This window comes from Methylobacterium sp. UNC300MFChir4.1, from assembly GCF_900110155.1.
Lineage (GTDB): Bacteria > Pseudomonadota > Alphaproteobacteria > Rhizobiales > Beijerinckiaceae > Methylobacterium.
The window spans coordinates 1-44179 of the sequence record NZ_FOCS01000033.1 but is presented as its reverse complement, the minus strand read 5'-3'; the positions used below and the strand labels follow the sequence as shown (position 1 = coordinate 44179).

Here is a 44179-nt window from a genome sequence, read left to right as displayed (position 1 = left end):
CCTCGGTCGACCCGCGGCTGCCGGCGCTGCTGCAGCGTAAGCCAGTGCGCGTGGTGACTGTGGCGGCGGCCAATCGCACGGCGCGGGTCGCCTGGGCGATCATGACCCGCGGCGGCACCTACCGCGCACCGGCGGCCACGGCCGCCTGACAGCACGTAGAGGAGACGTTTCCAGGTTGCGAGGACGATGAGAGTTGATGGCGAACCGGTCAGACCGGGAGCCGGGACACCCCGCCGGCTGTCCAGGGCGTCATAGCCCGCAAAGCAGAGTGGGACCCAGCTCACGGATACCATCAGGGCCAGCGGTCAACATGAACGACTGCATCAACAGGCCGGACACAAGACTGCACTCGACCAACGCGTCAGAAGCTCAATTCGCCACTTGCAATGCGGGAGCCATCCACACAGGACAGCGTATCCCGGCAGGCCCCATGTTCATCCGATCTCACTTGCGGCCCGGTGGCCGCCGGCTCGCCGGGGCGCGGCTCGCGACCGCACTGACGCTGGCCACCGTCACGCTGGCCGCAGTGGCCGTCCGTGCGGAAGAGGTCGTCCTGCGGGTCGGCGACCAGAAGGGTGGGAACCGGTCGCTCCTCGAGATCGCCGGCTACGCGAAGGATCTGCCCTACCGGATCGCGTGGTCGGAATTCCCCGCCGCCGCGCCGATCCTGGAGGCGCTCAACGCCGGCGCCCTCGATGTCGGCTACACCGGCGACCTCTCCTTCCTCACCGTCGCCGCAGCCGGGGCACCGATCAAGGCGATCGGCGGCACCAAGTCCGATCCCCGGACGCAGGCGATCCTCGTCCGCGCGGATTCGCCGATCCGCTCGGCCGCGGATCTGAAGGGCAAGCGGCTCGCCGGCACCCGCGGCGGCTGGGGCCAGTTCCTGATCAGCGCGACGCTGGAGAAGGCCGGGATCGCGCCGTCCGAGGCCACCTTCGCGCCGCTCAACCCGGTCGACGCCAAGGTCGCGCTGATGGCCGGCTCGGTGGATGCCTGGGCGGTGTGGGAGCCCTACGTCGCGTTCGCGACGCTCAAGGACAAGGCCCGGCCGATCGCGGACGGCGCGGGCCTCACGCCGACCATCACCTTCATCGTCGCCTCGGACAGCGCCATCGCCACCAAGCGGGCGGCGCTGCAGGACTTCCTGAGCCGCCTGAACCGGGCGCGGCTCTGGTCGCTGGACCACCTCGACGCCTACGCCCGGAACACGGCCGCGCTGACCAAGATGCCGGAGGACGTCCTGCGCGCGGCCTACACGGCGCAGCGGACGCGCCCGATCGCGCTCGACGAGGGCGTCGTGAAGGAGGTCCAGGACGCTTCGGACCGGGCGACGCGGTACGGTATCCTGTCGAAGACGCTCGACGTCGGCCGGGCCGTGGACCGGAGCTTCGCGGCCGCGGCCTCGAACTGAGGGGCGACAGCCGTCACGCCCTGCGATTTTTGCGGCACTGCGGGAGCTTCGCTGTTTCCGGCACGTTCACCAGGGGCTCCCCGCAGCGGCACGTGGCCGGGCGGGTCGCGTTCCGGAGTGTCCATGTCCGATTCCCGTCGTCCCGCATCGCAGGCCCGCGCGACCCGCTCGCGCATCCAGGAAGGCCAACCCTATCCCCTCGGTGCCACCTGGGACGGGCTCGGGGTCAATTTCGCGCTGTTCTCGGCCCACGCCACCAAGGTCGAGCTCTGCCTGTTCGACGACCAGGGCGAGCAGGAGATCGAGCGCATCGAGCTGCCCGAGTACACGGACGAGATCTGGCACGGCTACCTGCCCGACGCGCGCCCCGGCACGATCTACGGCTACCGCGTCCACGGCCCCTACGAGCCGAAGGCCGGACACCGGTTCAATCCCAACAAGCTGCTGATCGACCCCTACGCCAAGGGGCTCGTCGGCTCGATCACCTGGAACCCGGCCCTGTTCGGCTACCAGATGGAGACCGGCGACGACCTGACCTTCGACGAGCGCGATAGCGCCCCCTACACGCGCCGCTCCCGCGTCATCGACCCGGCCTTCACCTGGGGGCGGCACCGCAAGCCGCTGATCCCCTGGGAGAAGACCATCGTGTACGAGGCCCACGTCAAGGGCATGACCAAGCTCGACCCGCGGGTGCCGGAGAAGCTGCGCGGCACCTATGCCGGCCTCGGCACCCGGGACGTGCTCGACTACATCAAAAGCCTCGGCGTCACCTCGGTTGAGCTGCTGCCGGTCCACGCCTTCGTGCAGGACGACTACCTGCAGCAGAAGGACTTAGTGAATTACTGGGGCTACAACACAATCTCGTTCTTCACCCCCGCACGACGATACGCCGCGGTGCCGGATTTCGCCTTCTCCGAGTTCAAGGAGATGGTCTCGCGCTTCCACGGCGCCGGCCTCGAGGTGATCCTCGACGTGGTCTACAACCACACCGCCGAGGGCAACGAGAAGGGCCCGACCCTGTCGTTCAAGGGCGTCGACAACGCCTCCTACTACCGGCTGCTGCCGAACGAGCCGCGCTACTACATCAACGACACCGGCACCGGGAACACCTTCAATCTGTCGCACCCGCGGGTGCTGCAGCTCGTGACCGATTCGCTGCGCTACTGGGCGCAGGAGATGCAGGTCGACGGGTTCCGCTTCGACCTCGCCACGATCCTCGGCCGCGAGCCCTACGGCTTCGACGAGGGCGGCGGCTTCCTCGACACCTGCCGGCAGGACCCGGTGCTCAACAACGTCAAGCTGATCGCAGAGCCGTGGGATTGCGGCCCGGGCGGCTACCAGGTCGGCGGCTTCCCGCCGGGCTGGGCCGAGTGGAACGACCGGTTCCGCGACGACGTCCGCGCCTACTGGAAAGGCGACGGCGGGCTGCTGCCGGACGTGGCGGCGCGCGTCTCGGGCTCGGCCGACAAGTTCAACAAGCGCGGGCGCAAGCCCTGGGCCTCGGTGAACTTCCTTACCGCCCACGACGGCTTCACCCTGCACGACACGGTCTCGTACAACGACAAGCACAATGAGGCGAACGGCGAGGGCAACCGCGACGGCCACTCGCATAACCTCTCGTACAATTACGGCGTGGAGGGCCCCACGGACGATCCCGAGATCCGGGCGGTGCGCCTGCGCCAGATGCGCAACATGCTTGCGACCCTGTTCCTGTCCCGCGGCACGCCGATGCTGCTCGCCGGCGACGAGTTCGCCCGGACCCAGAAGGGCAACAACAACGCCTACTGCCAGGACAACGAGGTCTCGTGGCTCGACTGGGGGGCGATCGGCGACGAGGAGCGGGATCTCGCCGAGTTCACCCAGCGCCTGATCATCCTGCGCAACGCCCTGCCGATCCTGAGCCGTGGGCGGTTCCTCACCGGCCAGTACGACGAGGAGTTCGGCGTCAAGGATGTGACGTGGCTGCGGCCGGACGGCAGCGAGATGGCCGGCGAGAACTGGTCGGACGGCGAGGCCCGGGCCTTCGCGGTCCAGCTCGACGGGCGCGCCCAGGCCACCGGCCTGCACCGCCGCGGCGGCGACGCGACGCTGCTGATCATGTTCAACGCCTACCACGACCTCGTGACGTTCACGCTGCCGGAATCGGTCGGCGGCGTGGCCTGGACGCGGCTCCTCGACACCAACCTGCCCGACAGCCAGGACGTGGAGAGCTTCAAGTTCGGCTCCGGCTACGACGTGACCGGGCGCTCGCTCCTGATGTTCGTGCTGAAGCCCGAGGACAGCCCCGGCGTCGAGGACAACGCCATGGAGCGCTCTTACCAGCATGTGATGCAGGCCTTCGAGCGGGCGAACGTGGAGCATGTCCGCTTCCACCTCGACGATGCCGAGGGGTGAGAGACGCGGCCGGGCGGTTTTCGCACCGCCCGGCCGTCTGCGCCTTGCGCCGGACGGCGCACCCGGCTAACAGCACGGCACCGCGCGGCCCAGGCCGCGCCCGGCACGCCGCGTGCGCGCCCGGGTGCCCGGTTCGCGGACGGAGGGGTGGCCGAGTGGTTGAAGGCGCACGCCTGGAAAGTGTGTATACCGGAAACGGTATCGCGGGTTCGAATCCCGCTCCCTCCGCCAACCTCCTATAAATCACTGTCAGTAAACGGTTTTTAGCTCTCACTCCGAACCCGCGTGGTGACCCAGTGTCACCATGGCTGTTTATGAGCGAGGCCAACGGTGCGCCGGGCGGAGTACCTAAAATGTCGCCGCGGGCGCTGGTACGTGCGGCTTAGGGTTTAGCCTGACCTGACCGGTATTTTGGACCGAGCCGATTGAGAGACTACTGCATGGTGGCGGCCATGGGGAGCCGGGAGGCCAGATCTGGGAAGCTGACAGGCGCAGGTGGCCGATAGCCAAGCGACGAATGCGGTCGGACGCGGTTGTAGGTAGATTGCCATCGACCAATCACGATCTGCGCCTCCTTCAGCAAGTAGAAGATCTCTTGGCGTAGGCACTCGTCGCGCAGCCTACCGTTGAAGCTCTCACAGTACACGTTCTCCCACGGCGAGCCGGGTGCGATGTACTGAATCGGTGGCCCCGTCTTGGCGACCCACTGGCGCAGCGCCTTCGAGATCAGCTCGGGGCCGTTATCGCAGCGGATGTGCTCCGGGATGCCGTGCAGGCACATCGCATCGGCCAGCGTCTCGATCACACCTACGCTGTTGATGCGTCGGGCCACCTTCAGCGCCAGGCATGTCCGACTGTGCTCGTCGATCAGCGTCAGGATGCGCAAGCTGCGCCCGTCGTGTGTCTGCGCCTGCACGAAGTCGAAGCTCCACACATGGTTGCGGCGGAGCGGCCGCAGTCGCACGCATGAGCCGTCGGTCAGCCAGAGACGGCTGCGCGGCCGGTGCTCCTGAGGGACCTTCAGCCCCTCGCGAGGCCAGATGCCCTCGTCCTGAGGTTCTCGAAGGATGAACCCGATCCTTGCCCACCGGCCAGCCGTTTGCCTGCAGCAGCGCGGTGAAACGGCGGTATCTGTCGCGCCCGTACCCGGACGCCAGGGCCATGATGGCGCGGGTCAGCGCATCCGCGTCGGCCGGCAGTGTGGGCACGTAGCGTGGTCACGTAGCGTGGGCACGTAGGGCTGCGTGCCCCGGTGCAGGCCGACGATCCGGCAGGCGTGACGTTCGCAAGAGGCCGTACTTCTCCCGGATGCCATCGACCGCCTGCCGGAGCCGCTCGGGGGCTACAAGTTTCCCGAGGCGACGTCCGCCAGTACCTGCTTTTCCAAAGACAGGTCCGCCACGAGCCGCCGTAACCGAGCGTTCTCGCGCTCCAACTGCTTCATTTTCCTGGCTTGGTCGACTTGGAGGCCGCCGTACTCCTTGCGCCAGCGTGAGTCGCTCTGCTCAGAGATCTCCGCCTCCTCGCACGCCAGCGCCAAGCTTTTGCCTTGTGCCGTCTGCACCTCGATCTGGCGCAGCTTCAGCACAACCTGCTCCCCGCTCGTCTTCTGACCTCGCCGCATGCCCGACGCCTTCGGTCCTGGCTGATCTTCTCAATCAGCCCGGTCCAAAGCCAGCCGGTCAGGTCACTGCGCGGGCCGTCGTGCATCTGGTCAGCGCGAAACCTCCCAGCAGGCGGATGAGGCCTACATCGAGACATGCGCCCTCCCAGACGCTCGTCGGCGCGCCGGCATCACAACCGCGCGCGCCGTCCTGGCGGAGACACGGCGGTAACCATTCGGGCGCATGGCCCTCGCAGGAAGCCGCGGAGCCGTCATGACCAGCCACCGACCAACGATGCCCCGCCCGCCGACAGCGTCGCCCCGCATCTTGGAGACGACGATCCTCGCCGCGCGGATCGCCGCACTCGTGGCCTGGGATGCCGGCGCGGCGATGACCCGGGCCGCCGCGGCGCCGGAGTCCCATCCGCCGGTGATCCGGATGCCGCTCGCCGCCTAGAACCGAGCGCGCCCATCGTCCTCCTTGCAGGGCTCGCCGCGGTGGGCCCTTTCTCGTGCGCCCTCGGCTTCGACAGCGCGACAGATTTTCCGACGCGGGATGGATTATCGCGCCTCGGCGCACGTCAACATCCTGACATGCCAAACTTGGAAGAATTCTCAGGTTCGCCGGCTCCGACAACTCTGTGCCCCATCGCGGGCGTGACGAGCCGTGCACGGGCCTCGACTCGCCACCGGACGGCGACCGCCCGCCGAAGATCTGCCATCGCGGCCGGCACGGGCTCCGAGATGATGTGAGGCAGCGCACAATATAATCTACGCTCAGGCTCAGATTTTTTCGCTTGCATCGCGCGTTTTTTCTGCCAGAAACGCGAAGCTTATCTTCTGGATTGGGGTTAATACATGCGTATGCTCGCAATCGGCGCAGTTCTCGCCGTTGTCATGCCTCTCGCCGCGCAGGCCCAGGACGCCGGCGACGCCGCGGCCGGCGAGAAGGCGTTCGCCCCCTGCAAGGCGTGCCACAACTTCCAGAAGAACGGCGTGGGTCCTGACCTGAAGGGCGTCGTCGGCCGCAAGGCGGGCACCTACGAGGGCTACAACTACTCCGCCGCCCTGAAGAACTCCGGCATCACCTGGGATGAGGCCAACCTGCACGAGTGGCTGAAGAACCCGAAGACGAAGGTGCCCGGCAACAAGATGATCTTCCAGGGCATCGCGGACGACAAGAAGATCAACGACCTCATCGCCTATCTGAAGACCCAGTCCTAAGTCGGACAGGTCCCGGACCAAGGATCCGCGCGGTCTCTCGCCGCGCGTCCGCTGCGATCGACCCCGCCCGGCCCGGCCGAGCGGGAATTTTTATCGTTGCTTCAGGAGCAGTCTCCAAAAATAGTCTTGGTTTCCCTTCGCGAGAGCTTCCCATCGCGCAGGATGATGTTACTCTAGGCGCAGTCGCTCGGCGTAACGCACCGGGCGTCCTCAACCTTCAGCCCCGCCGGCACCCGCCGCGCGGGGCTCTTTCGTGGCTCAGCGGCCGCTGCCTGAGGACAGGCTCGACCCGACGCTGCCGGAGAGCTGGCTCGGGGTGCCGAGCACGGTGCCGTTCGGATTGGTGTCCAGGTTGGGATCCTGCGTCGCGAGGCCACCGGGCGAGGGGTTCGTCGACTGGGCCGGCTCGAAGGCCTGACGGCCGCCGGCCAGCGGAACGATCACCCGCTCCGGCCGGATGGTGGTCTCGCAGATCCCCTGGCAGATCGGGACCGTAAGGTCGGTCTCCTGGCAGATCGCCCTCATCTCGCCCCGGACGCACGTGCAGCGGCACAGCGCCGAGGCGGGAGCGGGCAGCGCCAGCAGGGCGGCGGCGAGCATGAACAGGCGCATGATGATCGACCTCATTGCCCGCGATTGGGCGATCGGGGCTCGGCGGACCTCATAGCACGACGCGCCCCGGAGCCCGAACGCGCAGGCGCTCCGGGAGGCCAACCCGCGGGCCGGAAAGGCCCGTCGCTCAGCCGGCCGTGACGCGGCGGTAGCTCGCCGCGAAGGCCTCGGCGGCCTCGCGCGTCAGATCGGTCACCACCAGTCCTGCGGTGTAGACGGTCCACCGCCCGTTCTGGTCTTCCGTGATGCAGATTTCGGCCATCGGGCGCCTCCACTCCACGCCACAACAAAGCCGAGCGAACCTGACGAGTTCCTGAACCGCGCCGGACGATCAGGCCTCCGGCGCGCCGTCCTCCCGGAGGATGCGGACGGGCCGGAAGGCGCGCGCCGACACCGCGGCCTCGACCCAGGCGCGGGTCGCCGCGGCCGCGGGGTGATCGGCGAAGGCGGCCGGGCGCGGCGGCCATTCCGACCCGGACTGGACGACGTAGCCGCGCGTGCCCGCGGCGCAGGGGCCGACGTAGCCGAAGACCTTGCCGGTCCCGTCGACGAGGTCGGTGCAGTGGACCGGCCCCTCGGTCCAGCGGAGATCGGGCATCCTCACCCCCCCATGGTCTCGCCCCGTAAGCGGTCCCGGACCGCGCTCCGCCCGGGCCGAGGCGAGTCGACGCCGGCGCGGACCGCCCCTATACGCGCCCGGCGGCCGGATCGTCATCGGCGCCCTCCGAGCCCGCAGAGGGATCCGGCGTGGCTGACGGGGCGGCAGACGGCTCAGGGGAAGACCCGGCAGACCGCTCGGCGGTGAGCGTGGCGATCGTCGGCCTGGGCTATGTCGGGCTCCCGCTCGCCCTGGCGTTCGGCCGGGGACGGGTCACGATCGGCTACGAGCGCGCTGCCGACAAGGTGGCGGCCTACCGGGCCGGGCACGACCCGGCCGGGGAGATCGACGCGGAGGCGTTCCGGGCCGCCGCGCACCTCGCAATTACCGACGACCCGACCGCGCTGGGCGCGGCGGACGTGATCGTCGTCACGGTCCCGACCCCGGTGGACGCGGCCCAGTGCCCCGATTTCGACCTGCTGATCCGGGCCTCAGACCTCGTCGGCCGGCACATGCGGCCGGGCGCGACCGTGGTGTTCGAGTCCACCGTCTATCCGGGGGCCACCGAAGAGGTCTGCATCCCGGTCCTGGAGCGGGCCTCGGGCCTGCGCTGGAAGACGGATTTCTTCGTCGGCTACTCGCCCGAGCGGATCAACCCGGGCGACCGGGAGCACAGCCTCGCCCGGGTGGTGAAGATCGTCGCCGGCGACACGCCCGAGACCCTGGAGCGGCTCAAGGCCCTCTACGGGTCGATCATTGAGGCGGGACTCCACGCCGCCTCGTCCATCCGGGTGGCCGAGGCCGCCAAGGTCATCGAGAACACCCAGCGCGACCTGAACATCGCGCTCATGAACGAGCTGTCGCTGATCTTCGACAAGCTCGACCTCGATACGCAGGAGGTCCTCGCGGCGGCGGGGACCAAGTGGAACTTCCTGCCGTTCCGCCCCGGGCTGGTCGGCGGCCACTGCATCGGCGTCGACCCCTATTACCTGACCCACAAGGCCGCGATGATCGGCTACCACCCGCAAGTGATCCTGGCCGGGCGGCGGATCAACGACAGCATGGCGGCCCATGTCGCCCGCAGCACGGTGAAGCGGATCGTCCGGCGCGGCGGGACCGGGCGGCCGCGGGTGATCGTCCTCGGCCTGACCTTCAAGGAAAACTGCGCGGACCTGCGCAACTCGAAGGTCGCCGACCTCGTGCGGGAACTCGAGGAATTCGGCTGCGCCGTGTCGGTCCACGATCCCCGCGCCGGCGCGGCGGAGGCCCGGGCCGAGTACGGCATCGACCTCGTCGACTGGGCCGACCTACCCGCCGCCGCGGACGCCGCGGTGATCGCGGTCCCGCACCGCGACTACGCCCGGCTCGGTCCGGAGGCGATCGCCGCCCGGGTGAAGCCCGGCGGCCTGATCGTGGACGTGAAGGCGCTCTTCGATAAAGCACCGTTCGCGCGGTTGGGCTACGAGGTCTGGCGACTGTGACGGCGACCGCGCCGACGCCGGGACAGCGGCGAGACGCCGGGCCATAAAGCGGCAGGAGACGCGGCGAGAGGCGCGGCGAGAACCGCCACACGACCCGCGATCATCGGGACGACGAGGGAACAGGCCATGGACGAGAAGGGGGCCGAGACGGGCCACGAGAACCGGCCACCCGCGCCCAGCGACGCGGCAGCGCTCGCGGAGCGGCACGCCCGCTACCCCGACGCGCAGATCCGCACGATCCTGAACGGCACGCGCACGATCGCGCTGGTGGGCGCTTCGGCGAACTCGGCGCGCCCGAGCTGGATCGTCCTGAAATACCTGCTCGACCGGGGCTACGCGGTGACGCCGGTCAATCCCGGCCTAGCCGGCCAGGATCTGCTCGGGTGCCGGGTGGCCGCCTCCTTGGCCGAGGTCCAGGCCGGGCTGGGCGACCAGCCGATCGACATGGTCGAGATCTTTCGCAACTCCGCAGCCGCCGGGCCGCTGGTCGACGAGGCGCTGGCGCTGACGCCGCCGCCGAAGATGATCTGGATGCAGCTCGGCGTGCGCGACGACGCGGCCGCCGCCCGGGCCGAGGCGCGCGGCCTGACGGTGATCATGAACCGCTGCCCCAAGATCGAGTACGGCCGGCTCTCCGGCGAGATCGGCTGGACCGGCGTGAATTCCCGGATCCTCAGCGCCCGGAAACCGGTGCTGGCGGCCAAGGGCGTCCAGAAGCTGACCATCGCGGAGCGTGGCCGGCGCTCCGACGGATAGCGGTATTCTGATACCTCAACCATCAAACCACTGATCGGAATAGATTTTTCGGGATCGCGCACTTCTCTATTGACCCGGCATCCGGGACGGTCTATGCACCCGGCACCGCCGCCGCGTGTGCTCCACGCGGCGGCTCGTTTTTCGGCACCCCGATGTCCGCGGATCCCGACGCGTCGGGGTCCGGTCCGTCGGAACCCCTGGGATTTGGCTATGAAGACCACCTCGCTGAAGCCCGCCGAGGTCGACAAGAAGTGGATCGTGATCGACGCGGAGGGCCTCGTCGTCGGCCGCCTCGCGTCGATCGTGGCGATGCGCCTGCGCGGCAAGCACAAGGCCGCCTACACGCCCCACGTCGATTGCGGCGACAACGTCATCGTCATCAACGCCGAGAAGGTGAAGTTCACCGGGCGTAAGTACAATCAGAAGAGCTATTTCTACCACACCGGCTATCCGGGCGGCATCAAGGAGCGGACTGCCAAGTTCATCCTCGAGGGCCGGTTCCCCGAGCGCGTGGTGGAGAAGGCCGTGGAGCGCATGCTGCCACGCGGCCCGCTCTTCCGCCAGATCCTCGGCAATCTCCGCGTCTACAAGGGCACCGAGCACCCGCATGAGGCCCAGCAGCCGCAGGCGCTCGACGTCGGCGCCCTCAACCGCAAGAACGTGAGCGCTTGATCATGGCGACCCTGCAGTCCCTCGCCGACCTCAACCGGTCGAACACCGGCGCGGTCGACCCCGCCAACGAGGCCCCCGTCCACGTCCAGAAGCTGGACGCGCAGGGCCGCGCCTATGCCACCGGCAAGCGCAAGGACGCGGTCGCCCGCGTCTGGATCAAGCCCGGCAGCGGCACGGTGACGATCAACAAGCGCCCGGTGGAGACCTACTTCGCCCGCCCGGTGCTGCGCATGATCCTGCGCCAGCCGCTCGAGATCGCCGGCCGCGTCGACCAGTACGACATCACCGTCACGGTGGCGGGCGGCGGCCTCTCCGGCCAGGCCGGCGCGGTGCGCCACGGCCTGTCGAAGGCCCTGACCTACTACGAGCCGGAGCTGCGCGCTCCGCTGAAGCGTGAGGGCTTCCTCACCCGCGACGCCCGCGTGGTCGAGCGCAAGAAGTACGGTCGCAAGAAGGCCCGCCGCAGCTTCCAGTTCTCGAAGCGCTGATACCCGGTCACACCGATGTCACGGAGAGGGCGGTTCCTGCGGGAGCCGCCCTTTCGCGTTTTCAGGCCGCTGCACGGTCGTTGACAGCCTGTCGCACCGCGCGCACCTGATTCCCGGCCGCGGTGCCCGACTCGGGCGGCGAGGCATTTTTCCTAGAGAGCGAGACGAGCGATGTCTGGCGCAGGCGCGACGAAGCCCACCGTGTTCATCGACGGAGAGGCCGGCACGACCGGTCTCGGCATCCGCGAGCGCCTGGAGCGCGACGGGCGGGTTGCCCTGCGCAGCATCGCCCCGGAGCACCGCAAGGATCCGGCGGCCAAGCGCGCGCTCCTCGCCGAGGTCGACCTCGTCGTGCTGTGCCTGCCGGACGAGGCCGCCAAGGAGACCGTGGCTCTGGCCGACAGCCTGCCCGGCGGCGGCCCGCGCGTCCTCGATGCCAGCACCGCCCACCGAGTCGCGGAGGGCTGGACCTACGGCTTCCCGGAGCTGACCCGGGAGCAGGGCGCAGCGGTGGCCCGCGCCCGGCGTGTCGCCAATCCGGGCTGCTACCCGACCGGCGGCGTCGCGCTCCTGCGCCCGCTGGTGGAGGGCGGCCTGATCCCGGCCGACCACCCGATCAGCGTGAACGCGGTCAGCGGCTACAGCGGCGGCGGCAAGAGCATGATCGAGGCCTACGAGCAGGGCACGGCGCCGCCGTTCCAGCTCTACGGCCTCGGCTTCGCCCACAAGCACCTGCCGGAATTGCAGCGCTACAGCGGGCTCACCCGGCGGCCGATCTTTGTGCCGTCGGTGGGCAACTTCCGGCAGGGCATGCTGGTGAGCGTGCCGCTCCACCTTGAGACGCTGCCGGGCCGGCCCACGGCCTCCGACCTCGAGGCGGCCCTGCGCGACTGGTATGCCGGGCAGAGGCTGGTGGAGGTGGTACCGGGCGCCGGAACCGGCGCGCACCGCGAGAAGATCGAGCCGGAGGATCTCAACGACACCGACCGGCTGGAGCTGCGCGTGTTCGGCTCGGCCGAGCACGGGCAAGCGGTGCTGGTGGCGCGCCTCGACAATCTCGGCAAGGGCGCTTCCGGGGCGGCCGTGCAGAATCTCGGGCTGATGCTTGGACTCGACGGCTAGCCGACGGGCACGCCCCATCGCCCTGCGACGGGGTCACGGGACACGCGTCCGCCTCGACAGAGTGGGCTCGGCCGGCGAAGAGAGGGGCGCGGGCCCCGGACCGCTACCTGCGCAGCGCGAGACGCGATGAACGGCGACCTGATCGATGCGGCGTTCGGCCGGCCCTGGCTCGGCGCGGCACCCGCGGCCGGCGAGACCGACCGCCCGGCGGGTCCCCCGAGCTTCCAGGTCGATCTCGGCTTCCGCTGCCCGGTCCGCCGGGTCGAGCTCGCGGCGGCCTGCGCGGCGCCGCCGCGCCTCGCCCTCTCCGACGACGGGCAGGTCTGGCGCGAGCCCGATCTCGACGCGGCCCGGAGCGGGCCCGCGGCCCTGGTGCTCGCCACTGGAGAGGGCGCCTGGGCGCGCCATATCCGCGTCGCCCCGGACGGCGCCGCCGAAGGCGAGCCGCCGGCGGTGCAGGTGCTGTGCGACCGGGCGGATTTCGACCTCATCGCCCTGCGGCGCGTGCTCGACGTGCCCTTCGACATGGCCGACGAGCGGCCCGGCGCGAACGTTTACGTCTCCTACCGCCTCGTCAGCGCCGAGCGGCCGCGCTCCCGCGCCCTGGTCGGGCTCGCGCTCCACGAGTGCGGTGCCTTCGGCAACTGCCTGATCCAGCTGCTGCTCGCCATCGGCATCGCCCGCAACCTGAACCTGAAATACATCAAACTCCCGGCCGCCGACCGGAGCGAGGTGATCGGCCTGACAGGCCCGCTGACCTGCGGCGGCCTCACCTTCATCCCCGGCTCGGAGCCGCTGCCGGAGGCGGGCGCCTTCCTGTCGGGGATGTACTTCGACCTCGGGATCCAGCAGCTCGCCGGCACCCTCGGCCCCGACGAGACCCGGGACATCGTGCGGACCTGCATCCGGCCGCTGTTCAACCGGCTGCCGGTCGAGATCCCCGCCAAGCCCGACGACGAGTTGCTGATCCACATCCGCTCGGGGGACATCTTCAGCACCTGGGTGGCGCCGACCTACCCGCAGCCGCCGCTCGCCTTCTACCAGATGGTGATCCGGCGGCTCCTGGCGGAGGGCCGCATCGCCCGGATCAAGATGGTGTTCGAGAACCGGCTGAACCCGGTGATCCCGGTGCTGGAAGCTTGGATCGCCGAGATCGGCGTGCCGCTGACGACCCAGAGCGGCTCCCTGATCGACGACGTCGCAGCGCTGATGAACGGGCGCTACCTCGTCTTCGGGCTCGGCACGTTCGGGCCGGGGGTCTGCCAGCTCTCCGAGCACGTCGAGCAGGTCTTCTACTTCGCCTCAGGCTGGCCGCAGCATTTCAAGAGCATCCCGACCATCGGGCGGGTCGTGGAGGTGCTGGACGTCGCCGGCGGCTACACGAAGGTCGGCGAGTGGGACAACTCGCCCGAGCGCCGCGCGCTGATGCTCGCGTATCCGGCCGAGAACCTCGCGTTCGATGACGCCTGAGCCCGGCCCCGCCGCGGCCGCCTTGCCGAAGCCGGCAAAACCGGTGACAAGCCCTCAAGCCACCGCCGGAGGACAGACTTGGCCAGCGCTGACCCATCCCCTGAGGCCCTGCAGGTCAACGCCTTCGACATGCACCGGGCCGAGGTGCTGATGCGGCTGCGGCGCCGGCTCCGGCCGCGCCACACCACCCTGGTCAGCTTCGCCGCCAAGTACCACTACGTCGAGAGCCAGCGGCGTCTGGTGGCCTCGGCCGCCGCCACGGGCGATTTCGACACGATCGAGAGCTGGTCCCCCGACCGGCTGCGCGCGACGCCGTTCTACCGGGAGCACCGGGAGATCCTCGACCGGTCCCGGGGCGCCGGCAACTGGGCCTGGAAGCCCTACGTCATCGCCGAGGCGCTGGAGAAGCGCCGCGACGGCGACTTCGTCGTCTTCAGCGACACCGGCATGCAGGCGGTCGGCGACGACCCGCTCCCGCCGGTGGCGCCGCTGCTCACCTGGCTCGACGGCTCGCAGCACCGGGTCGCGGTGGGCGTGCTGCACGGGAAGCCCCAGCGGGCCTGGACCAAGCGCGACTGCTTCGTGCTGATGGACTGCGACGCGGCGCGCTACTGGGACGCCGACCAGATCCAGGCCTCCTGGATCGCCTTCATGGTGAGCCCCGCCACCCGCCGGCTCGTGGCCGAGTGGCTGCGCTACGCAGGCGATCCGCGGGTCGTCACCGACATCCCGAACCAGATGGGGCTGCCGGATCTCGAGGGCTTTATCGACCACCGCTTCGACCAGAGCATTCTGTCAAACCTGATCTACAAGCTCGACTTGGAGATCCCGCCGCTGCGCCAGTCGTCCAAGCAGATCCGGACGCTGATCGACGAGCTGGAGATGGACACGCTCGTGGCGATGCGGCCCTCCGAGAACATCGCGCTGGGCAAGACCTGGACGGCGAGCTCTGCCTCGCCCTGGTCGGGCACGACCGGCACCTACGGCGAGCGCACCACCGGCGACCCGTCGTTCTTCTTCCACACCGGGCTCGACCGGAACCCCTGGTTCGTCCTCGACCTCGGCGCGGTCGAGCGGGTCTCGGAGATCCGGATCTACAACCGCTGGGGGCAGCTCAGCGAGCGGGCGCAGCTGATGCGGGTCTGGCTGGGCGAGACCGAGGGCGACTACCGCCTCGTCTTCGACGCCGTGGACGCCCATTGCCATCCCGGCCTGCCCCTCCACCTGCGGTTCGATAACGCGCGGTTCCGCTACCTCAAGATCGATCTCGACGAGGAGCAGCACCTGCACCTCGACGGGATCGAGATCTTCGCGGCGCGCTGACGCCGTCCCGAATCGCGACGGCATGAGCACGCCGATGCAGGACAAGCCGTTGTTCCCGTTCGGGCCCTTCCTATTCCTGGGCGATTCGGTGACAGCCGGATGGACGGCGCAGAACCCGCCCCTGTTCTCCGGACCGCAGGCCGTGGGCCGCGGCATCGCCGGCCAGTCGGTCCGGGACACGGCGCGCCGGCTCCGCTCGGAGATCGCCCTCTACGGCGCCAAGGGCCTGCACCTACTCTGCGGCCGCGACGACATCCTCGACGGCGCGCGCACGCCCACGCTGGACGGCATCGTGGCCGATATCGCCGCGATGCTGCGGGACACAAGCGACCTGTACGTGCGGACCTGGGTCGGCTCGATCGCGCCGGTCGATCCGACCGCGCCCGGAGCGGCCGGGCGGCCGATTGGGCTGATCGGCGCGGTGAACGCGTGGCTGCGCGACCACGTGCAGGAATACGGGGCCCACTTCATCGACTACGATCCCGTCCTGGCCACGGAGACGGGCGCGCTGCGGCCCGACTACAGCGACGACGGGATCGGCCTCAACGCCGCCGGCCGCGCGGCGCTCGAGGCGGCGACGCTGGCGGTTCTGACGGTTCCGGATCTGGAGCCGATCTGGCCGCCGCCGGAGAGCGAGGACGCCGCGCGCCGGCGCAAATTCCTGCACCATTTCGGCTATCTCGACTCGAACACCCGCTATCCGAGCCCATTCATCCAGTTCGCCGGCAAGCCGGGGGCGAGCCATTACGGCGTCCCGTTCGACGCGGATGGCTTCCTGAACGCCGTCCCGATCGTCGCGCGCAAGCAGGAGGGCGAGACCCGGATCCTGGTCGTCGGCGACTCGACCACGATCGACGGCGGCGACATCGCCAACACCCTGCCGGGCCGCATCGAGCGGATCCTGCGGGCGGACGGCCTCGACGGCGCGAAGGTCTACAATTTTGGGGTGATGTCGAGCTGCATCACGCAGATGATCCACCTGATCTGGTCGCGCCTTGTGACCTACAGCCCCGACGCGATCCTCGTGCTCAGCGGCAGCACCGACCTGTTCCAGCCCTGGACCTACGATCCCCGGCCGGGCCACCCCTACAACGCCTTCATCACCCAGCGGCTCTACGACCACTTCTTCGACACGCACGATCCCCGCGCCCGCGAGGACGGCCTGTCCTACGAGGCGCTGATCACGCTGATCTACGAGGAGCTGAAGCGGCTGCGGGCCGAGGTGGGCTGGCAGAGCCCCGGCTGGGAGGACGCGATCGTCCACAATTACGAACTGGCAGCGCACCGGCTGACCAAGCTGTCCCACGACCACGGGGTGCCAATCGTCAGCGTCCTGCAACCGACGATCCTGCGCAAGCGCCACCTCACCGAGGTGGAGAGCGCCGTCGCCTCGGGGGCGTTCCTGGCCTATCTCGACCGTCAGTACGCCAAGCTGGAGGCATTCACCGCGCAGCTCGCGGCGCGGCGCCCGTACCGGCGCACCTTCACGGCCCTCGACCTCAGCGGCATCTTCCGCGACCGGGAGGAGGGGACGTTCTACGACATCGTCCACTACGACGATCCCGCCCGCGAGATCGTCGCGACCCGCTTGGCCGCCGAGATCCGCGGCGCCCTGGACCGGGCCCGCGCCCGCACGCCGCTGGCCCGGGTGCGCCACCTCCTCGGCGGTCGGCGGCGATAGGGCCGGCCCGAAGGGCGCCGCCCCTCGTGTCGCGACGCCCCGCCCGCGATCAGCCCCGCTCGGCCGCCCGCTTCACCCGGTGGGTGAAGATCACCGAGAGCCAGGGCATGACCTCGTGCTCGACCTCGATGGAGAGCAGCACTTCGAGGTGGAGCGCGTAGGGCAGGGTGAAGCGGAAGCCGCAGCGGGCCTCCTCCATCGTGGTCGGCATGTCGCCCAGCACCGCCGCGATCACGTCCGGCCGGTGGACGTCTGCGGGGATGCGCTGGACCTCGCCGTCGGCCTCCACGATCAGCGTCGCCTTGGCGCGGTTGGCCGAGACGACCCAGCCGGCCAGCACCACCTGCCCGTCCTGGATCTCGGCCCAGACCCGGTCCTGGGGGGCCTCCAGGTTCGCGCGGGCGAAGGAATCCGGCAGCTCGCCGTCGAGCTCGGCCACCGTGCAACCGACCTCGTACTTCTTGAAGCCGCGCCCCTCGCCGAAGATGGCGGCGAACTCCTTCTGGTACTGCGCGATCCGGGCGTTCTTGATGTCCTCCGGCAGGCCCGACCACTGGCCCTTCTCCTGGACCGTGTAGACCGAGAGCAGCTCCCGCAGGAACGCGATCCGGCCCTTGTCGGCGACGTAGAGGTTCATCAGCCAGTCGGCCGCCGAGGCGTTCGCGTAATAGGCTTCCGGCACCCGGCGCAGGGCCTCGGCGCGGTAGAAGCAGCACGAGAAGTTCGCGGTGAGCGGCGAGTTGGCCAGGACCGGGAAGCTGATCGTGCCGGTCGGATAGCGGCCCTGCTCGTCGTGCGGGACGTAGGAGCCGGTCGCCGGGTAGTGGAGCAGCACCCAGTTGAAGCACATGTCCAGCTTGCGATCGTTGCGCAGCATCCGCATCTGCATCGCGATCTTGCGGTCCGACAGCCAGTAATCGTCCGCCTCGCAGAAGGCGATGTACCGGCCCGTGCAGGCGGCGAGGCAGTCCTGCATGTTGCGCAGCATGCCGAGATTGTGCGGCCGGGGCCGCACCGCGATCCGCTCCGGGTCGCGCGCCCGGTAGCGCTCGACGATCTCCGCGGTGCCGTCGGTGGACTTGTCGTCGCCGATCACGACCTGCAGCCGGAACAGCCCGCGCTGGCCCAGCACCGCGTCGAGGCAGCGGCCGATATCGGCGGCGTGGTTGTAGGCCGTGACGATGACGCTGACCGTGAGCTGCTCCATGAGCCACGCGCGCAGGGCGTCGCGGTCGCCGGTGAGCACCTCGGCGGCGTCGAGGCCCATATCGTGCAGGGCCGTCCGGGCGATGTCGGGGTTGGCGTCGATCAGGCGCCCGAGGCTCGGCACGTCCTCCTCGTCGAGATAGGCCTCGGCCAGCCGCCGGAAGATCGACTTCTGCGCGCCCTCGTAGCCCGCCGCGTAGCGGCCGCCGAAATGGCCGCGCAGCTTGCGGAAGAACGCGATCTCGGAGTTGCCGAGCTTCTTGTGGCGGGCGAGTTCAGTGGCGTAGGTCGCCCACATCCCGGCGGCGTGCTTGCGGTAGACCGCCATCACCTCCGGCAGGAAGCCGACGCGCCCGACCTCGGCATGCATCAGATGGACGTACCAGTCGCCGGGGGCGATGCCCTCGTCGAACACGAACGCCTCCTCGCCGTGGTAGCGCCAACGGTAGAGCACGCTGTTGGTCTGGACGAAGTTGTGCGCCACGAGGTCCGACAGCGACGGCTGCGGGCTGCACTGCTTCGGGTACAGCTCGTCGACCCCCGGCATGTCCTCGTAGACGACGCGCACCCGGTGGAAGCAGAGGGTGAATTCCGGGCGCGCCCGCAGGAAGTCGACCTGCCGCTGGAGCTTGCGCGGGTCGGTCCAGTAATCGTCGCCCTCGCAGATCGCCACGAACTCGCCGCGGGCACGGGCCGTGAGGTCGGCGAAGTTCCGGTTCGGCCCGAGATTCTCGCTGCGCAGGACCGCCACGAGGTTGGGGTGGCGCGCGGCGTACTCGGCGATGATCTCGGCGGTCCCGTCCGTGGAGCGGTCGTCGCCGACCAGCAGCTCGAAGGGGAAATCCGTGGCCTGGCCGAGGATGCTCTCCAGCGTCTGCCGGATGAAGGCCGCCTGGTTGTAGCTGATGCACAGGACCGAGACGACCGGCCGGTTCCAGGCTGGCGCGGGCTGGGTCTCGGCGCGCCCCCGGATCCAGGCCGCGAAGGGATTGACGAAGCTGCCGTCGAAGGTCTCGTCCGGCGGCGCGGTGAAGTCGGCCCGGGGCCGGCGCCCGAGCCGGGCGCCGTACTTCACGTAGTGCTCGAGGGGCGACAGGTCGGTCAGGCCGACATCGGGATAGCGCGTCGCGTAGCCGATATGGTCGAACAGGCCGCTGGCGTAGATCGTGGCGAAGTCGTCCTGCCACGGCTCGAGCGCGGGCGGAGCCGCGGTCGAGCCCGGCGCGCTCGCGCCTGCACCGTCCTGCATCGGTCTGATCCCTCGCACGCGCCCCGTCCGGCCGCTCCCTAGATCACGGGACGGGGAGGGTCAACGCGGCCGATAGAGACGATCGCGAAGTCTATCGGCCGTTCTTCTAATTTTATACTTGTCACGGTCGATCACGGGGCGAGTGAAGACTTTCGAGACCGGTCATCCCGCCGCGCGCCCGCGCCGTCGAGCGGCCTCACAGCGTCGAGGGCAGGCGCGCCTCCTCCGACCCGTGATTGTAGTAGTGCATCATCGGATCGGCCCCGGCATTGGCGACGTCGTCGTTGCAGGCGAGGTAGAACTGGCGGTCGAACAGGCCGGATGTCTCGAGCCACGCGAGCATCGTCTGCTCGGGCACGACCGGGGCGCGGTCCGGGGTGGCCTCGGCGGCTTCCCGGTAGAGGTGGGCGAACCGGGCGATCCGGGCCGCGACCTCCTTGGCGGCGGGGCGGCGCACCGACGAGGCGACGACGCTCGACTGCTCGCCGGGACGCCGGCGCTGGAGATCCGCCTCGGCGAGACGCACCAGCCGGGCCAGCTCGCCCTGCGCTTCCTTGAGCCGCGCCTGGGTCTCGGCGAGTTCCGCCCGCAGCGCCTCTACGTCTTCGGCCAAGGTCGGCTCCGTCTCAGTCGCGGGGCCCAACGGGTCTCGGGCACGCGGCCGCCGGCGGGAGGCCGGCGCGACTGGGCGCCCCTGTCGGGTCGAGGCCGGCTGTACGATCGGCCCCCGGACCGGTCAACCCTGCAGCCCGAGCGCGAGGGCCGTCCGGCGCGGCGGTCACGCCGCCAGCCCGACGGCCTCCTCAGACTCCGCGTCGGCCTCGTCCTCAAGACGCGGGAGCCGCCGGCCGACCACCAGCAGGAGGAGGGCGGGGACGGCGACGATCAGGGCGATGCCGAGGATCCCGACATGCCCGATGAGCCGTCCGTAGAAGCCGCCGGTGACGCCGTCGTGCCAGGAGATCACCGCCATGCCGGCACCGGCGGCGACGAGCAGCACGGGGATCTTGAACCACAGGGGCCAGGGCGCGCGCCGGGTCTGGGCGGCCGCGCGCGCGGTGGGCTGCGGTGCCGCGCGCTCCCGCTCCGCCAGGAGCGCTGCGATCTGATTCTGGAACTCCGCCTGGACCCGGCTATCCGGGTCCACGCCGCCGTGCGCCGGGACAGGCCCCGGGACAGGCTCGGCCCGCGCCTCGCCGAGCCCCCCGCCGAGCGGCCCCGGGATCTCGGCCTCGGCGGCGACCATCAGGCGCGCCTCGTGCCGGCGCATGAACAGCCACAGGGCGACGGCGCCCAGCAGGACGAAGGCCAGCAGCCCGAGGCCGACGGGACCCATCACGTTCTCGATCGAGCGGCCGCACAGGTAGGCGCCGAACCCCATGATCGAGGCCCAGGCCACGCCGCCGAGGGCGTTGAAGGCCATGAAGCGGCGGGCGTCGAGCTTGTTCACGCCGGCCAGGACCGCCGCGTAGGCCCGGAGCATCGCGGTGAAGCGGCCGAAGAACACGATCTTCCCGCCATGCCGGCGGAACAGGTACTGGCCGAGCTTGAGCCGGCCGTGGTCGAGCCCGATCAGGTGGCCCTTGCGCAGGAGCAGGGGCAGGCCCCAGCGGCGGCCGACCCAGTAGCCGGCATTGTCGCCCAGGATGGCGGCGGTCGCGGCGATCGCCACGACGACGGCGATGTTGATGTTGCCGGTGCTGCCCGCGTAGGCCGCCGAGGTCAGCAGCACCGTCTCGCCGGGCAGGGGCAGTCCGGCGCTCTCGAGGGTGATGATGACGAAGATCGCCAGGTAGCCGTAATGCGCGATCAGGTCGGCGATCGGCAGATCGTGCAGGAAGGACATGGGGTCTCCTCGCGGATCGATGCCGCGCGCTGTCGCCGACAAACGTGGCCGCTCCGGGGCGGCGTGATCATCTGGCCGGTCAGCCGGCGCCGGAGGGCACGCCAGCCGCCCGCGACCGGGCCAGGTGGGCGCGCATCCAAGTGATGGTCCCGGTGAGACCCGCCTGCAGGGGGACGCGGGGCTGCCAGCCGAGTTCCGACCGGATCAGCGCGGTGTCGAGCACGTTGGCCGGCACGTCGGCGGCGCGGCTCGGCCGGTGCACGCAGGGGAGGTGGTCCCGCCCGAAGGCCACCTTCAGCTCGGCGATGACCTGGTTGACGCTCAGGCCCCGGCCGCTGCCGACATTCAGCACCTTGTGCGGCCCCCGATATGCCACGGCCCCCAGGAAGGCGTCGCTCACGTCGTCGATGTGGAGGAAGTCGCGCACCACCGCGCCGGTCCCCCAGACCTCCAGCGGCTGGTCGGTGAGGACGCGGTGGATGTAGCTGCCGATCAGGCCCTGGTGCTTGGTGCCGAGCTGGAAGCGGCCGTACGGGTTGGCGATCCGCAGGATCTGGTAGTCGATCCCGTGAAGGTGCCGGTAGAGGTAGAGCGACTTCTCGATCATCAGCTTGCTGATGCCGTAGGCCGAGATCGGGTCGGTCGGCGCTTGCTCGGGGATCGGGATGGCGGCCGGGATCCCGTAGATCGCGCCCCCGGAGGACGCGAACACGAGCTTCCCGATCCGGGCCGAGCGGCAGATTTCCAAGAGGTGCAGCGTGGCGATCGGCGCCGCCGAGAACTCAGCCGACGGGTCGCGGTTGGAGCTCTCGGGGATCGAGCCGGCGATCAGGTGGAAGACGACGTCCTGGCGCTCCACCGCGTTGGCGAGGGCGAGGCGGTCGGAGAACTGGCCGGACACTCGGGCGACGCGCCGGTCCAGGACCTCGGCCTGCGGGTGGCTGCGGCTGAAGCACGTGACCTCTGCGCCCGCCGCCGCCAGGCGGTTGCACAGGTTCAGCCCGAGAAACCCGCCGCCGCCCAGCACGAGGCAGCGGGCGCCCGCGAGCCCCGGCCCGGGCAGCCCGCCGGCGGCGCCGCTCATGGCCGCGGATCGGCGGGGAGAGCGCCGTCGGACCCGGCCTCGCCCGCCGCGATCAGGCGCTCGAGCAGCGTCCGAGCGGTGTCCTCCAGCGCGCGCCGGGTCGGCTCCAGGGGCGCCTTGCCGGAGGCGCGGGCCGCCGCGTAGGCCGCCGCGTAGGCGGTGTCCCAGGCGGCGGCGAGGATCGGGCCGCCGGCCGCTTCCAGGTCGTCGCGGATCGCCGTCCAGGCCGCCCGCTGGGCGGCGTCCCAGGCCGCCGCCCGCACGTAGGAGCCGGTCTGGCGCAGGGTGAGATTAGCGATCGCCGCCCGCTTGCGGGCGCGTCGGAGGTCGTCGCACAGCCCGGCGAGATCCCCCAGATCGCGGATCTCGGGCAAGCCGGCGAGCACGTCGGCCTCGACGTTCAGCTTGGCGAGGTGGAACCATGCCGGCAGGTGAACGCGGACGAGCCAGTCGGCCACCATCCCGGCCCGGCGTCGCTCGACGAGTTCCGAACCGCGCGTCCCGACGAGGCGGGGCAGCAGGGGGAGGATGCGGCCGTCGCGCGCTGCCTGCGGCAGGCCGTCGCTCCACGTGCGGACGAAGGCGGCAATCACGGGCGACGCGCAGGCCGGCCGGTCCGAGAGCGGCTCCCCGGCGAGATGGGCGACCGCTTCCATGGCGCACAGCGCCCCGTCGCGCCCGGCTTGCCGGCCGGCCGCCAGCGTCCGGACCGACGCGATCCGGTCACCGCCGATCTCAAGGCTCCCCGATTCCGGCATCCGAAGGCTTTCCTCATCTCCCGCCCGCGCGCCGGCCCGACGCCGCGGGCGGCGGCCGGCGCGCGAAGCCACGGCCGACCCGTTCGGGACGGGGATTTACCAGTTCCGCGGCAGGACGCTAAGGGTGGGCTCCTGCCACGACGCCCGATGCGCGGCTCCGCTCCTGCCGGCGGCCGTCCGAGGTTGGCACCACGTCGAGGCCGGGAACGGGCCGGTCGAGCACGCGGAACATGTCACACTTCCTGGACCTGATCAGAGATCATCGCGGCGGCCAGGCCGACCTGATCGCCCGGCTCGGCGCGCTCGCGGCCGACCCGGCGGCGGCGGGAACCAATCCCGGCACGATGATCCGCCATCTCGACGCCCTGGCGTTCCGGCTGGACGGGGGCGGCGCGCCCGATCTCGCGGCCCAGGCCTACGACCTCGCGGCCATCCTGGCAGGCCGCGATGGCGGCCGCTGGGCCCTGGCCGCAGCGGAGGCGCGCCTGCGCGACCTCTGCGCCCGCGGACGCTTCGCCGAGGCGGATCCGGTCGTCGCACGCCTGCGCGCCGCGGACGCGAACCGGCTGCGCCCGCGGATCATGGAGGAGCTGATCGACAGGGCGTGGCTGCTGGAGCTGCGCGGCGAGGCCGAGGCGAGCGTCCAGTGCTACCGCCTTGCCCTGGATCTCAACGGCGGCGCGCCCGGCCTCGTCTCGCGGGACGGGGATCCGCTCGCCAAGAAGATCAAGAATCTGCGCCGGCTCCAGCTCGACGCGCTGATCGAGGCCGGGGACTTCGACGCGGCCGTCGCCCTGCACGAGACGACCCGCCGGCTGATCGGCGCCGGCCCCCTGGCCTGCTACGACATGGTCGCCGCCGCGTCCCTGGCCGGCCGGCCGGGCATCGACTACGCCGAGCTCCGGCCGCCCCGGCCGATCCAGGCACCGGAGCTCAAGTTCACCGAGCCGCCGCCGCCCCTCACTTCTGAGCCGGGGGATCTGGAGGCGCCGAGCCAGTACCTCGCGTTCGTCGACGGCTGCCACGCCTTCCCGCGCAGCAACCTCGTCGTGAAGGACAGCCACCTGATCTATGACCTCGCCGCCCATCCCCGCCGGCGGGACGTGCTGCTCCAGGACGGGGTCAACCCGGACCAGATCGTGATGGCGGCCTTCGGGGAGAGGCGGGCCCTCGTCGAGGTGCCGGAGGACAGCCTGTCGATCGAGGCCGGCCTGTCGATGTTCGGGCTCCAGAGCCGGAATTACGGCCACTGGTTCTGCGAGTTCGTGCCGCGCATGCTCGCCTACAACGACCCGTGCTGCCCGGACGGCATCCCGCTCTGCATCGACGACCACATGCCGGCGACCCACGAGGAGGTGGTCCGGCTCCTCGACACGCGCGACCGCCCGATCATCAAGCTGCCGCCCCGGCCGGTGGCGTTCGGCCGGCTCGGCCTCGCGCCGGTGCCCGCCTTCTTCCCGTTCGAGATGCGGCCGGGGCAGCCGGTCTACGACACGATCTGGCCCGCCGACATCCTGGTGGATCTGCGCGCCCGCATCCTCGACAGCGCGCGCGCGCGGGGGGCCCTGAGCGGCAGCACCGGCCGCCGGCTGTTCATCTCGCGCAAGGCCTTCGCGCAGCGCCAACTCGTCAACGAGGTCGAGATCGCCGAGGCGCTCCGGCCGCACGGCTTCGAGGTCATCACTCCGGAGACGATGACGTTCCTCGAACAGGTCGACGCGTTCCACGCCGCCGACATCATCGTCGGCTCGTCGAGTTCGGCGCTCACCAACGGACTGTTCTGCCGCCCGGATTGCCGGATCCTCGGCCTGATCCACGCCAACCTGAGCTTCAATTTCCGGGGCTATACCAGTTTCATCGAGGCCGGCGGCGCGCGGATCACGTTCCTGCGCGGCCAGACGACGAACGAGGACGGCCACGCTTTCCACGCCAGCTACCACGTCGCGCCGAGCGCAGTGGTCGCGGCCCTCCGATCTCTGGCGCAGCCAACCCCGGTGCTATCGCCGCAGGTGCCGCCCGTCGCGCCTGCGGTCGCCGGACGGTCGGTCGTGGGCCGACTGCTCGGCGCTCTTCCATTCCCGTGGCGAGCCGATGGACAATAGATCAGTAATTGCATTTGTTCGACAAGGCTCGCGGAAGTAGAGTCCGACCGTTGCGGATCGGTCGCGTTGCGCTTAGAGGGCTTCGCGACATCGGATCGCGCTCCGGACGCGAAGGGGCCTCGGCACGGTCCATGGTATGTTTCGCGGTCGAGGGTCGACGTCAGAGAGCCGGCATTTCGGCGGGGGAACGATGACTCAGCCACACCTGATCGAGTTTCGCCACATCCTCGATCATAGGGGAGCGCTGACGCCCATCGAGGCCGAGAAGGATGTGCCGTTCGACATCCGACGCGTCTATTTCATCTACGATGTCTCGCACGGCGCGGTGCGCGCGGGGCATAGCCACAAAGAGCTGCAGCAAGTCCTGATCGCGATCTCTGGCAGCTTCAAAATTCACCTGGATGACGGCCGCACGCGCCAGACGTTTCTGCTCAATCGACCCAACATCGGCCTCTATGTCCCGCGCATGGTGTGGCGCGATATCGACGAGTTCTCCGGTGGGGCAGTGTGTCTCTCCCTGGCCTCGCAGCATTACGAGGAGAGCGACTATTACAGGGACTACGACACATTCTTGCGCGCCGTGGGAAGCCGGTAGGGGAGGCCCGCGATGAAGGTTCCGTTTCTCGATCTCGGCCGCACCCACGACACCGTCCGCGCCGACCTCGACGCCGCGTGGCACCGCGTCCTCGACCGTTCGCGATACGTCCTGGGTGAGGAGGTCGAAGCTTTCGAATCGGAGTTCGCCGCCTATTGCGAGGCCGAGCATGCGGTCGGCGTCGCTAACGGCCTGGACGCCCTGATCCTGATCCTGCGCGCCTACGGGATCGGTCCCGGCGACGAGGTGCTCGTGCCGTCGAACACCTTCATCGCGACCTGGCTAGCGGTGAGCCAGGTCGGCGCGAAGCCGGTCTCCGTCGATCCGGATCCGTCGACCTACAACATGGACCCGGCCGGAGCCGCGCGGGTTGTCAGCAGCCGGACGAAGGCCATCATGCCGGTCCACCTCTACGGCCAGCCGGCCGACATGGAGGCGCTGCGCGCCCTCGCGCACCGGCATAATCTCGTATGCATTGAGGATGCCGCGCAGGCCCACGGCGCGACCTTCGCCGGGCGGCGGACGGGCAGCCTCGGCGACGTCGCCGCTTTCAGCTTCTATCCGGGCAAGAATCTGGGTGCTCTGGGCGATGGCGGGGCCGTAACCACGTCCGACACGGCAGTCGCGCGCCGGATCCGCGAACTCGCCAACTACGGCTCGCGCGAGAAATACGTGCATCGGCAGCAGGGGGTGAACTCGCGGCTCGACGAGCTTCAGGCCGCGCTGCTTCGCATCAAGCTGCGCCATCTCGACGACTGGAACAGCCGGCGCCGCGCCGTCGCGGCCGCGTATCGGGACGGCCTCGCCGATACGGACCTCACTCTTCCGCAGGTCGATCCGCGCACCGATCCCGTCTGGCACCTGTTCGTCGTCCGATCCGGGCAGCGGGATGCGCTGGCGGCGCGGCTCGACGAGGCGGGGGTCGGCACGCAGATTCATTACCCGATCGCACCGGCAGATGCCGAAGCCTATGCGGGCGTCTCGATCGCGGGGGAGAGCCGTCTGGGCCGCGTCCTCGGTCGAGAGATCCTGAGCCTTCCCATCGGGCCCCATCTTCAGGAAGAGGAAATCCGGCACGTCGTGCTCGCCTGCCGTGCGGCCATGGCCTCGAACCAGCGCCACGGCCCGGCGTGAGATCTACAGCCTCGGACCGCTGAGCCCGGGGCCGTCAGCAGTCCTAAGATCCGCGGCCGGTTCCCCGCGCCGCGCAGTTCGGGCAGCTGGAGCGTCTCGGGACCGGGACCGCCCGGGCTCGGACGCCGATTCCAAACGGAACAGGAGGCCCCCGTGTCATCGTCACCCCTGAACGCTGCCGACGGTGGGCCTCCCAAGGACGGCCCGAGTTCCTTGGAGAACCTCCGGACCGGCCGCGACGTCGATCTCGCCAAGGTCGACCTCACGTTCGAGGGATTCCGCGCCCTCGCGCAGAATCCGCACCTCTCCGCCAACGAGCGGATCGGCTTCCCGGAGACGTACCGCGACGGCTTCGAGGAGGCGATCCTGCGCGACATCGCGGCCAAGCTCCCGGCCCTGCTCGGGACCGGCGCCACCATCGTGGATATTGGGCCCGGATGCGCCGGGCTGCCGCATCGCCTTATTGATCTGTGCCGCGAGCGGGACCACCGCCTGGTCCTCGTCGATAGCGCGGAGATGCTCGAGCAACTGCCCGACGTCGCCGGCGTGACCTCGAAGATCGCCGGCGCGTTCCCGGCGAACCGGGACGCCGTCCGGAATGCGGTCGGCCAAGCCGACATCGTCCTCTGCTACAGCGTCTTCCATTACGTGTTCGCGGAGGGCAATCCCTTCACCTTCCTCGACAGCATCGTGGCACTGCTCGCCGATGGCGGCCGTGCCCTGATCGGCGACATCCCGAACATCTCGAAGCGGCGCCGCTTCTTCGCGAGCGAGACCGGCCGGCGCTTTCATAAGGCCTTCACGCAGACCGACTCCGAGCCGGACGTCCGCTACAATGAGCCGAGCCTCGGCAAGATCGACGACGCCGTGCTCATGGGGCTCATCCAGCGGGCGCAGGCCGCCGGCGCGGACGCCTACGTCATGCCTCAGGCGCCGGATCTCCCCATGGCCAACCGGCGCGAAGATCTCCTCATCATGAAGGCGTAATCGATGAAACCGCTGATCATCTTCGGCAACGGCGAAATCGCCAGCATGGCCTATGAGTACTTCACCCACGACAGCGGCCATGAAGTGAAGGCTTTCTCGATCGGCGAGGCGTACATCACGCAGCCGCATCACCACGATCTGCCGGTGGTCCCGCTCGCCCAGGTGCAGCAGGCCTACCCGCCCGAGGAGTACGACGCCTTCGTCGCCATCGGCGATTCGAAGCTCAACCGCGTCCGTGCCGATCTCTGCGCGCAGGTCAAGTCCATGGGCTACAGGTTGACGTCGTATGTCAGCACGAAGGCCTTCGTCTGGCACAATGTCACGATCGGCGAGAACTGCTTTATCCTGGAGCACAACGTCGTCCAACCCTTCGTTGAGATTGGAAACAACGTCACACTCTGGAGCGGCAACCACATCGGCCACCGCTCGGTCATCGAGGACAATGTCTTCGTGAGTTCACACGTGGTGATCTCGGGCTTTTGCCGGATCGGGGCCTACAGCTTCCTCGGCGTCAACGCCGCCATCGGACACGGCGTCACAATCGCGCCCGACAACTACATCAGCATGGCGTCGAGCCTCGCGCAATCCACGGAGCCGGACAAGATCTACCAAGGCAATCCGGCAGAGCCGCGCAAGATCGCCGCAACGCGCTTCTGCCGAGCGCGCTAGCGATGACCGTGACGGTCCGGCGGTTCACCCAGGATCAAACCTCGGCCTGGAACGCGCACAATGGCACGGCTCTGAACGGACATTTCCTGTTCGATCGCGGCTTCATGGATTACCACGCCGACCGCTTCACGGACGCCTCGCTGCTCATCATCCGCGACGATACGCTGGTGGCGACGCTTCCCGCGAATGTCGACGGCGACACGATCCATTCCCATCAGGGCCTGACGTTCGGCGGACTCCTGACCGGCCGCCTGTCGACCGACGCCACCCTGACGCTGTTCGAGGATTGCCTCAACCATTACAGGCAGGCCGGCGCCAGGAAGCTGATCTACAAGCCGGTCCCGTCGATCTATCACCGCCGGCCCGCCGAGGCCGACCTCTACTGCTTGTTCCGTGTCGGCGCCCAGCTGGTCCGGAGGGACGTCACCACGACGATCGACTACCGGCTGCCCGGCGAACTCTCGTCCCGCCGCCGCCGGGGTGTCGGCAAGGCGCAGAAGGCCGGCCTCACCGTCCGCACCGACAGCCTCTGGCCAGAGTTCTGGGACATCCTCGCGCAGACGCTCCGGGAGCGCCACGGCGTCGCGCCGGTTCACACCCTGCCGGAGATCGAGATGCTGGCGGGGCGCTTTCCGGACAACATCAAACTGTTCACGGCCGAGCAGGCGGGCGAGACGGTGGGCGGCGTCGTGATCTTCGAGACCGCGGACGTCGCGCATGCGCAGTACATCGCGTCCAACCGGCAGGGCCGGGACGCGGGGGCGCTGGATCTCCTCTTCAGCACGCTGATCAAGACCTACCAGCCGACGAAGCGCTATTTCGACTTCGGCATCTCGACCGAGGAGGGCGGCCGCGTCCTGAATCAGGGCCTTCTCACCCAGAAGGAGGAGTTCGGCGGCAGCGCCGTGATGCACGACACCTACGCAATTGCATTGTAGCGAGGCGAATCGTCCGAGGTCCTGGCCAACCCGAGCCCCGCGGAGGCGGTGATCGCCCCGCCGACGCGTTCGGCCTGGCCATCGGGGTCGGGGGCCCTGCACCGCTCCCGAAGCCGTTGTCGATCAGGTCGCGGCAGCGCCTGTCCCAACACGCGGCCGGGCTCACATTCTTCGAAATCCGTCCTCGGCCGCGGCCGGATCCCGGTAGGCCAGACCGAACCCAGTTCGTCCGAAGCCGTTGCCGTTGTAGAAGAGCAGGGTCCGCTCGCCGACTTGGCAGGTCGCACCGAAGCACGTCATCTCGGACGCCCATGCCTGTCCTGCGGTATCGATGACCGGAACGAGGCGGGACGGATCGACCGGGCCCTCGTCCCACGGGCACATCATCAGCCTGTAGCTCTGTTCGGTCCGAACCGAGACCATCAGAACAGGGTCCTGCCCGGGGAGCGTCTCGACGCGCGGACGGCCGAAGCCGATCTCGCCGCGCGCCTCATCCGGCAGCAGCACATCCTCCGCCGGGGCCGCCCAGTTAATCCCGTCCGCGGATCTCGACCGGCGGATGGCGTAACGCGGGAGCATCTTCCCGGAGGGGCTACGAACGAAGCGGTTGCCGCCGATATAGAAGATCTGGAAGCCTTCCCCCACCCGCCGGACAAACGGAGCAGTCCGGAAGTAGCCCTCGTCGGGCGTCGCCGGAAGGACAGGCTCCGTCTTCCACCGCCTGAAGGTTTTGCCGCGATCTTCGCTCACCGCGAGGCCGGCCAAGAGGGTATAGGGAACGTCCTCCGACAGCCTCTGCCAGCCGACGTAATACAGCCGCCAAATATCATCGACGCGTTCGAGATGACAGGGATTGACGCCGTCTGCGTCGAAACACCCCGCGGCTCCGAGATCGAGAACGGGTGCGGGATCGAAATGGATGACCGGGTGCGGATGGTCCAAGCTCAGGTCAACGGAGTAGATACGCCCGCGCAGATCGGCATCGCAGGACGAGAAATATACCCGGACACGGTCCGCCAGCACGATCGGCGTGGGCAGCATGGCGTGCGTCCGGAGCAGACCCGAGCCCGGCGCGGCGAACCGCAGGCCAAGATCGGTCCATGGCGTCTTCATGCTGTCATCCCTGTCGATCAAATCGCGACGACGTGCGCCGGCACAGCCAGATTTCAAACATTGGTCCGCAGCACGGTATCCAGGTAATCGAGATCGATGCGGTAATTGCCGTGCGTCAGCTCGAGCGAGCGGCGCCGCGTCTCGGCCCCGGGGCGATAGGCCCCGTGCTCACCGGGGACGGCCAAGTAGCGACACCCGGCAAACCTCGCGAGGCTGGCGAACGTCGAGAACTGCACGGCGAACGGCGACACGAGTCCCAGGACGAGGGTGCCCGGGGATGCGAAAACCAGATTGGCGAAGGCGGCGCCGATCGGCCCGGCGATGCAGCGCGCAGTCCTGAAAGCCTCGACCTGTTCCGCGAAGCTGAGCTGCCCCGGGTTCACGATCTCGAAACCGTGCCGGCGAAACACTGCCTCCACCTCGGCGGCGTTCGTGATGTTACGCCCCGCGGATCGCCCGAGATAGAGCTTCCGGACCGCCGGAGTACTGGGCGCTGGAACGGCCTCGATTACTCGCTCACGCAGCCATGAGAGGCTCGCGTGATTGACAGCGGCGACCGTCCAGAACTCGACGTCAGGCGTATCCGGAATGAAGGTCATCAAGGACGGAACGTAGAGCGTCTTCACGTCCAGCCGCTGCCCGTGCGGCCGGACCGTGAATGGGCGGCCCGGGAAGAGCAGCTTCAGGGCGTCCATTTCCTGCGGAAACAGATCGTCGCTCAGGATGAGCGGCACATCCTGCGGTATCGACGCATTGTCGACGATGTAACCCTTCGTGGCGTACTCGATCAGGAAGTGAAAATAGTTCGCACCGCATCGCCCGATCAGAAGGATGCCCGCATCGATCGCCCGATCCGCCTCCTGCGGGACACGGGCCAGGACCCGGTCGCCCTTGGGGCCGAAACAGGTGATGACGAACTCGCACTGGCGGCTCGTGTAGCGGAACGCCGGGTCCGCCTCCGGCTCGTAGACCACGAAGGCGGAATGGGAGACGATCTGAGCGAAGCCGAAGAGCGACGCGTCCCGGATCGTCGCGCACCAGAGTTCCGGCCTGCGCAGTCGACGGGCGGTCGGCGGCTGCGCGGACAGAGCGACCTCTGGATCCGTGAAGTCGAACACGCCGGCTTCCGCGATGCCGCGGCAGTCGATCCAGGGCACCGCATCCTGCCCGATCCGCACCACCGGGTAGATCGAGCCGAGACCGGTGCCCGCTCCGCCGCTCGGACGTGCGTGCGATGCGGACCGCACGGCGAGGAAGCGCGCGAGCGCGAGGGCGAGCCGAAGCTGCAGGCCGAAACCGCGCCGGGTCGCGAGTTGGTTGATGCGGTAGCGGAAGCAGTCCGTGATGTCCTGACGGCTCTGCCCGAGCATCGCCAGAACGGCGACGAGCACGGGCGACCACGCGTAGATCCGCGCCTCCATGCGCGCGTTGGGCGCGCGCAATGGCGCCGCGGACCAGTGCCGCGCGAAATGGGCGACCGGATCGACGCCTGCCGCCGCCACGTCGGCATTTCGTGTCAGATAATAGTCACTGTCGACGATCCGGCGCGCGATCCGTAAGGCAAGCCACTCCAACATCGCTGAGATATCTATCCTCGACGTCGAACGGCGCATCGTGCAGCTGAGATCGGGTGCTCAGCACAGTCGCTCGCCGCTCCGATCAGGAGGCCTGTGACAAGGCGGAGTGGCGCTCGATGGTCGACGCGTGCGCCGACCTAAACACGTCATATGCTTCGCGGCTGAAGTGAAAGAAATAATCTTGTTCGCCCTCGTCGACGATTTTCGCGCCCGAACGGAGGTGGAAATTGATCACGCTCTCATTCTCACGACGCACGTCGAAATGACAATGCTCGAAGCCGAGGTGCTCGAACCCCAGTTCGTAGATCGCGAGGGCGGAGTAACCTGCCAGGCCGACGACCGGAGGGGGGGCGATGATCCAGCTGCCCCAGCAGAACGACTTCAATCCGGCGATGATCCGAAAATCGTACATCCGGACCGTGCCGCGATCCTGGCCATCGGAAACGATGATGAAATAGTACTGTCTGCCCGCGGCCTCGTCGTTCTTGTATCGCGTGAGCCACGCTGCCTGCTCTTCCACCGTGGTGGGTGGCGCGTTGAGGAAACGGCTGAGACGGTTGTCGGAGCGCAACCGGTAGATCAAAGCCGCGTCGCTCGGCTCAGCCAGCCGCAGATTCGAGCGCCGCCGGCTGTCCAGCGGACGCGCTTCACGGATCCGGTCGATGGGCATGTGCATACGGGGTGGATACGTCTCTGTGGCTGGAACGCGACGAACGCACGGATCTCGGCAAGTCCTGCCACGCGCGAAGGCCCTTGTCACGCGACGCTCCGGGGCCGGTCTGCCGCGGTGCCGACACGTCGTGTGCCCGTCGGTCCGACGCGGAGAGGGTCACGCATCCCGACATCAAACGACCCGGGCTGAGCCGGACCCGTACAGCGGGCGAAGCCACCTACCTTCCGCGGAAACCAACCGTCTCAGGCTGGTACGAGCCACGTCCTCAGCAAGCCGTCGAGGCGCCGCGTGTTGATGGCATAGCTTCCTTGCCGGAGCGAGATCTTGTTCGCACGCAGGCGAATAAAGTCACGCTTTCGCTTGTCGCTCAAGAGATGGATGCAGTCGCAGCCCATCAATTCCGCCAGATTCTGGAACAGCGACGAGGTGACGGCGTAGCGTGATCCGAGACCCAGCACGGATGTCCCGGGCCTGCAGAAGATCGTGTTCGAGAACGCTGCGCCCAGGGGACCGGCGACATGGGTCGCGGCAGCGAACAGTCTCACCTGCTCGATGAAGGACAGAGTGCTCGGATCCACGATCGCGAAGCCGTGCCGCGCGAAGACAGCCTCGACCTCGTCGGCGTTCACGATGTTTCTGCCGCGCCGCCGGGCCAGAAAGATCCGGGACGGTTGGGACGGTGCGTCGTCTTCGAGGTTCAGGGCCTCGTAGGCACGCCGCCGCAGCCAGTCCAGGCTCGCGAAGCGGAGCCCCTCCTTCTTCCAGTCGGTGACCTCAAGCGCGTCCGGGAGATACGTCATGAGGGACGGAATGTGGAGCCTTCCGACGTCGAGCCGCTCCCGGCTGGACGCCGCGACGAACTTCCGACCCGGAAAGAATAACTCGAGAGCCTCCATCTGCGATGGGAACAGATTGTCCGAGATGACCAGCGGGATCTCGTCGGGAAGACCCAGGCGATCGATCAGGTAGCCTCGGGAGAGATACTCGATGAGGAAGTGGAAATGATTGTTGCTGCACCGGCCGCCCAGCAGGATCGCCTCGTCGAGGCGGCTTGTCGCGGCGTCGGGCAGGCGCGCCACGATCTTGTTGTCCTGTGCCGCGTAGCAGGCGATGACGTGCCGGAACTGGCCGGCCGCGAAGGACAGACTCGGATCGGCGGCGGGCTCGTAGCTCACGAAGTGGCCGCTCGCCGCGACCTGCATGGCTCCGAAGACGCTGGCGTTCTGGACGCTCGCGCACCAGAGCGGGGGTAGCTTGACCTCGCGCGCGACGAGCGCGCCGCGCCCTTCCCACACCCGCGGGGAGCTGAATCGATGCGTCTCCGGCGGGTCCATCCTCCGCAGCGTGAGCCAGGGATGCTCGTCGCCGATCCGGGCGATCGGGAGCGTGGTGCCGACGATCCGCTCCAGATTCGCAGCGTCGGGCCCGGACCCCATAGCCCGGGCCGCCAGGAGACGCGCAACCCAGCGGGCGAAGCGGAACTCTAGTCCCAGGTCGCCGCACCAGAGCTCTTGATAATGGGCGACGAAACACTGGACCCAGTCGTCGCGCCGGATCTGCAGGAGCACGGCCGCCAGCGCCAGGAAGGGCGAGAGCCTGATGATGGCCCGCTCCATGGACGGGTTCGCCGCGCGGATGGGGACGGCATAACCGCATTCGGCGAAGTGTCGGACCGGATCGACACCGGCCGCGCGGACGTCAGGATAGCGGTTCAGATAATACTCGGCATCGACCAGTTTCCCCGCGAGAAACAGGCTGACGCGCGCGCGCAAACTGGAGATGAGGACGGCACTCATACCAGCCCCTCCGGGCATCGGGCGCTCAAGGGCCGGATCCAGAAACACTCATTGTCCGGACGCCGGCCGATCTCAGGCTGCGTGCACAGCGCCGGCGGCGCCGTCCATCACGATGTGACGGAGGATCTGGCAGATCCGCTCCGCGTTGGCGGTCCCGAGCTCGCCGTAGAAGGGCAGGCAGAGGACTTGGTCGCCGACCCTGTTGGCGACCGGCAGATTGTCGATCGCGCTGTCGGGAAAGAGACGGTACGGCTCGTACTGGCTGCACAGCGGATAGAAATAGCGGCGCGCGAAGACATTGTAGTGCTTGAGGCGGTCGTAGACCTCGTCACGGCTCACGCCGGCGACGGCCCGGTCGATCCGAAGGCAGTAATACTGCAGGCTGTCGGTATCGAGGTCGAGCGGCCGCGAGGCGGTGATGCCGGGCACACCGCCGAGGTGATCCCGGTACACATGCGCGAGGTCAAGCCGCTTCGCCTTCTCGGCCGCGACCGCATCGACCAGGCACAGGCCCATGGCGGCCTGGATCTCGTTCATCTTGCTGTTGATGCCGACAGCCTTGACGGTCACCTCGTCGGCGATTCCGAAATTCTTCAGCAGCTCCATCCGCCGCTTCACGTCGCCGTCGTTGGTGACCACGGCCCCACCCTCCGCGGTGTGGAAGAGCTTCGTGGCGTGAAAGCTGAACATGGTCGCGTCGCCGTAGCTCGCGATGGGCCGGCCGTTGACCCGGGTCCCGAAGGCGTGGGCGCCGTCGTACAGCACCTTGAGGCGGTGCTTGCGCGCGATCCGCTCGATCGCCTCGACGTCGCACGGGTTGCCGTAGACGTGAACCGCGAGGATTCCGGTGGTGCGCTCCGTGATCGCGGCCTCGATCCGGGCCGGATCGAGAGTCATCGAATGCTCCTCGATGTCGGCGAAGACTGGCCGGATGCCGTGCCAGGCGAGCACGTGCGGGGTCGCCGCGAAGGTGAAAGGTGTTGTGATGACCTCGCCCGAGAGATCGAGGGCCTTGACCGCCGTCATCAGGGCGTTGGTGCCGTTGTTGAACAGCGCGATGTGGCCGTCGCCCAGATGGGCGTGGAGCCGCTTCTCCAACTCCACGTGCTGCGGTCCGCCATTCGAGAGAACGGCACACTGCCAGATCGCCTCCAGATGCTTCGTGAAGACCGCGAGTTCGGGCAGCATCGGACGGGTCACGTAGATCGGCTGCTCGAACGATCGCGGCTCAGCGCTCATGGAACCTCCTCGCGATGTTCGGACGCGAGGCCGACCATCTGGACACATCGAATTCGGGAAGACTGAAATGACGTAGCAATCGGGCGGAGCTGAGGCCGATCAGGCCGGTTTCGGCGCCGGGGCGACGATGTCCGCCCGGGGCCAGATCGTGGCGTGGTCGGGCAGGGCGCGCAGGACGTTGCAGCCCATGCCGACCGTGACGCCCCGACCGAGGGTGAGGCCCTGGAGGATCTTGGCGAGCGGCCCGACGAGGCTGTCGGCACCGATCGCGCAGCGGCCGCCGACGAAGGCGCCCGGTGAGATCGTGGTGTTGTCGCCGACGACCGTGTCGTGGCCGACGATGGCCGCCGAGTTCAGCACGCAGAAGCGCCCGAGCCGGGCGTCGGCGTTGACGATCACGCCGTGCGCCACGAAGGCGCCGTCGCCGATTGCGACGTCCGGGCTCACGATCGCGCGGGGCGAGACGAGGGCGGGGCAGGGGAGGCCGTGGCGGTCGAGCCACGCGATCAGCTCGGCCCGCGCCCGGATCGCGCGCCGGCTCACGCCGCCGACCGCCAGGACGACGCCGTCATACGCCGCCCGGTCGGCGAGCAGCGCGTCGAGATAGCCGCGGTAGCGGCCGACCTGGACCTCCGGAGCGGTGGAATAGGTATCCTCGACCGTGTGGCCGAGGGCGCGGGCGATCTCGGCGATCTCCTTTGAGAAGCCGCCGCCGCCGATCAGCGCGAGCCGCTGCGCCGTCCCGGTCACAGCACGGCCCCGCCGTCGACCCGCAGGATTTCGCCGGTGACGTGCCGGGCCTGCGGCGACATCAGGAACGCGATGGCGTCGACCACGGACTCGACCGTCGCGGTGCCCGCGGGGCTGCGCTTCTCCAGCGCCTCCTTGAACTCCGCGCCGTAGAGGCGGGCATGGGCCTGGGTCATCTCGGTGTCGAGCCAGCCGGGGGCGACGCCGACGGCGCGCCGGGGGGCAAGTTCCCGGGCCAGCCCCTTGATCAGGGCGTCGAGGCCCGCCTTGGAGGCGGCGTAGGGCACGATCGCCGGCTCGGGCCTCTGCGCCGCGACGGACGAGACCGCGCAGAACACCGCGTCGCGGGTCGAGACGCGGGCGCTGCCGAAGGCGGCGGCGAACAGGGTCGGCGCGACGAGGTTGGTGCGATAGAGGCGCTCGACCTCCTCCACGCCGAGGCTGCGCATCGGCTTGATGACCTGGACGCCCGCGCAGTACACGAGCCCGGTCAGGAGCCCCCGCTCGGCCACCGCCGCCTGCAGCACGCCGCCGATCGCCGAGAGGTCGGTGACGTCGGTCGCGACCGCGGCGCAGCCGAGCGCCTCCAGCTCCGCGAGCCGGTCCACCCGCCGGGCCAGGGCGGTGATCCGCGCCCCACCCGCGAGCAGGCGCTCGGCGACGGCGCGGCCGATGCCGCTGCTGGCCCCGACGACGAGGACGTGCCCACCCGACTCTGCGATCGGCTCCGGCATCGGCTCAGGCCTGCAGCTTCGCGCCGGCCAGCGCGATCAGGTCGTCGGTGGTCGCCGCCCCGGCGATCCGCTGCGGATCCACCTCGAGGCCCAGCGTGTCGTAGAGCGCCATGATGTTGAGGATGCCGAGCGAGTCGAAGGTCTCGATCTCCCTGAGGCTCTGCCCGCGGGCGAGCGGCCCCGGCTGGTCGAGGATCGTGCCGAGTTCGTCCAGGAATGCGCCCTCGGTCATCGGGTGGTCTCCTCGTAGGTCATGACCGGGGGCGCGAAGATCCGGTCGGTGGTGATCGTGCAGGCTCCCCAGCTCAGCCCGACCCCGAAGCCGGCGAGCAGCGAGCGCACCCGCCGGCCCGCATAGGCCTCCGCGAGGAAGCCCGAGATCGTGCCGGGGATCGAGGCTGAGTTCTGGTTGCCGTAGACCGACTGGGTGCCGGTCGGGAGCTTGCTGTCGTCGAGCCCCAGGCGGCGCTGGAGGTTCTTGAGGATGTACTTGTTCGGCTGGTGCAGGACCAGGAAATCGACGTCCTCGGCGCGCGTGTCCGAGAAGGCCAGGATGCCCTCGATCAGCGGCGGGACGCGCTTGAGGGTGAAGTTGAAGACCTGCGCCCCGTCCATGTGCATGGTGCCGGGCTTGCCCGCATCCTCGGCGTCGGCCCGGAGGCCGCTGTGCGGGATGAACAGGGCCTTCTCGCCGGAGCCGTCGCTGTGGAGCTGGAAGAAGCTCTCGCTCGCGCGCCGCTCGATCAGCACCGCGGCGCCGGCGTCGCCCATGATCGGCGTGATCGACCGGTCCCCGGTCGCGACCATGCGGCTCGCGACGTCGCCGACGCAGAGGAGAACGCGCTCGAGGCCGGATTCGACCAGGCTGTAGGCGACCGACAGGCCGTAGACGAATCCGCTGCAGCCGAGACGGATGTCGAAGCAGAGCGTGTCGGTCCGCATGCCGAGTCGGTGCTGCATCCCAATCGACGTGGAGGGCGAGCTGTAATCCGGCGTCTGGGTGACCAGGATCAGCCCGTCGACGGCGTCGGGCTGCAGGTCGAGGCCGCGCAGGAGCTGGCGCGCCGAGTGCAGGCAGAGATCCGCCGTCGTGGTGCCGGGATCGGCGACGACGTGGCGGGTCGAGAAGCCCATGGCCCGCTTGAGGCGCTCCGCCTCCTCGGGGGCGAGCCCGAGGCCGGCCGCCTCGTCGTCGAAGGCCTGGACGCGCGCGCCGACCGTGGTGACGAGCCCCGCGAGGGCCGCGCGCGAGAACCGCAGGTCAGCCATGCTCGACCGTCTCGGCGACGTAGTCGATCCAGCCCTGGAAGCGGCGGAGCGGCGACTTCGTGCTGTCGAGGATGCTCTCGTTGGCGAGCGGCACGTAGCGGCCGACCGTCCGCTCGATCTCGGATTCCGTCTCGAGGAGGAGCTCGACCACCGCGAAGGAATCGAGCCGCTCGTAGACGTCGTCCTCCGGCCCGGGATTCTCCAGGTCCGGGCGCCCCCAGGTCTCGACGAGCCGCGCGAAGGTCGCGCGGGCAGCCGCCTCGACGGCGCCGCGGTCACTCCGCGACGATGTGGATGTAGGGGGTGTCATCCGGTCCTCGTGTCAGTCGGTACGTCTTGCCCTCGGGGCCAGCGCTCAAGGGTTCGAAGCCGTTGTCGTCGAGGAAGCTCTCGACCATCCGGTTCTTCGCGCTCGGGCGATACCGGGCCTTCAGGTCCCGATCGCCCTCCTGCTGGCAGACGTGGCGCAGAATTTGGGCCTCGATGCGGCGTCCGAGCGCCCGGCAGCTCATCAGGAACGTCTCGAGTTCGCCGCCCCGGACGATGGCGACCCCGACGATGCCCATGTCGCCGAACCGGTCGACCACCCGGGCCGCGTAGACGCCGCCCTCCCGCATGGCGGTGGCGACCTCGTCCTCGGTGTAGCGCCGCGTCGTCAGGTTGAACTGGTTGGTCTTGTTGATCAGCTGCGTGACCCGCCGCAGGGAGCCCGGGTTGTTGCGGGCGATGTGCACCCGGATCTCGAGGGAGGCGAGGTACTCGTCCATCGAGGCGGCGGAGCGCTGCAGCTCCTGGCGCTGGGCCTCGCCGCGGTACTGCTCGGTCTTGGCCAGGTCCTCGGCGGTGACGTTCCGGGCGCGCAGCGACGCGATGCCGTCGAGGAGGGTGAGCGCCTGCTCGGGTCGCGTCCGGTCGAACAGGTGGCACTCGACCCCGGGGAGCCGGGCGCGGACCTCCTCGATCTCGAAGGGGTTGTCGTCGAGGAAGATGAAGCTGTCGAGGCCGAGGTTCAGGGCCGCGGCGAGGTCGCGGATGTTCTCGCTCTTCTCCGTCCAGTTGCTGCGGTAGGCCACGAAGTCGTCGAGGCGGAGCGGCATCGCGCGCTGGGCGAAGACCGCGCGGAAATCCTCCTCGTTGTTCTTGGTCACCGCGCAGAGCAGGATCCCGAGGCCTTTCAGGCGCAGGAGCTGGCGCTGGAGCTGGGTGTGGACGATCCCCGGATAGTCGCTGTCGACCTCCAGGTTCTCCACGCCGTCCTCGCCGACGACGCCGCCCCAGAGGGTGTTGTCGGCGTCGACCACCACCACCTTGCGTCGCGCCCGCAGCCGCGCCGCGACGGCGTCGGCGTAACGCTCGCTGAGCGCGTCCACGGCGGCCGGGGCGTAGGGCATCTGGTACATGTACCGGTTGCGCTCGCGGAAGGCGTTGGCGAAGCCGAGCAATGCCAGGGCGCCGGCGGCGTCGACGACGCTGACCCGCTCCTGCGCCCGGGCGAGGTCGAACAGCACCGCGTTCACCCGCGCCAGTGCCTGAAGCTGGTCGTGGAGGTCGCTCTCGACGGAGGAGACCGGCACGAACGGAACGGTGTTGAGGATGATCGTCCCCGGCGCCCGGGCGAGCCGCGCCGAGACCAGTTCGGCGAGGCCGCGCGCGCGGTCCACGGCCGCCTCGTCCGGGGCGACGTCGAAGAACCAGCGGTGGTCGAGATGCACGATCAGGACGTCGGCGGCGGCGGGTCCCGCCAGCACCTGCTCGATCTGTCCGATAGGGAGATGCTCGCACGAGACCGTGGCGAGATCCGCGAGGCGGCCCGCCACCTTCCCGAACGGGTTGGTGACGACGTTTCCGACGAAACCGATCGACAGGGCGCGAGCCGTGGTCATCCTCGATACCGGTCCCTGCGACACCCTGCGGATGCCTGCCCTCCGGCGATCGACCGGCCCCTTTCCGTGCGTGCGAGCGCCGCCCTCTTGCGAGATCGCGTGCCATAAAGCAAGGGGCCGGGCATCCGGCGGCCGGCCAGCCCGGCCGGGGCGGGGGCCGGGCGGGGACCGGCCGAGGAGGAGCTGCGCGATGAACGGATCCGGTTCGGACGAGGCCGCCGCGACGACGCGGACCTGGACCGAGGCCCATCAGGTCGCCTTCGCGCGGGCGACCGGCGACGTGAACCCGATGCACATGGACGCGCGGATGGCGCGGCGGACGCTCGCCGGCGAGCGCGCCGTCCACGGCGTCCACGCCGCCCTCTGGGCCCTCGATGCCTGCGCCGACGCCCAACCCCTCGACCGGCTCGCGACGCTGCAGATGCGGTTCGAGCGGTTCGTGCTGGTCGGGGACCGTACCGTCCTGACGGTCCACGAGGCGGACGCGCGGCAGCTGCGCCTGTCCGTGGCGGTGGACGGCGTCCGCACCCTGACGATCCAGGCGACCTTCGCGGCGGACCGGGCCCCGGCCCGACCGGTCGAGGCGGCGCCGACGGCGATCCCCGCGGAGCCGGTCGCCCGCGATCCGGCGGCGCTGCCGGGCCTCGCCGGGGCCTTCGCGCTGCCGGACCCGGCGGCGATCGCCGCGCTGGCGCCGCGCCTCGCCCGCGCCCTCGGTCCCGGCCGGGTCGCGGCCCTGGGCGGCCTCTCGACCCTCGTCGGCATGTTCGTGCCCGGCCTCCACTCGATCCTCTCGAAGATCGACGTGACCGTCACCGAGGGCGGCACCGGCTCGAGCCTCGGCTACGCGGTGAAGCGGTTCCAGCCGATGCTGCAATCGGTGACGCTGGACGCCGTCGGCCCCGGCCTCGTCGCCCGGGTCGAGGGCTTCGTCCGCCCGCGGCCGGTGGAGCAGGAGAGCCTGCGGGACCTCGCGGCGCTGGTGGAGCCGGGCGCCTTCGCGGCGGTGTCGGCGCTGATCGTCGGCGGGTCGCGGGGCCTCGGCGCCGCGACCGCCAAGCTGATCGCCGCCGGCGGCGGGGCGGTCTGCATCACCTACGCGTCCGGCGCCGACGAGGCGGAAGCGATCGCCCGGGAGATCCGCGACGCCGGCGGCCGCTGCCAGGTCCTCCGCTACGACGCCGCCGAGCCGGCCGCCGCGCAGCTCGCGGCGCTGGCGATACGCCCGTCGCAGCTCTACCATTTCGCGACGCCCCGCATCTTCCGCCAGAAGCGCGCCCCCTTCGAGCCGGCCTGCCTGGACGAGATGATGCGCGTCTACAACACCGCCTTCTACGAGCTGAGCCAGTTCTGCCTGGAGCGCGGCGACGCCGTGGCGGCCTTCTACCCGTCGACCAGCGCCATCGCCGAGGCGCCCCGCGACGCCCTGGAATACGTGATGGCCAAGATCGCGGGCGAGACGCTCGCCGCGACCCTGGCGCGCACGCTCCCGAACCTGCGGACCGTGATCGAGCGGCTGCCCCGGGTGAAGACCGACCAGACCGCCACGATCTTCCCCGTGCCGGCCGCCGCGCCGAGCGCGCTGATGCTGCCGATCATCCGGCGGATGTCGGCGGCCGCCTGACCCGGAGGCGTGCCGGGTGCGGGACCGTATCGGACGGCCCTGTCCGAGCCGGGCGCCGGGATCACTCCGCGGCGGCGTCGTGCCGGACCTCTTCGTCCGTGTCCGGATCCGCCTCGACCTCGGCGTCCCCGTCCTCGGCCCCGTCGGGCGCCGCGGCGGCGGTGAAGAAGTCGCCGTTCCGGATCGCCTCGCCGCCGGTCACCAGCATGCTGAGATAGGTGTTGAGGGTGTTGGGCGCGACGTCGGGCAGCCGCTCCGCGATCTCGGCGTGCGACAGGCCCTGCGGGCCGGCCGAGCCGAGCAGCGCCTTCAGCCGCCCCTTGGCCGAGTTGGCCCGGGGACCGCGGGCGCCCCGCCGTCCGCCGGAGACGGGCGCGGCGCGGTCGGCCGCGGCGGCCCGTGGTCCCTCGGGTGCGTGGAGACCGGAGGCCTCCAGCGGGATCCCCTCGACGATGGAGGTCAGCGCGGCCTCCGCCGCCCGGAGCTTGGTCAGCTCGGCCGCGATCCGGTCGTAGTCGCTCTGCAGCGCGGCCCTGCGCGCCCGAACGTCCACCAGGGCCTTCGTTAGGGTGTTGTCCTCAGCCACCGGACGGCCTCATCCCATGATTTCGCTGGCTGACGGCATACCTCACAGGTGCCTCCCGGCGTCAACAGCCGCGGAGAGGCGCCCCGACCGCGCCCGGCCACGGGCGCCCGATCCCCGCGCGAGTTGTGAGGACAGCGCCCGATGGCTTAGAGACATTCCTGAAACGCCGATGCCGGCTCGGAGGCATCGGCGCGACCGCCGAATGTCGACGGATCCCGATCTCGGCACGCCGATACCGTAATCGTCATGTCAGAAGGCGAGCTTCCTTCCGCGGGTTCGATGTGCGGCCGTCCGCTCCGGGGCGTCGGCCGCGCCGCACCCAGGGGCGTTCATAGATCCCGCAGAGCGAATTATGTCTTTGAATATCTTCGACAAAGGGGAGAATAATGTCATCGACATTGATTCGCGGGATCAGCACAGCCAAGCGGGAAAAATCTACGTCAACGGCGACAACAACTACATCCGCATAGGCAGGGGCTGCGTGTCCGACAAGGACATGCACATCGTCATCGAGTCGAATTGCCGATTCGATGTCGGCGAGGACGTGCGGCTGTCGATGGCCAACATCTATATCGGCCCCGGCTCGGTGCTGCGCATCGGCGACCGGACCGGCTTCACCGGGCTCGTCCATCTCAACCCCGTCGAGGGAAAGGCGATCGAGATCGGCACGGACTGCTCGATCGCGTCGGGCGTCTGGATGACGACGAGCGACTTCCACTCCATCGTCACTCGGGACACCGGCGCGCGGCTGAACCCGGCCAAGCCCGTCCGGGTCGGCAATCACGTCTGGATCGCCAATCAGGCCACGCTCCTCAAGGGCACGGTCATCGGCGACAACGCGATCGTCGGCGCGCACGCCGTCGTCACCGGGACGGTTCCGCCCCATTGCGTGGCCGCCGGCAACCCCGCGCGGATCGTGCGGGAGAACGTGACGTGGCGGTCCGACCTGATCTGACCGCGCCGGCGGGTCGCGCGGGACGTCGGGCAGGGCGTGCGGTTGTTTACCCCGCGCGCGCGTTCCGTTAGGGCGATGGGCCGGCGGCGCGGCACCCTGCCCGGCGCGCCGAGACGCCTTCGATCCAGCCCGCGCGAACACATGCTCACCCGAGCTTCAGGCCTCGAACCCAGCGCCGACTCCGGCACGCCCTCCGACGGCGATCGGCGGCCGTCGCGCGACAGAGCGGGCGCCGCGCGTTGAAGCAGATCCGCGGCCTGTACCATCGCTGGGCGCGCTCCGGCCCGGTCCGCGCGAGCGGCAACCCGCTGATCCGGCTGGCGGCCCGCCGCGGCCTGCCGGCGGCGGACGATCTCGTCACCGCGGACGCGCAGGTCGCCGCCCTGGCCCCGCACTTTGACACGGCGTTCTACGCGAGCTGGTACGGGATCACGGCCGACCCGGTGCGCGACTACCTCGTCCACGGCTGGCGCGCGGGACGCGACCCGCGCCCCGACTTCGACTCCGCCGCCTACCTCGCCGCCCATCCCCACCTCGCCCGCGCCGGCATCAACCCGCTCCTGCACGCCCTCGC

The 44179-nt window shown here is 69.5% G+C and carries 39 protein-coding genes, 1 tRNA gene and 4 pseudogenes; 23 read left to right on the top strand and 21 right to left on the bottom strand.

Features of this window, described 5'->3' with window-relative positions; genetic code table 11:
• The 4 genes and pseudogenes from BMY19_RS27400 to BMY19_RS27385 form a co-directional block, all read left to right on the top strand.
• Positions 1 to 149 (top strand): annotated as a pseudogene (locus BMY19_RS27400) (IS110 family transposase); the annotation flags it as partial.
• A 281-nt stretch (positions 150 to 430) separates the two neighbouring features.
• Complete coding sequence (locus tag BMY19_RS27395) at positions 431 to 1414, top strand: ABC transporter substrate-binding protein (protein ID WP_100253571.1); 984 nt, start codon at positions 431 to 433, stop codon at positions 1412 to 1414.
• 123 nt (positions 1415 to 1537) lie between these two features.
• Positions 1538 to 3808 carry a glycogen debranching protein GlgX gene (gene glgX, locus BMY19_RS27390; protein WP_100253570.1) on the top strand — a complete coding sequence of 757 codons (2271 nt, stop codon included), beginning with the start codon at positions 1538 to 1540 and terminating at the stop codon, positions 3806 to 3808.
• A gap of 141 nt (positions 3809 to 3949) precedes the next feature.
• Positions 3950 to 4039 (top strand) — tRNA-Ser (locus BMY19_RS27385).
• Between the two features lie 202 nt (positions 4040 to 4241).
• On the opposite strand, the pseudogene BMY19_RS27380 reads toward BMY19_RS27385, so the two are convergent.
• A pseudogene (locus BMY19_RS27380) lies at positions 4242 to 5432 on the bottom strand (IS3 family transposase).
• A gap of 253 nt (positions 5433 to 5685) precedes the next feature.
• Here BMY19_RS27380 and BMY19_RS27375 point away from each other — a divergent pair.
• A complete protein-coding gene (locus BMY19_RS27375; RefSeq protein ID WP_100253569.1) occupies positions 5686 to 5868 on the top strand; it encodes a hypothetical protein in 183 nt (60 codons plus the stop codon).
• A 401-nt stretch (positions 5869 to 6269) separates the two neighbouring features.
• Positions 6270 to 6635, top strand: coding sequence for a c-type cytochrome (locus tag BMY19_RS27370; protein ID WP_029360307.1), 366 nt, complete (start codon positions 6270 to 6272; stop codon positions 6633 to 6635).
• A 258-nt stretch (positions 6636 to 6893) separates the two neighbouring features.
• Here BMY19_RS27370 and BMY19_RS27365 read toward each other — a convergent pair whose 3' ends face one another.
• The 3 genes from BMY19_RS27365 to BMY19_RS27360 all read right to left on the bottom strand — a co-directional run bounded on the left by BMY19_RS27365 (position 6894) and on the right by BMY19_RS27360 (position 7845).
• Complete coding sequence (locus BMY19_RS27365; RefSeq protein WP_056529653.1) at positions 6894 to 7262, bottom strand: hypothetical protein; 369 nt, start codon at positions 7260 to 7262, stop codon at positions 6894 to 6896.
• 112 nt (positions 7263 to 7374) lie between these two features.
• A complete protein-coding gene (locus BMY19_RS31695; RefSeq protein ID WP_020096204.1) occupies positions 7375 to 7509 on the bottom strand; it encodes a hypothetical protein in 135 nt (44 codons plus the stop codon).
• 69 nt (positions 7510 to 7578) lie between these two features.
• Positions 7579 to 7845, bottom strand: coding sequence for a hypothetical protein (locus tag BMY19_RS27360; RefSeq protein WP_100253568.1), 267 nt, complete (start codon positions 7843 to 7845; stop codon positions 7579 to 7581).
• Between the two features lie 209 nt (positions 7846 to 8054).
• On the opposite strand from BMY19_RS27360, the gene BMY19_RS27355 reads away from it, so the two are divergent.
• The 8 genes from BMY19_RS27355 to BMY19_RS27320 all read left to right on the top strand — a co-directional run bounded on the left by BMY19_RS27355 (position 8055) and on the right by BMY19_RS27320 (position 16838).
• On the top strand, positions 8055 to 9326 hold the full coding sequence (locus BMY19_RS27355; RefSeq protein WP_244535037.1) for a nucleotide sugar dehydrogenase: 1272 nt from the start codon (positions 8055 to 8057) through the stop codon (positions 9324 to 9326).
• 126 nt (positions 9327 to 9452) lie between these two features.
• On the top strand, positions 9453 to 10082 hold the full coding sequence (locus tag BMY19_RS27350) for a CoA-binding protein (RefSeq protein ID WP_100253566.1): 630 nt from the start codon (positions 9453 to 9455) through the stop codon (positions 10080 to 10082).
• 210 nt (positions 10083 to 10292) lie between these two features.
• A complete protein-coding gene (gene rplM, locus BMY19_RS27345; RefSeq protein ID WP_012318175.1) occupies positions 10293 to 10754 on the top strand; it encodes a 50S ribosomal protein L13 in 462 nt (153 codons plus the stop codon).
• A gap of 2 nt (positions 10755 to 10756) precedes the next feature.
• Positions 10757 to 11242, top strand: a complete 486-nt coding sequence (rpsI, locus tag BMY19_RS27340; RefSeq protein ID WP_042671562.1) for a 30S ribosomal protein S9 — start codon at positions 10757 to 10759, stop codon at positions 11240 to 11242.
• Between the two features lie 171 nt (positions 11243 to 11413).
• Entirely contained in the window at positions 11414 to 12364 is a 951-nt protein-coding gene (gene argC / locus BMY19_RS27335) for an N-acetyl-gamma-glutamyl-phosphate reductase (protein ID WP_056529666.1), read from the top strand.
• Between the two features lie 126 nt (positions 12365 to 12490).
• Complete coding sequence (locus tag BMY19_RS27330) at positions 12491 to 13834, top strand: coagulation factor 5 8 type domain-containing protein (RefSeq protein WP_100253565.1); 1344 nt, start codon at positions 12491 to 12493, stop codon at positions 13832 to 13834.
• A gap of 78 nt (positions 13835 to 13912) precedes the next feature.
• Entirely contained in the window at positions 13913 to 15157 is a 1245-nt protein-coding gene (locus tag BMY19_RS27325) for a hypothetical protein (RefSeq protein WP_100253564.1), read from the top strand.
• A gap of 22 nt (positions 15158 to 15179) precedes the next feature.
• A complete protein-coding gene (locus BMY19_RS27320; RefSeq protein WP_100253563.1) occupies positions 15180 to 16838 on the top strand; it encodes an SGNH/GDSL hydrolase family protein in 1659 nt (552 codons plus the stop codon).
• Between the two features lie 49 nt (positions 16839 to 16887).
• On the opposite strand, the gene BMY19_RS27315 is transcribed toward BMY19_RS27320, so the two are convergent.
• From BMY19_RS27315 to BMY19_RS27295, 5 genes and pseudogenes are all read right to left on the bottom strand, one after another.
• Positions 16888 to 19293 (bottom strand): glycosyltransferase family 2 protein, encoded by a 2406-nt coding sequence (locus BMY19_RS27315; RefSeq protein WP_100253562.1) that lies wholly within the window; start codon positions 19291 to 19293, stop codon positions 16888 to 16890.
• A gap of 196 nt (positions 19294 to 19489) precedes the next feature.
• A complete protein-coding gene (locus BMY19_RS27310) occupies positions 19490 to 19906 on the bottom strand; it encodes a hypothetical protein (protein WP_100253561.1) in 417 nt (138 codons plus the stop codon).
• A 597-nt stretch (positions 19907 to 20503) separates the two neighbouring features.
• A pseudogene (locus tag BMY19_RS31490) lies at positions 20504 to 21139 on the bottom strand (DedA family protein); the annotation flags it as partial.
• Between the two features lie 79 nt (positions 21140 to 21218).
• On the bottom strand, positions 21219 to 22223 hold the full coding sequence (locus tag BMY19_RS27300) for an NAD-dependent epimerase/dehydratase family protein (RefSeq protein WP_100253559.1): 1005 nt from the start codon (positions 22221 to 22223) through the stop codon (positions 21219 to 21221).
• A complete protein-coding gene (locus tag BMY19_RS27295; RefSeq protein WP_100253558.1) occupies positions 22220 to 22981 on the bottom strand; it encodes a hypothetical protein in 762 nt (253 codons plus the stop codon). The genes BMY19_RS27300 and BMY19_RS27295 overlap by 4 nt, the downstream gene beginning before the upstream one ends.
• Positions 22982 to 23211: 230 nt before the next feature.
• Between BMY19_RS27295 and BMY19_RS31690 the strand changes: the two genes are divergently transcribed.
• The 6 genes from BMY19_RS31690 (at position 23212) to BMY19_RS27265 (ending at position 29406) form a co-directional block, all read left to right on the top strand.
• Complete coding sequence (locus BMY19_RS31690) at positions 23212 to 25083, top strand: glycosyltransferase family 61 protein (RefSeq protein ID WP_100253557.1); 1872 nt, start codon at positions 23212 to 23214, stop codon at positions 25081 to 25083.
• A 190-nt stretch (positions 25084 to 25273) separates the two neighbouring features.
• Entirely contained in the window at positions 25274 to 25678 is a 405-nt protein-coding gene (locus BMY19_RS27285; protein WP_100253556.1) for a sugar 3,4-ketoisomerase, read from the top strand.
• Between the two features lie 12 nt (positions 25679 to 25690).
• A complete protein-coding gene (locus BMY19_RS27280) occupies positions 25691 to 26812 on the top strand; it encodes a DegT/DnrJ/EryC1/StrS family aminotransferase (RefSeq protein ID WP_100253555.1) in 1122 nt (373 codons plus the stop codon).
• Positions 26813 to 26965: 153 nt separating this feature from the next.
• Complete coding sequence (locus BMY19_RS27275; RefSeq protein ID WP_244535035.1) at positions 26966 to 27799, top strand: class I SAM-dependent methyltransferase; 834 nt, start codon at positions 26966 to 26968, stop codon at positions 27797 to 27799.
• A gap of 3 nt (positions 27800 to 27802) precedes the next feature.
• The gene (locus tag BMY19_RS27270) at positions 27803 to 28468 is read left to right on the top strand and encodes an acetyltransferase (RefSeq protein WP_100253553.1); all 666 of its coding nucleotides are present in this window, start codon (positions 27803 to 27805) and stop codon (positions 28466 to 28468) included.
• A gap of 2 nt (positions 28469 to 28470) precedes the next feature.
• Positions 28471 to 29406 carry a GNAT family N-acetyltransferase gene (locus tag BMY19_RS27265; protein ID WP_100253552.1) on the top strand — a complete coding sequence of 312 codons (936 nt, stop codon included), beginning with the start codon at positions 28471 to 28473 and terminating at the stop codon, positions 29404 to 29406.
• Positions 29407 to 29568: 162 nt separating this feature from the next.
• On the opposite strand, the gene BMY19_RS27260 is transcribed toward BMY19_RS27265, so the two are convergent.
• The 11 genes from BMY19_RS27260 to BMY19_RS27210 form a co-directional block, all read right to left on the bottom strand.
• The gene (locus BMY19_RS27260) at positions 29569 to 30519 is read right to left on the bottom strand and encodes a hypothetical protein (RefSeq protein WP_139215717.1); all 951 of its coding nucleotides are present in this window, start codon (positions 30517 to 30519) and stop codon (positions 29569 to 29571) included.
• Positions 30520 to 30572: 53 nt separating this feature from the next.
• Positions 30573 to 32096 carry a glycosyltransferase family 61 protein gene (locus BMY19_RS27255; RefSeq protein WP_170863058.1) on the bottom strand — a complete coding sequence of 508 codons (1524 nt, stop codon included), beginning with the start codon at positions 32094 to 32096 and terminating at the stop codon, positions 30573 to 30575.
• A gap of 82 nt (positions 32097 to 32178) precedes the next feature.
• Positions 32179 to 32772: a GNAT family N-acetyltransferase gene (locus tag BMY19_RS27250; protein ID WP_100253549.1), complete on the bottom strand. Its 594-nt coding sequence runs from the start codon at positions 32770 to 32772 to the stop codon at positions 32179 to 32181.
• A 239-nt stretch (positions 32773 to 33011) separates the two neighbouring features.
• Complete coding sequence (locus BMY19_RS27245; protein ID WP_170863057.1) at positions 33012 to 34565, bottom strand: glycosyltransferase family 61 protein; 1554 nt, start codon at positions 34563 to 34565, stop codon at positions 33012 to 33014.
• Between the two features lie 72 nt (positions 34566 to 34637).
• A complete protein-coding gene (locus tag BMY19_RS27240) occupies positions 34638 to 35804 on the bottom strand; it encodes a DegT/DnrJ/EryC1/StrS family aminotransferase (RefSeq protein ID WP_100253547.1) in 1167 nt (388 codons plus the stop codon).
• A gap of 99 nt (positions 35805 to 35903) precedes the next feature.
• Entirely contained in the window at positions 35904 to 36554 is a 651-nt protein-coding gene (locus tag BMY19_RS27235) for an LbetaH domain-containing protein (protein ID WP_100253546.1), read from the bottom strand.
• The gene (locus BMY19_RS27230) at positions 36551 to 37288 is read right to left on the bottom strand and encodes an SDR family NAD(P)-dependent oxidoreductase (RefSeq protein WP_244535034.1); all 738 of its coding nucleotides are present in this window, start codon (positions 37286 to 37288) and stop codon (positions 36551 to 36553) included. The genes BMY19_RS27235 and BMY19_RS27230 overlap by 4 nt, the downstream gene beginning before the upstream one ends.
• A 4-nt stretch (positions 37289 to 37292) precedes the next feature.
• A complete protein-coding gene (locus tag BMY19_RS27225; protein WP_100253545.1) occupies positions 37293 to 37520 on the bottom strand; it encodes a hypothetical protein in 228 nt (75 codons plus the stop codon).
• On the bottom strand, positions 37517 to 38557 hold the full coding sequence (locus tag BMY19_RS27220) for a ketoacyl-ACP synthase III (RefSeq protein WP_100253544.1): 1041 nt from the start codon (positions 38555 to 38557) through the stop codon (positions 37517 to 37519). Before BMY19_RS27220 ends, BMY19_RS27225 begins: the two co-directional genes overlap by 4 nt.
• Positions 38550 to 38867 (bottom strand): hypothetical protein, encoded by a 318-nt coding sequence (locus BMY19_RS27215; protein WP_012318195.1) that lies wholly within the window; start codon positions 38865 to 38867, stop codon positions 38550 to 38552. Before BMY19_RS27215 ends, BMY19_RS27220 begins: the two co-directional genes overlap by 8 nt.
• A complete protein-coding gene (locus BMY19_RS27210) occupies positions 38833 to 40440 on the bottom strand; it encodes an HAD-IIIC family phosphatase (protein WP_100253543.1) in 1608 nt (535 codons plus the stop codon). Before BMY19_RS27210 ends, BMY19_RS27215 begins: the two co-directional genes overlap by 35 nt.
• Before the next feature lie 190 nt (positions 40441 to 40630).
• Between BMY19_RS27210 and BMY19_RS27205 the strand changes: the two genes are divergently transcribed.
• Positions 40631 to 42064, top strand: a complete 1434-nt coding sequence (locus BMY19_RS27205; protein ID WP_100253542.1) for an SDR family NAD(P)-dependent oxidoreductase — start codon at positions 40631 to 40633, stop codon at positions 42062 to 42064.
• 61 nt (positions 42065 to 42125) lie between these two features.
• On the opposite strand, the gene BMY19_RS27200 is transcribed toward BMY19_RS27205, so the two are convergent.
• Positions 42126 to 42650 carry a hypothetical protein gene (locus BMY19_RS27200; RefSeq protein ID WP_100253541.1) on the bottom strand — a complete coding sequence of 175 codons (525 nt, stop codon included), beginning with the start codon at positions 42648 to 42650 and terminating at the stop codon, positions 42126 to 42128.
• Between the two features lie 352 nt (positions 42651 to 43002).
• Here BMY19_RS27200 and BMY19_RS27195 point away from each other — a divergent pair, with 352 nt between their 5' ends.
• Together BMY19_RS27195 and BMY19_RS27190 are read left to right on the top strand one after the other, a co-directional pair.
• Entirely contained in the window at positions 43003 to 43605 is a 603-nt protein-coding gene (locus tag BMY19_RS27195; protein WP_100253540.1) for an acyltransferase, read from the top strand.
• A gap of 239 nt (positions 43606 to 43844) precedes the next feature.
• Positions 43845 to 44179: pseudogene (locus tag BMY19_RS27190) on the top strand (hypothetical protein); the annotation flags it as partial.

Bases quoted from the DNA above. Each gene is read 5' to 3' on its own strand.
- BMY19_RS27395 (WP_100253571.1), top strand. From the start codon at position 431: ATGTTCATCCGATCTCACTTGCGGCCCGGTGGCCGCCGGCTCGCCGGG.
- glgX (WP_100253570.1), top strand. From the start codon at position 1,538: ATGTCCGATTCCCGTCGTCCCGCATCGCAGGCCCGCGCGACCCGCTCG.
- BMY19_RS27375 (WP_100253569.1), top strand. From the start codon at position 5,686: ATGACCAGCCACCGACCAACGATGCCCCGCCCGCCGACAGCGTCGCCC.
- BMY19_RS27370 (WP_029360307.1), top strand. From the start codon at position 6,270: ATGCGTATGCTCGCAATCGGCGCAGTTCTCGCCGTTGTCATGCCTCTC.
- BMY19_RS27365 (WP_056529653.1), bottom strand. From the start codon at position 7,262: ATGAGGTCGATCATCATGCGCCTGTTCATGCTCGCCGCCGCCCTGCTG.
- BMY19_RS31695 (WP_020096204.1), bottom strand. From the start codon at position 7,509: ATGGCCGAAATCTGCATCACGGAAGACCAGAACGGGCGGTGGACCGTC.
- BMY19_RS27360 (WP_100253568.1), bottom strand. From the start codon at position 7,845: ATGCCCGATCTCCGCTGGACCGAGGGGCCGGTCCACTGCACCGACCTC.
- BMY19_RS27350 (WP_100253566.1), top strand. From the start codon at position 9,453: ATGGACGAGAAGGGGGCCGAGACGGGCCACGAGAACCGGCCACCCGCG.
- rplM (WP_012318175.1), top strand. From the start codon at position 10,293: ATGAAGACCACCTCGCTGAAGCCCGCCGAGGTCGACAAGAAGTGGATC.
- rpsI (WP_042671562.1), top strand. From the start codon at position 10,757: ATGGCGACCCTGCAGTCCCTCGCCGACCTCAACCGGTCGAACACCGGC.
- argC (WP_056529666.1), top strand. From the start codon at position 11,414: ATGTCTGGCGCAGGCGCGACGAAGCCCACCGTGTTCATCGACGGAGAG.
- BMY19_RS27330 (WP_100253565.1), top strand. From the start codon at position 12,491: ATGAACGGCGACCTGATCGATGCGGCGTTCGGCCGGCCCTGGCTCGGC.
- BMY19_RS27320 (WP_100253563.1), top strand. From the start codon at position 15,180: ATGAGCACGCCGATGCAGGACAAGCCGTTGTTCCCGTTCGGGCCCTTC.
- BMY19_RS27315 (WP_100253562.1), bottom strand. From the start codon at position 19,293: ATGCAGGACGGTGCAGGCGCGAGCGCGCCGGGCTCGACCGCGGCTCCG.
- BMY19_RS27300 (WP_100253559.1), bottom strand. From the start codon at position 22,223: ATGAGCGGCGCCGCCGGCGGGCTGCCCGGGCCGGGGCTCGCGGGCGCC.
- BMY19_RS27295 (WP_100253558.1), bottom strand. From the start codon at position 22,981: ATGCCGGAATCGGGGAGCCTTGAGATCGGCGGTGACCGGATCGCGTCG.
- BMY19_RS31690 (WP_100253557.1), top strand. From the start codon at position 23,212: ATGTCACACTTCCTGGACCTGATCAGAGATCATCGCGGCGGCCAGGCC.
- BMY19_RS27285 (WP_100253556.1), top strand. From the start codon at position 25,274: ATGACTCAGCCACACCTGATCGAGTTTCGCCACATCCTCGATCATAGG.
- BMY19_RS27280 (WP_100253555.1), top strand. From the start codon at position 25,691: ATGAAGGTTCCGTTTCTCGATCTCGGCCGCACCCACGACACCGTCCGC.
- BMY19_RS27270 (WP_100253553.1), top strand. From the start codon at position 27,803: ATGAAACCGCTGATCATCTTCGGCAACGGCGAAATCGCCAGCATGGCC.
- BMY19_RS27265 (WP_100253552.1), top strand. From the start codon at position 28,471: ATGACCGTGACGGTCCGGCGGTTCACCCAGGATCAAACCTCGGCCTGG.
- BMY19_RS27260 (WP_139215717.1), bottom strand. From the start codon at position 30,519: ATGAAGACGCCATGGACCGATCTTGGCCTGCGGTTCGCCGCGCCGGGC.
- BMY19_RS27255 (WP_170863058.1), bottom strand. From the start codon at position 32,096: ATGTTGGAGTGGCTTGCCTTACGGATCGCGCGCCGGATCGTCGACAGT.
- BMY19_RS27250 (WP_100253549.1), bottom strand. From the start codon at position 32,772: ATGCACATGCCCATCGACCGGATCCGTGAAGCGCGTCCGCTGGACAGC.
- BMY19_RS27245 (WP_170863057.1), bottom strand. From the start codon at position 34,565: ATGAGTGCCGTCCTCATCTCCAGTTTGCGCGCGCGCGTCAGCCTGTTT.
- BMY19_RS27240 (WP_100253547.1), bottom strand. From the start codon at position 35,804: ATGAGCGCTGAGCCGCGATCGTTCGAGCAGCCGATCTACGTGACCCGT.
- BMY19_RS27230 (WP_244535034.1), bottom strand. From the start codon at position 37,288: ATGCCGGAGCCGATCGCAGAGTCGGGTGGGCACGTCCTCGTCGTCGGG.
- BMY19_RS27225 (WP_100253545.1), bottom strand. From the start codon at position 37,520: ATGACCGAGGGCGCATTCCTGGACGAACTCGGCACGATCCTCGACCAG.
- BMY19_RS27220 (WP_100253544.1), bottom strand. From the start codon at position 38,557: ATGGCTGACCTGCGGTTCTCGCGCGCGGCCCTCGCGGGGCTCGTCACC.
- BMY19_RS27215 (WP_012318195.1), bottom strand. From the start codon at position 38,867: ATGACACCCCCTACATCCACATCGTCGCGGAGTGACCGCGGCGCCGTC.
- BMY19_RS27210 (WP_100253543.1), bottom strand. From the start codon at position 40,440: ATGACCACGGCTCGCGCCCTGTCGATCGGTTTCGTCGGAAACGTCGTC.
- BMY19_RS27205 (WP_100253542.1), top strand. From the start codon at position 40,631: ATGAACGGATCCGGTTCGGACGAGGCCGCCGCGACGACGCGGACCTGG.
- BMY19_RS27195 (WP_100253540.1), top strand. From the start codon at position 43,003: ATGTCTTTGAATATCTTCGACAAAGGGGAGAATAATGTCATCGACATT.